Raw genomic sequence first — 55,983 nt, 5'->3', positions numbered from 1 at the left:
CCCGGTCTTTACCCACCCTAGCCCTCTCCCACAGGGAGAGGGAACCGATCCGGGAATATTGAAGACCTACAGCGACTTGAACTCCCAGCTGTGAATCCATAACCGCCAAGCGCTTGCAGGTCGATGTATAGCGCCAGACACCTCGGTCAGTCCCCTTTCCTTCCGGGAGAGGGGACTGACCCGGGGATATTCCAGAGCCACACCGAACTGCCCCTGCCCCTACGGAACCCATAATCGCCAAGCTCTTTCAGGTCGATGTATAGCGCCAGACACCTCGGTCGGCTCCCTCTCCCTCGGGGAGAGGGCTGGGGTGAGGGGCTTTTGATCTTTCACGCAGAACCCCAGACACAACAAAGCCCGCACAAGGCGGGCTCTGTTCTGACTCGGTCCAGGCTTAGAAGCGGAACACTTCCATATCGGTACGAATCGGCGAGGCCATCGGAATCTTCGGCTGCTTCTCGGCTTCTGCCGCTGGCGCGGCCGGTTTCGGTGCCGATTTACGCGGCGCCTCGGCCACCGGTGGCTGATTGGCCAGCGGTTTCAGCGCCACCGACAACTGCTCGGCCAGACGCTGCAGCAAAATGCCCTGAGCCTGCACCTGGGAAGCCGTGCTGCCGGCATGCAGCTCTTGCAGATGCACGATGCGGTTATCGCGCACCTGACCACGACGGTCGATCAGACGCCATTGCGCATCAAGAATCGCCGGTTGTTTCTGACCGGAGTCCAGACGCGTGATGGTCAGCAACACCTGCACATCCGGGGTAAAACCGGTTGTGGCCGGTGCCAGCACCACACGCTGGCTGTCCAGATGGCCAGCGACCTGGCGCATCAGCAACTGATCGATATCCGACGAAAGGCTGCCAGCCCAACGACCGTCGGTCGCCGCTTGCAGACTGCCGTCCGGTTGACGTTGCAGCAAGGTCTCACGTTGCAGGTAATCGGCTACGACTACCGGGCCCAACAAAACTGCCATGCCTGCGCTTTGCGCAGGCTGAACCGGACTTCCGCTGTCCAGTTGATACAGCGACACCGGCTGGTGAACGCTGCAACCCGCCAGGCCCAAAACGCCGGCGAGCAGGAAAATAAGGGGGCGCAGAGCTGTCATCATCCCGTCCAGGTGGCCGCCACAAGGCTGACCACAGTGAAAATACTCAATAAATATGAAGAACGCTCAGCCACGCCGGCGCTTGGAAAGGCCATATCATCCGTGAATATGCGTTCCGACTCCAGCGCCAAAGCGTCGATCTACGCGTTAAATCGTGGATCGGACGCTCTAGGACGCTTAATTGAGGTTTTCGACGAGCAGCGCATCCACTCTCTGGAAGCCCCTTGGAAGCTTATTGCCACGACGTCCACGCTCACCTTTGTAGTGTTCGAGGTCGTCGGCCTTCAGCGACAGGGTGCGTTTTCCGGCCTGCAGCACCAACGTGGCGCCTTCCGGAATGACGGCGATGTCCGTGACATATTCTTCGCGACTGGCCACACGCTCACCGGAAATACCGATGATCTTGTTGCCTTTGCCCTTCCCCAATTGTGGCAGATCACTGATTTTGAAGATCAGCAGGCGACCTTCGGTCGTGACCGAGGCCAGCCAGTTGTGCTCACGATCAGCTACCGGACGCGGCGCGATGACTTTGGCGTTGTTCGGCAGGCTCAACAGGGCTTTACCGGCCTTGTTCTTGGCTTGCAAGTCTTCGCCTTTGACCACGAAGCCGTAACCGGCGTCGGAGGCGATCACGTACAACGCATCGTCTTCCGGCATCAGCACGCATTCAAACGAAGCGCCGGGCGGCGGCGTCAGGCGTCCGGTCAGCGGTTCGCCCTGGCCACGGGCCGACGGCAAGGTGTGCGCGGCGACCGAGTAGCTGCGGCCGGTGGAGTCAATCACCACGGCAGACTGGTTGGAGCGCCCTGCCGCCGAGGTCTTGAAGCCGTCGCCGGCCTTGTAAGACAGGCCGGTGGCGTCGATGTCATGACCTTTGGCGGAACGGATCCAGCCTTTTTCCGAGAGGACGACGGTGACTTTCTCGTTCGGCAGCAGATCGTGTTCGGTCAGCGCTTTGGCTTCGGTGCGCTCGACGATTGGCGAGCGACGGTCATCGCCGTAAGTTTCAGCGTCTTTGATCAGCTCGGTGCGCACCAGCTTCTTCAGCTTGGCTTCGCTGCCCAGCAGCGCTTGCAGCTTGGCTTGTTCCTTGAGCAGTTCGTCCTGCTCGTCGCGCAGCTTCATCTCTTCCAGTCGTGCCAATTGACGCAGACGGGTGTCGAGGATGTAATCGGCCTGAATCTCGCTGAGGGCGAAACGCTCGATCAGCTTGGCTTTCGGGTGTTCCTCGGTACGGATGATGTGGATCACTTCATCCAGGTTGAGGTAGGCGATCAACAAACCGTCCAACAGGTGCAGACGACGCTCGACTTTATCGAGGCGGAATTGCAGGCGGCGACGCACGGTCTGCACGCGGAACTCCAGCCACTCGACCAGCAAGGCGCGGAGGTTTTTCAGCTGTGGCTTGCCGTCCAGACCGATGATGTTGACGTTGACCCGGTAGGTCGACTCCAACTCGGTGCTGGCGAACAGGTGCTGCATCAGCGCGTCGTGATCGACACGGCTGTTGACCGGAATGATCACGATGCGGCACGGGTTTTCGTGGTCGGATTCGTCACGCAGGTCAGCGATCTGCGGGGCTTTCGACGGTTTCGCTTGCATCAGCGCGGCGATCTGCTCCAGCACTTTCGCACCGGAGACCTGATGCGGCAGCGCAGTGACGATAATGTCGCCGTCCTCGACGTGGTACACGGCGCGCATGCGCACCGAGCCCTTACCGGTTTCGTACATTTTCAGCAGGTCGGCGCGCGGCGTGATGATTTCTGCTTCGGTCGGATAGTCCGGGCCTTGAATGTGTTCGCAGAGCTGTTCAACCGTGGCTTTCGGCTCATCGAGCAGACGCACACACGCGGTGGCGACTTCGCGCAGGTTGTGCGGCGGCACGTCGGTGGCCATGCCCACGGCGATGCCGGTGGTGCCGTTGAGCAGGATGTTCGGCAGGCGCGCCGGCAACACCAGCGGTTCCTGCAGGGTGCCGTCGAAGTTCGGCCCCCAGTCGGCAGTGCCCTGGCCCAGCTCGCTGAGCAGCACTTCGGAATAACGCGACAAGCGCGCTTCGGTGTAACGCATGGCGGCGAAGGACTTCGGATCGTCCGGCGCACCCCAGTTGCCCTGGCCGTCGACCAGCGTGTAGCGATAGCTGAACGGCTGGGCCATCAGCACCATCGCTTCGTAGCACGCCGAGTCGCCGTGCGGGTGGAACTTGCCGAGCACGTCACCGACGGTACGCGCCGATTTCTTGTGCTTGGAATCGGCGTCCAGCCCCAGCTCGCTCATCGCATAAATGATGCGCCGCTGTACCGGTTTCAGGCCGTCGCCGATATGCGGCAGAGCACGGTCCATGATCACGTACATGGAGTAGTTGAGGTAGGCACTTTCGGTGAAGTCAGCCAGCGATCGGCGCTCTACGCCGTCTAAGCTGTCTGCAAGGATGTCGCTCATGCGGGCCTCATCAGTTCGTTGTCTGGCGCAGCAGCATGGTGCCGCCGCGCTGGGTAAATTCAAGTTTGTTCAGGGCGCTCATGCCGAGCAGCACCTGATCGCCATGCAGCCCCGGCGCCACCAGTGCGCGGACGTCGCGCAACACGATGTCGCCCAGTTGCAGGCGGTCGATTTTGGTTCGGTAGCCCTGGCTCAGGCCGTTGGCCGTGCTCAGCGTCACTCCGAAACCTTCTTCCAGCTTCAAACGTTTGGCCAGATCAGCCGGGATCGCCACATCGGTTGCGCCGGTGTCGAGCATAAACTCCACCGGTTCGCCGTTGATCTGGCCGCTGGCGACAAAATGCCCTTGAGCATTGCCGGCCAGTTTCACTTCGATAAAACCTTCGCCCTGCTCCGAACTGACCACCACGTTCGGATTCTGCTGGCGTTGCTCCCACTGGCCAAAGAACCGCGTCGCGAGGAACAGTGCCGCGCACCACGCCAGAATCATCAGCACCCGACCGGCGCGCTTGCCCGGCGGTTGCTGGCTCATGGCTTGGCGCTCCAGCCACCGTCAGGTGCGGCGAAGCGCCAGACGATCGGCCGAACCTCACCGTCGGCCCGCGGGCCGAAATTATTGTCGACGCCGACCCATGCACCCTCAGCGTCAACGATCAGCGCCTCTTCCAACCCGAAGTTCTGCGAGTAACGGCGGTTGGCCTGCAACAGTTCAGCGGCGTACGACCAGCAACGCTCGACCTTGGCGGTCTGCGCATCGCGCCGACAAATCTGGAAGGCGTTGCGCTCAAGGGTAAACAATTTGCCGTTAAACAACGAAAGGTCGGAAAAGTCTCGGTCGACCGCTCTGGCCTTCGGGAACTGCGGCGGCTGCATTTCCTTGCCGCCCTCGCTGAGCAGCACGCAACGACCGTCGCAATCCCACACCGTCTGCTGGCGCTTGATCAGCAGCAAGCCACGGCTTTGCCGCTCGGCGGCCAGCCACATCTGATCGCCCGCGGGGCTGATCGCCAGGCCTTCGAAGATCGCATTGAAATGCAGGAGCATGCCGCTGGCCCGCGCTTCGCGAACCATCATCGGCGAGATCTTCAGCCAGTTGACCGGACCGCTGACGGGCACCTGCAAGACCGCCGCATGACCCTCGCTGACAATGTAGCGATTGCCGGCGCTGTCGCAGCTGATGCCCTCGAAATCCAGATCGCCACCGCGCACGAAAGACGCGGCCCAATTGCGCGAGCGCAACCCCCACGGCAAACCGGTCTCAGGCACCAGGGGGACGTCGATGTGCAAGGCTTCGGCCTGCCAGACCTGATCGGCAGTATTGAGCCGATAGATCTGATCGTCATCGCGGTCCGACACCGTCCACAACTCGCCGCCACACATGGCCAGCCCCGACAGGTTGCCGCCGCGCATGCCGTCGACCGGGTGCCCGGAGAGCACGCGCAACTCCTGCAACGGCTCGGCCGACACATTCATTGCACTCAGCAGCAACGCACCCGCCAAGGCCCAGCCAAACCGCATCAGGCCAGCACCTCGGCGAGGTTACCTTTGGATTCGAGCCAGGTCTTGCGGTCACCGGCGCGTTTCTTCGCCAGCAGCATGTCCATCATTTCCGAGGTTTCGGCGAAGTCTTCACCCAGCGTCAGTTGCACCAGACGCCGCGTGTTCGGGTCCATGGTGGTTTCACGCAGCTGCGGCGGGTTCATCTCACCCAGACCTTTGAATCGGGTGACCTGGGGTTTGCCGCGCTTCTTCTCGGCGACCAGACGGTCGAGAATGCCGTCGCGCTCGGCTTCGTCGAGGGCGTAGTAAATCTCTTTGCCCAAGTCGATGCGGTACAACGGCGGCATCGCCACGTAAACGTGACCGGCGTCCACCAGCGGGCGGAAATGCTGGACGAACAACGCGCAGAGCAAGGTTGCGATGTGCAGACCATCGGAGTCGGCGTCGGCGAGGATGCAGATCTTGCCGTAGCGCAGCTGGCTCATGTCCGCCGCGCCCGGATCGACACCGATGGCCACGGCGATGTTGTGCACTTCCTGACTGGCCAGCACTTCGCTGCCGTCGACTTCCCAGGTGTTGAGGATCTTGCCGCGCAACGGCAGGATCGCCTGGAATTCCTTGTCCCGCGCTTGTTTGGCGGAACCACCAGCAGAATCACCTTCGACCAGGAACAGTTCGGAACGCATCGGATCCTGCCCGGCGCAGTCCGCCAGTTTGCCCGGCAGCGCTGGGCCCTGAGTCACACGTTTACGCTCGACCTTTTTACTGGCCTTGAGACGGCGACCGGCGTTGTTGATCGCCAGTTCGGCCAGCGCCAGACCGGTTTCCGGGTTGGCGTTGAGCCACAGGCTGAACGCATCCTTGACCACTCCGGAGACAAACGCCGCCGCTTCACGGGACGACAGTCGCTCTTTGGTCTGGCCGGAGAATTGCGGCTCCTGCATTTTCATCGACAGGACGAACGCGATGCGCTCCCAGACGTCTTCCGGCGCCAGCTTCACGCCGCGCGGCAGCAGGCTGCGGAATTCGCAGAACTCACGCATGGCATCGAGCAGGCCCTGACGCAAACCGTTGACGTGGGTACCGCCCTGCGCCGTCGGGATCAGGTTGACGTAGCTTTCCTGCACCGCGTCGCCACCTTCCGGCAACCACAGAAGCGCCCAGTCGACCGCTTCTTTATTACCGGCGAAAGCGCCGCAGAATGGCTCGTCCGGCAAGCGTTCGAATTCACTGACGGCGTCAACCAGATACGAGCGCAGGCCGTCTTCGTAATGCCACTCGACTTTCTCGCCGGTGCCTTTGTCTTCGAAGCTGACCAGCAGGCCCGGGCACAAAACTGCCTTGGCCTTGAGCACGTGCTTGAGACGGCTGATGGAGAATTTCGGTGAATCGAAGTATTTCGGATCCGGCGCGAAGTACACGCTGGTGCCGGTGTTGCGCTTGCCGACGGTACCGACGATTTCCAGCTCCGAGGCTTTGAAGCCGTCGTTGAAGGTCATCTGGTATTCATTGCCGTCACGCTTGACGCGCACGCGCACTTCGGTCGACAAGGCGTTGACCACGGAAATACCTACGCCGTGCAGACCGCCGGAGAACTGGTAATTCTTGTTGGAAAACTTGCCGCCCGCGTGGAGCTTGGTGAGGATCAGCTCAACGCCTGACACGCCCTCTTCCGGGTGAATGTCGACCGGCATGCCACGGCCATCGTCGCTGACTTCCAGCGAGTGGTCGGCGTGGAGGATGACCTGCACCGATTTGGCGTGGCCGGCCAAGGCTTCGTCGACACTGTTGTCGATGACTTCCTGGGCAAGGTGGTTCGGCCGACTGGTGTCGGTGTACATGCCGGGGCGTTTGCGCACCGGGTCGAGGCCCGAGAGGACTTCGATGGCGTCGGCGTTATAAGAGCTAGCGCTGGGAGTGGCCATAGGGTCTCGTCGTCAGTCATTCATGAAATAGGGGCAAGACTTCACAATGCGGTGAAATCGATTGCCTGATACACATCGGCGCCAATGCCGGCAAAACTCAGCAACGCCGGCAATTGTCCGGCAAAACCCTGAAAACTGTGATCGCCGCCGGCCTGAATGCGCAAGGCACAGGCGCGGTAATACTGCTGGGCGAGGCGATAATCCAGTGTTTCGTCGCCGGTCTGCAACCATACCTGATAACGCTGCGCATCCTGAGGCGCCGGCACTTCCAGTTCGGCCAGCGCCGTGACATGGTCGTGGGTCAATTCCCAGGTTTCATCGGTATACAGGTTTTTCTGCGTGCCCAGATAGCCGTCGAACATCCGGTGCGGGCTGACCGCCGGGTTCACCAGCAGGGCTTTCAGGCCATGGCGCTCGGCCAGGTGAGTCGCATAGTAGCCGCCGAGTGAGCTTCCCACCAGCAGCGGCCGGTCCAGTTCGGCAATCGCTTGCTCCAACTGACCGATGGCTTCGCGCGGATGGTGATGCAGGGCCGGAACACGCAGTTTGTCGCTCAAACCCAGCTGCTCCATCACGGAGACCAGCTGACAGGCCTTTTTCGAGGCCGGGGCGCTGTTGAAACCGTGGATATAGAGGATCGAACCGGACATTTGAGCTCCCTGGGTGTCGGTTTGGGTTTGCGGAGTTTACAGGGAGAGTAGAGCGGATTGGGGGTGGTTTCGAGAAATTGGTTATTCAGCGGGAGCGGCCCTCACCCTAGCCCTCTCCCAAAAGGAGAGGGGACTGAATGGGGGATATTAAAGAGATACACCGACCTGAAAGTGATTGGGCGAATCCATAATCAACTCAGTATTTCAGGTCGACGCATGACGCAATACACCTCGGTCGGCCCCCTCTCCCTCCGGGAGAGGGCTGGGCGGGCGGCGTTCCGATGAGGGGCTCTTGATCGAAAATCAGTAACCTTCGGAACCGTAATCAACGGTAAAAGCAAAACCGGTGACACGCTCCACGCCAGTCTCCAATCGCCCATCCGGCAACAACCGCAACCAGCGATACCCCGGCGCCTGCTCCCCCACCTTGAAGTCATCACTCCCCGGCTCAAACTGAATGCACGTTGAAGGCGAAGCCATCAAGCGCACGCCATTGCGCTCACGATCAATCTGCTGATGCACATGCCCCCACAACACCGCGCGAGCCTGTGGAAAACGATCCAGCACCTCGAAAAACGCCTCCGGATTGCGCAAACCGATCGGTTCCATCCACGCACAACCGATCGACACCGGATGATGATGGAAGCACACCAGATGATGGCGCTCCGGCGCTTCGCTCAGCGAGCGGGCCAGCAGTTGCAGTTGATCGTCCTGCAGATACCCCGGCACCGAACCCGGCACCGCCGAATCGAGCAGCGTCACGCGCCAGTTACCGATATCGACTACCGATTCCAGCAACGCGCTCTGCACGGCAGCCTCGGCCATGATCATCGGTTCGTCGTGATTGCCGGGGATCCACCGCGCCGGGGCAGCGATCTGCGCGCTCATCTGGCGAAACTGCTGATACGACGCCAGCGTGCCGTCCTGGGAGATATCGCCGGTGGCCAGAATCAGGTCGATCTGCGGCTGCTGTCCCAGCACCAGCTCGATGACCTTTTGCAGGCTCTCGCGGGTGTTCATGCCCAGCAGTGTGCCGTTCGCTTCAGCAAACAAATGGCTGTCGGACAACTGCACCAGCAACGCCGGATCGGCGGTGGTCAACATGGATACGCTCGGCAAGGCGTTCTCCCAAGGCAAAAGCACGGAATCGATCAAGTGCCGCAATTATGCTGGGGGATCACTGAAAGGGGAAACCGCCGAACCGGACGCAGTTCACAACTAGCGTACGACTTCGTACTCGTGCCCCAACGCCAGGCAATGACTCAGCCATTCCCCCAGGAACAGATTGAGCTGAGCCTTTTCATCCGGCTGATGCATCGCGGCGTTCGGGTAAGGATAGATGCCGCGAAAGCGTCGTGCATGTTCGGCGCTGACTACCTCAGCCATGCGCGCGTCGTGATAGACCTGCACTTCCAGTTGCGGCACCGGCAGCCAAGGCAGGCTGTGTTCCTGGCGCACCTGCAAAGTGGTGGTGTACGGACAGGTTTGCAGCACTTCGAGGGCCAGCACGCCAAGCATCTGCTCACCCTGAGTCACGGCGATGCGCCGCGCCTCGGGTTCGTTGCGCATGTCCGGCAGCAGTCGCATCAGGCGCGCGTAGTTGGCCTCGCAGGCGGCTTGCAGCCCCACGAGGTCGACTCGATAGCGATCGCGCAATTTGTTTACGACCATAACCCCCTCACTTCGGCGCGGTTCAGCGCCAGCCACTGCAAAGCGATGATGCTCGCCGCATTGGCAATGCGTCCGTCACGGACGGCCTGCAAGGCATCTTCAAAGGCCCAGACCGTGACGCGGATATCTTCTGCCTCTTCTTCCAGGCCATGCAGGCCGCCAACGCCGTCAGTGCTGCAACGCCCCAGATACAAATGCACGAACTCGTTGCTGCCGCCCGGCGACGGGAAATATTTGGTCATCGGCCACAAGGCCTTGATGTCCAGCCCAGCTTCCTCCTGCGCCTCGCGGTGAGCAACTTCTTCCGGTTGTTCATCCTTGTCGATCAGACCGGCGACCAGTTCGACCAGCCACGGATTGTCGGTCTTGCCCATGGCACCGACGCGAAACTGCTCGATCAACACCACTTCGTCGCGCTGTGGATCGTAGGGCAACATGCACACGGCATCGTGACGCACAAACACTTCACGGTTGATCTCACGGCTCATGCCACCGGCGAACAATTCATGGCGCAGGTGCAAACGGTCGAGTTTGTAAAAACCCTCGTAGCATCGCTCGCGTCGCACGACGTCGACGGTGGTCGGAATGGCGTTGGCAAAATCAGTCATGAGCATCCTCTTTACTGCAGATCCATTACGAGTTGCCGCTTGTTACTGGCAACCTCGACTTCGCGCCATCCTAACGCGCCCGAACGGTTTGATGCAGCCCCTTTACCGTCAGCGGGATGGACGGTGGAGGCGAAACCCACTCTAATTAGCTTAGTGGCGAACTGACTGCTTCTGCGAGAGTCGAAGCGGATATCTTTTTGCCTTCCCCTGCTTTCGAAAGGACGCCCATGTCGCTTTTCAAAATTGCCTCCGTGGCCGCCATCGCCCTGACTCTGGGCGCGTGCGCCAGCCTGTTCCAGCCCAATTACCGTACGCCGCTGGAAACCACCCGCGATGCATCGGAACAACTGAAACCGGGCTGTTCCAACCCGGATTGCCCGCTGGTAAACATCGACACCCTGCGCTTCCCGGCCGAACCTGCGCTGGACGGCATCATCGAAAAACGCCTGCTGCAAATGACCCGCACCGAGAAAAACGCCCCGGTGGCGCCAACCCTGGCGGCCTATCGCGATCAGTTTCTGGCCAGCGCCGGCCCGCGCAACAGCAGCTACCTGCAAGCGAAAGTACGCGAGCAGCATGACGGCTTGGTGATCATCGAGGTGTCGAGCTACCTCGACACCGGCGGTGCGCATGGCACCCCGGGTCGCGGTTTCATCAACTATTCGCGCCAGCAGCACAAGGTGCTGAACCTGTCCGACATGCTCATGCCGGGTCAGGAAGAGGCGTTCTGGAAGGCCGCGCAGGTGGCGCACAATAGCTGGTTGATCAGCACCAAGCTCGATCAGGAGCCGGAGTTCGTGGCGAACTGGCCGTTCGTGAAAACCCCGAACGTGGCGCTGACTTATGGTGGCGTGATCCTCAAGTACGACGTGACTACCATCGCGCCTTACGCGCTGGGCCACGTCGAACTGAAGATTCCTTATCCGCGCCTGAATGGCATTCTCAAGCCTGAGCTGTTTCCCGGCCGTAACTGAAAGCCCGGCCCAGCACGAGCTGCAACAGCCCTGCCAGTACCAGCGCCGGCAGGGTTGCGCCGACATCCGGATACAGATTTGCCAGCAAGTGGTAGGTGCTCACGCCACCCAGCCACGCCAACAGCGCCGGCCAGCGCAACGCGGCTGACGCGACCTGAGCACTGCGCTTGCGCAGGATGAAGTGATCCACCAGCACCACGCCGAACAGCGGCGCAAACACCGAACCGATCAGCAGCAGGAAATTCTGGTACTGCGCCAACGGCGCCAGCAATGCGATCAACGTGCAGATCACGCCGATGGCCAAGGCCAGATGCTCGACTTTCAGGCGCAACAGAATCCCGCTGGAAACCGCTGCCGAGTGAATATCGGCGAAGGCGTTTTCCGACTCATCGAGCAGAATCAGCAGCAGCGGAATGCCCAGACCGGCACCCGCCAGAGCCAGCAACAGCGCGTTGACTTCACCGCTTGGCGCGAAGGCCAACGTGTAGGCAACGCCGAGGCTCATCAGCCAGAAATTGCCGATGAAGAAACCGACCGCAGTTCCGCCGAAAACGTTCTTCGCACGCTTGCCGAATCGTGAGTAATCGGCGATCAGCGGCAGCCACGACAGCGGCATCGCAATCGCAATGTCGAAGCCCACGGCGAACGGCATCGAACCGTCACCGGCGCGCGACCAGAGATCGGCCAGATCAGCTTTGGCGAACAGGTTCCAGGTCAACCACAGGCACGCCGCCAACAGCAGCCAGATGCCCCACTTGCGCAGAATCTGCCGGACGAAAGTCAGCGGCCCGCTGACCGCGAGCAAGGTCGCCAGCGCGCCGAAAAACAGCGTCCACAACAGCGGGTTCGACCACAGCGAACCTTCGCTGAACGCGCGGGTACCGAGCAGGCTGGCCGCATCGCGCATGACGATAATTTCGAACGAGCCCCAACCGATCAGTTGCAGCAGATTGAGCAACGCCGGCAGGCTCGCGCCTTTGCTGCCGAGGCTCAGTTTGAGGGCGGCCATGGACGACAGGCCGGTATCGCTGCCGATCACGCCAACGGCGGCCAGCAACAGTACGCCGACCAGCGTGCCGAGGAAAATCGCCAGCAGCGAACCGGGCAGGCCGAGGCCAGGCGCGAGTAATGCGCCGGTCTGCAAAACCATCAGGCCGATGCCGAGGGAGAACCACAGGGAAAACAGATCGCGACCGCCGAACACACGCTTGTCGGCGGGTACGGCGAGGTCGGGGGAATAGGTGCTGGGTTGAATGCTCAAGGGTGTTATCTCAGAGGGACATTTGTTGTTGTGTTGATCATTAGCTAGCAGGCTGGGCCCATTGGAGGGGCTAACACTCCTCTGTAGGAGCTGCCGCAGGCTGCGATCTGTTGATCTTTTAAAACAGAGTCAAAAGATCGCAGCCTGCGGCAGCTCCTACAGGGAGGCACCCTTGCAGGCCCACCCTTTCAGGTCAGATCAAACCTTCTTGTACAGCTGACTGCCTTCCTTCTTGAACCGCTCGGCCTGTTCCGCCAGGCCTTGGGCGACGTCCACGTCGACCGCGTCGATCCGCTGGTTGGCCGCGTATTCGCGGACTTCCTGCGTAATCTTCATCGAGCAGAATTTCGGCCCGCACATCGAACAGAAATGCGCGACCTTCGCCGAATCCTTCGGCAGGGTTTCATCGTGATAAGAACGCGCGGTGTCCGGATCCAGGCCGAGGTTGAACTGGTCTTCCCAACGGAACTCGAAACGCGCCTTGCTCAAAGCGTTGTCGCGAATCTGTGCGCCCGGATGCCCTTTGGCCAAGTCCGCAGCGTGGGCGGCGATCTTGTAAGTGATGATCCCGGTCTTCACGTCATCCTTGTTCGGCAGACCCAAGTGCTCCTTCGGCGTCACGTAGCAAAGCATCGCGCAACCGAACCAGCCGATCATCGCCGCACCGATACCCGAGGTGATGTGGTCGTAGCCCGGCGCAATGTCAGTGGTCAGCGGGCCGAGGGTGTAGAACGGCGCCTCGTCGCAGCACTCGAGCTGCTTGTCCATGTTCTCTTTGATCAACTGCATCGGCACGTGGCCCGGGCCTTCGATCATGGTTTGCACGTCGTGCTTCCAGGCGATCTTGGTCAGTTCGCCGAGGGTTTCCAGTTCGCCGAACTGGGCGGCATCGTTGGCGTCGGCAATCGACCCCGGACGCAAGCCATCACCCAGCGAGAAGCTGACGTCATAGGCTTTCATGATTTCGCAGATTTCTTCGAAATGCGTGTAGGCGAAGTTTTCCTTGTGATGCGCCAGGCACCACTTGGCCATGATCGAACCGCCACGGGAAACGATACCGGTCACGCGTTTGGCGGTCAGCGGCACGTAGCGCAGCAACACGCCAGCGTGAATAGTGAAGTAGTCGACGCCCTGCTCGGCCTGCTCGATCAGCGTGTCGCGGAACAGCTCCCAGGTCAGGTCTTCGGCCGCGCCGCCGACTTTTTCCAGCGCCTGATAGATCGGCACTGTGCCGATCGGCACCGGCGAGTTGCGGATGATCCACTCGCGGGTTTCGTGAATGTGCTTGCCGGTGGACAAGTCCATGATGTTGTCCGCGCCCCAGCGAATACCCCAGGTCAGTTTCGCCACTTCTTCTTCAATGGACGAACCCAGGGCGCTGTTGCCGATGTTGCCGTTGATCTTCACCAGGAAGTTACGGCCGATGATCATCGGTTCCAGTTCGGTGTGGTTGATGTTGGCCGGAATGATTGCGCGGCCACGGGCGATCTCGTCACGCACGAATTCCGGGGTGATGATTTTCGGCACGCTGGCGCCGAAGCTGTGGCCCGGGTGTTGCTGATCGAGCAGGCCGGCGGCGCGGGCCACCTCGAGCTTCATGTTTTCGCGGATGGCGACGAATTCCATCTCGGGCGTGATGATGCCCTGACGCGCATAGTGCATTTGCGTGACGTTGGCGCCAGCCTTGGCGCGGCGCGGGTTGTTGACGTGGGCAAAGCGCAGTTTCGTCAATTCCGGATCGGCGAGGCGTTCGCGACCGAAGTTGGAACTCAGGCCCGCCAGGCGCTCGGTGTCGCCACGGTCGTCGATCCACGCCGAACGCACATCGGCCAGGCCTTTGCGTACGTCGATCACCACGTTCGGATCGGTGTACGGGCCAGAGGTGTCGTAGACGGTCACCGGCGCGTTGATTTCGCCGCCGAAGTCGGTCGGGGTCACATCGAGGGTGATTTCGCGCATCGGCACGAGGATGTCCGGGCGCGAGCCCTGAACGTAGACTTTTTGCGAACGGGTGAACGGCTTGACCGACTGCTCGTCGACCTTGGCCGAGTCACTCAGGTTGATCGCGTTTTTTGATTTTGTAGTCATCACGGGCTCTCCAGACAGCATCCAGGCAGTGGATTGTCGGAGCAGAACCTGAAAGGCACGGACGCACCAGGACCGGTGCTGTGCATCGTCGTCGAGCGTTCGATTGTCGAACAATTTCCCGGACGAAGCACAAGAGGACTCGCCGGGTGACGAGAAATCTTGTTCCCTACGCAGGCGCTAACCTGATCAGGTTCAACGGGATCCGAAATTATTCGATCTCAGCCTCATAGCAAGGCACCCCGACAAGAACCCGGCCAGTCTAGACACAACCGGCAAAGAACGCCAACACCGCAGCAATCACCATGATGAATGGCGCAAATACACAGGTTCGCCCGATTGTTGTGAGGCAAATGCGCAACTACACTCGCTTTGCCCCGCCACGCCTTGACGCTGCGGGGCCTGCGCCTTACCTTTGGCGCCCGGATTACTTCCATAATATTAATGCTAGGGATCGCCTCATGCTGCGCAAACTCTCACTGGCTGTTGCCGTGTCTTGTGCGTCCAACGCAATGGCCTGGGCAGCAGAAGCGCCCTTGTCGACCAAAACCGATCTGGTCAGCGTCTATCAGGAAGCGGTCGACAACAACGCCGACCTTGCCGCCGCCCGCGCTCAGTACGGTGCGCAGAAAGAAGTAGTGCCACAGGCCCGCGCCGGGTTGCTGCCAAACCTGTCGGGCGGTGCCGAAGTGGCCAATGTGCGCACATCGATCGATCAACCCTCGGCCACTGCCAATCGCAGCGCACACTCGTATCAGGCGACCCTGGCCCAGCCATTGTTCCGCGCCGATCGCTGGTTCCAGTACCAGGCCGCGAAGGACGTCAACGAGCAAGCCGCGCTGCAACTGTCGGCGACTGAGCAGAACCTGATCCTGCAATCGGCGGAAAGCTATTTCAACGTGCTGCGCAGCCAGGACAACCTCGCCTCGACCAAGGCCGAAGAAGCCGCATTCAAGCGCCAGCTCGACCAGTCCAACGAGCGCTTCGATGTCGGCCTCTCGGACAAGACCGACGTGCTGCAATCGCAAGCCAGTTACGACACCGCGCGGGCCAACCGAATTGTTGCGCAGCGTCAGGTCGATGATGCCTTCGAAGCGCTGATCACCCTGACCAACCGCCAGTACAACTCGATTCAGGGCATCGTCCACACATTGCCGATCCTGCCGCCGGCACCAAACGATGCGAAGTCCTGGGTCGACACGGCGGCGCGGCAGAACCTCAATCTGCTCGCCAGCAACTACGCCGTCAGCTCCGCCGAGCAGACCCTCAAGCAGCGCAAGGCCGGCCATTTGCCGACCCTCGATGCCGTGGCCAAGTACGAAAAAGGCGACAATGACGCCCTCGGCTTTTCCAACCCGAACGCCTTTGGCGTGCCGTATCGTGACAACGTCGAGCAGAGCACGGTCGGCCTGCAACTGAACATCCCGATCTACAGCGGCGGGCTGACCAGCTCGCAAGTGCGCCAGTCGTATGAGCAATTGAATCAGAGCGAACAACAGCGCGAATCCCTGCGCCGGCAGATCGTCGAGAACACCCGCAACTTGCACCGTGCGGTGAACACCGATGTCGAGCAGGTGCAGGCGCGTCGCCAGTCGATCATCTCCAACCAGAGCGCAGTGGAAGCCACAGAAATCGGTTATCAGGTCGGTACGCGCAACATCGTTGACGTGCTCGATGCGCAGCGGCAGCTGTACACCTCGGTGCGCAATTACAACAACACGCGCTACGACTACATTCTCGACAATCTGCGTTTGAAGCAGGCAGCGGGGACGTTGAACCCGGGGGATCTGGAAGATCTGCGGCGGTATCTGAAGGCTGACTACAACCCGGACAAGGACTTCCTCCCGCCGGATCTGGCCAAGGCGGCCGAGGCGCAGCTCAAGGCCCGGCCTTAAGCCTTAAAAACAAAAGATCGCAGCCTTCGGCAGCTCCTACAGAGGAACATTTTCCAATGTAGGAGCTGCCGAAGGCTGCGATCTTTTTGCTTACTTGATCAGTCTGCCCAAACCATCCAGCAAACGCTGCAACGCGCCCTGATTGCGGCGCATTACCGCCAGCCCGGCCTCGGCCATACGCTGCGCATCACGCGGCAATTCGAACAAGCGCTGAACTTCCACGGCCAGCCCTTCGGCATCATCGACCTCGGCCAACGCCCCGGCTTCACGCAATTGCGCGGCGATATCGAGGAAGTTGAACAGATGCGGGCCACTGATCACTGGCTTGGCCAAGGCTGCCGGCTCCAGCAGATTGTGCCCACCATTGGCCACCAGACTACCGCCGACAAACGCGCTGTCCGCCAGTGCATAGAGAAACAGCAACTCACCCATGGTGTCGCCGAGCAGTACGCTCGTCTGCGCATCGACATTGGCGCCGGTCGAGCGCCGCACCGTGGCAAAGCCTTCGCGCTGGCACAGTTCGAACACTGAATTGAAGCGTTCCGGGTGACGCGGCACCAGAATCAGCAACGCATCCGGGTGATTGGCCAGCAAACGACGATGGGCGTCGAGGATCACTTCGTCCTCGCCTTCGTGGGTGCTGGCGGCGATCCACACCGGACGCTCCAGCGCCTGCCATTGGCCACGTAGTTCAGCGGCGCGTTGCAGCAGTTGCGGGTCGATGGTCAGGTCGAACTTGATCGAACCGGTGACTTCGACTGTCTCTGCACGCGCGCCGAGATTACGGAAGCGCTGGGCTTCAGCTTCGGTCTGTACGGCGAAAAAGCTCATTTCGGCAAGCATCGGCGCGGTCAGCTTGCTGAAGCGGCCATAGCCGCGCGCCGAACGCTCGGACAAGCGTCCATTGGCCAGCGCCACCGGAATACCGCGCTTGGCGCACTGATGAATGTGGTTGGGCCACAGCTCGGTTTCCATGATCACCGCAAGCTTGGGCTGAACGCGATCAAGAAACCGCGCCGCCGCACACGGCAAGTCGTAGGGCAGATAGCAATGCTGTATGCGCGGCTCATTGGCGAACAGCGCCTGAATCCGCTCCGATCCGGTCGGCGTCATGCAGGTCACGGTGATCGGCAGCTGTGGATAACGTTGCAGCAAGGCGCGGATCATCGGTGCCGCAGCAATGCTTTCGCCCACCGACACCGCGTGCACCCAGATGCCGCCGGGTTGCAGTTTCGGCATGCCGTAGGAGAAGCGTTCGCCAATCCGTTTGGCGTACGCCGGCGCTTTGCGCGCCCGCAGCCACAGCCGAATCGCCACCAATGGCAGCCCCAGGTAAAACAGCGCGGTGTACAGAGTTCTATTCATGGCGGCGGAGTTTATCGGCTTTTGCCGCTGATCGCGCGCAAGTGCACGGCAAAACGTTCGGCCAGCCAGCGCGCGGCCGGGCCGAGTGGCTCGTCGCGGCGCCAGACCAGTTCCACCACCAGCGCTGGCGGCGTCCATTCGCTGTCGAGTTCGACCATCAAGCCCTGATAGGCCGAGTACTGCACCACATGGCGCGGCAACCAGGCCCAGCCGAGATCGCGCACCAGCCATTCGGACATAACGTAGAAACTGTCGGCACGCCATACCTGCGGGCTGGCCGGTTCGTTGCCGGGATAGACGCTGGTTTGCGTCGACATCAACAATTGCCGGTGTTGGGCCAGTTGCTGGCAGGTGACGTAAGACTGCTTCGCCAGCGGATGATTGATCCCGCAAACCGTGACCATTTCGACGCTGCCGAGCACGCGGCGCTCCAGCGCTTCAGGGATTTCGTCGTGATAGAACAGCAGGCCGAGATCGGCCCGGCGCTCGACCAGTTTGTGCGCGACCTCGCCTTGCGCGGCGCTGGTCAGTTGCACTTCAAGGCTGGGGAACTGCTCGGCCAGTTCACCGAAACTTTCTACCAGCGCTTGATACGGCATCGCCTCATCCTGGGCCACGCGCAGTTGCGCTTCCTGACCGCGCATCATCGCCATCGCCCGGCCATTCAGACGCTCGCATTGGCGCAGGACTTCACGCGCCTCTTCCAACAGCGCTTCGCCCGCCTCGGTGAGCGTTGGCTGGCGGCCGCTGCTACGCTCGAACAGGCTGACGCCCAAATCATCTTCGAGCATGGCAATCGCGCTACTGATCGCCGACTGCGCTTTGCGCTGTTGGCGTGCCACGGCGGAAAACGAGCGATGTTCGGCGACGTCGACAAACACCCGAAGTTGATCCAGATTCCACTGCATGCTGATTCGCCAACCCATCTTCAGAACAGATAGGTAATGACTTTACCCCATCTGGTGAATCACTAGAATGCCGCCTCAGCAAGCAACGTTTTACATTGAGGATTTGAACCATGAACGCCTACGCCTACCTGGCCATTGCCATCTGCGCCGAAGTGATCGCCACTGTGTCGATGAAAGCCGTCAAAGGCATCAGCACGCCGCTGCCGTTGGTGCTGGTTATCGTCGGCTACGCGATTGCATTCTGGATGCTGACGCTGGTGGTGCGTACCGTACCGGTCGGCGTGGCCTACGCGGTTTGGGCGGGCATGGGGATTGTGATGGTCAGCGTCGCGGCGCTGTTTATCTATGGGCAGAAACTGGATATCCCGGCGATGCTCGGGATGGCGTTGATCGTGCTGGGCGTCGTCGTCATCCAGCTGTTCTCGAAAACTGCCGGCCATTAACCGCCAGACACAATCCCCTGTGGGAGCGAGCCTGCTCGCGAATGCGGTATATCAGTCAACACATATATCGACTGGCATTCCCCCTTCGCGAGCAGGCTCGCTCCCACATTGGCTCCTATGTTCGGCCTGTTGATCATCGACAAATCCGCCCCTTTCCCGAGTCTGTATACTGCGCCCTCGTCTTGAACACTGAGGTCGCTGCATGCCATCCGTTATTTCCACCGACGTTCTGATTGTCGGCGCTGGTGTCGCCGGCCTCTGGCTGAACGCGCGCCTGCGCCGCCAGGGTTTTTCGACCGTGCTGGTGGAAAGCGCCAGCCTCGGCGGCGGGCAGAGTGTGAAGTCCCAGGGCATCATCCACGGCGGCGCCAAGTACGCGCTGCACGGCGCGCTGACCGGCGCCTCGGAAGCCATCGCCGACATGCCGCGCCGCTGGCGTGAAGCGCTGGCCGGTACCGGCGAGCTGGATCTTTCCGGCGTGCGCCTGCTGTCCGAGGCGCATTACCTGTGGTCGCCGGGCACCCTCGCCGGCAACCTCACCAGTTTCTTCGCCAGCAAAGCCGTGCGTGGCCGGGTCGATCAGGTCAAGGGCGAGCAATTGCCGCCAGCCCTGCAAGACAAACGCTTCAAGGGTAAGGTTTACCGTCTCGCCGAACTGGTGGTCGACGTGCCGAGCCTGATTCAGCGCCTGGCTGATCTGGCCGGTGACGGCCTGCTCGCCGGGCAAACCATCGAGCCACTGCTGGAAGCAGGCGTACTGGTCGGTTTGAAAGTCGACGGCCGCGAGATTCGTGCCCAGCGCATCGTCCTCAGCGCCGGCGCCGGCACTGCTCAACTGCTGGAAGATCTCGGCTTGAGCCAACCGGCCATGCAACGCCGCCCGCTGCACATGATCATCGCCAAAGGCCCTGGCCTCAAACCGCTGTACGCCCACTGCCTCGGTGGCGGCACCAAACCGCGGATCACCGTGACCACGCATCCGGCCGCTGATGGCCAGTGGGTCTGGTACATGGGTGGCGACATCGCCGAAAGCGAAGGTGTGAACCGCGAGCCGGCCGAGCAAATCGCTACCGCACAGAAAGAGATTGCGCAGTTGTTGCCTTGGATCGACCTCAGCACCACGCAATGGGCGACCCTGCGGGTTGATCGTGCCGAGCCGCTACAAACCGGGCTGACACGCCCGGACAATGCTTTCCTCGCCGAACAGGGGCGCTTGCTGGTCGGCTGGCCGACCAAACTGGCGCTGGCGCCGGATTTCGCTGACCGGGTCATCGCTTCCCTGCAACGCGACGGTGTCCAGCCACAGGCCGCCGAGCCCTTGCCGGCGCTGCCAAAACCACCGATGGGCGTTCCCGCCTGGGAGCAACTGCTGCCATGAGTATCGCCAACCTGCACGACCTGCACCGCCCTTTGGGCAGCACCGGCCTGATGGTTTCGCCACTGGGTCTGGGCACGGTCAAACTGGGCCGTGACCAGGGCGTGAAATATCCCAACGGCTTTCAAATTCCCGGCGACGACGAAGCGCAGATGCTGCTGCGTCAGGCGCGTGAACTCGGCATCAACCTGATCGACACCGCCCCGGCCTATGGCCGTAGCGAAGAACGCCTCGGCCCGCTGTTGCGTGGTCAGCGTCAGGATTGGGTGATCGTCAGCAAGGTCGGCGAAGAGTTCGCCGACGGCCTCTCGCATCACGATTTCAGCGCAGCGCACACGCGAATGTCGGTGGAGCGCAGCCTGCAACGTCTTGAAACCGATTTTATCGACCTGGTGCTGGTGCATTCCGACGGCAACGACATGGCGATCCTCGAGCACGAAGAGGTGTACGCCACCCTCGCGGCGCTCAAGGCCGAAGGCAAGATTCGCGGCTTCGGCTTCTCCGGCAAAACCGTCGAAGGTGGCCTCAAAGCACTGGAGCAAGGCGACTGCGCGATGGTCACCTACAATCTGAACGAACAAAACGAAAAGACTGTCATTGACTATGCTGCTGCCCACGGCAAAGCCATTCTGGTGAAAAAAGCCCTGGCCAGTGGTCACGTCTGTTTGAGTCCGGGCGTGGACCCGGTGCGCGCCAGCTTCCAATTGCTGTTCGCGCAACCTGGCGTAGCCAGTGCTATTGTCGGCACGATCAATCCGCTGCACCTCGCCCACAACGTTGCGACCGTTGCCCAGGTCCTACGTGGTCACTGACGCCGCCTCGCGGCCTTAAGCAGGAGCCGATATGCCGCGCACGCTCATCAGAAAGAACCCGAGCAACTTCAAGACCCTGCCGCTGTTCGTCGAAGCTACCCCCGAAGGCCTGACCTACCAGAGCGTCGGCATGCCGCTGAATTTCGCGCAGACCTTGCAGCGGCGCAAACCGGTGAGCGTGGCCGATGCCGAGCGTTTCTCGCTGGAATTGGCCAATCTCGGTGTTTCGGTGCGCCTCACCCTGCATTGGCAGAATCGCGATTATTGGGTGCTGGTGCGCCAGCGCCGACAGGATCGCGGCGACGTGGTGCTTAAATTGATTTCCGGTTACGTGCCGGCCCACGAATTGAACATTCCCCTGCACACGGCCATTCAGGAAATTGCCGAAGAGTGCTTGCTGGAGACGCCGGAAGGCTGGCTCGGCGGACGCTTCAACGACACCTGGCTGCCGGCGCCCTACTCCGCTGCACTGCATTATCGCGAAGCGCTGCCGTTTCGCCTGACGCCGTTGTCCGGCTCAGCGCGACCGATACGTAGCGCCAATCTGCAATTGCTCGAACGGCCTCGGGCCTACGTGCACCTGCCGACCGCGTCACTGCAATTGATTTACGATTTGCGCCTGGATGTGCCCAAGGAAGCCAAATCCCTGAGCCTGTTCCACGTTGACGAGCGTCTTGAAGGTGATCAACTGGTTGCCCGACTCGACCGCAAGCGCCCCGACTTGTACTTGATGCCACTCAAGGACGGCGCGCCACTGGCCGAGTTGTACACGCTCAAGCGCGACAAACTTTTGCCGGCCAGTACTCGCGGACTTTATCTGGCCGAGAGTTTCGCGACCCAGGAGGGCTGGGTCGTGCGCGACGAGCGGATTCGCTGGAAGGACTGGGTCGTACAACAAGGCCTGCAACCGGCAAAGCCTCCTCGCGCAGGCCTCAAGCAATTGAGTCTGAAGGCATTGCGCCTGGTGGGTATCGGCAAGAAACGCGCGAGCAAATAGCCCACTGACATCTTTTATTTCGGGCGAAACAGCTTTTGCCACCAACGACGAGGTTGCAGGGGCACCACGATAACGTCTGAAGCCTGAAGCCAGTTGCGCTCATAATCCCAGGCATGACCACCCCACAGTTTTCCTGCTTCGTTGGAAAACCCCAGGGTCATGAGCTGATAGGTAAAACCGGCATAGCCGCGCAACCAGTCGAACAGCACCAGTGTGCTGAACCCCGTAGAAGGTCCAGCGTAGAGCTTGCCTGAGGGTCGAGTGACCGGATAGTTCAACAGCGGCGGCAAGGGAATACGATCCATGTACATGGCCACCCCCGGCAACGCAGACATCGGCGTTATAGACCCCAACAACAGGGTGAAACAACGCTCGCTCGCGTGATCCAACAGCCGCTGAACATCAGGTCCGCAGGGCAACCCGAAAAAGTACGCATCCGGCGCATTGCATCCGTGCACGAAAATATTCACGCTTTGCGAATTGAGCAGTGGTGCCTTGATGCAGGTATTGAAACTGACGACGACGTCATTGGCGCCAATGTTCAGCGCCTGAAAATCCGCCGCCGTGATCGCTGGATTGTTCGCGATCAGGACGACCCGGCCCGCACGACTCAGACACTCACGCAATGCCTCAGGCAACGCGTCCACAATAGACTGGTCACCGCCAGGTAATGCACCCGGCGCCCTGTGCTCGTTTTTCATTCAGTCCAGTACCTTCATGCCGTAACGCAACTTGACCCAGAACCGCGTGAACGCCGAGGGCGGTTGCCATGGGCGCATTTCGCGCTGGATTTCAGTCGCGAGGGCCTTGCCGACACGGGCGAAAGAATAGCGACTTTCTGCAAATGCCTGACCGTTGCTGGCGATACGCTGCGCCAGTTGCGGGTCATCCTGCAGCAGTTTGATCTTTTCCACCGCCTCTTCTTCGCTACGATAAAACACGGTGTTGTGCATGTCTTCGAAACCGAGCAACCGGTCTTCTTCGCCCTGACTCCAGGCCAGCAGTACACAACCGCAGGCCATGGCTTCGAAGTTCTTGATCATGAACTCGTTCATGCCGATGTCGGCACTGACGAAGATCTTGATGCGATTGAGCGTTTGCAGGTACTCCGCGCCTGACTTGGTGCGGGTCACCAGCATCCCGGTACGCTGCGAAAGCGACTCGAGCATGGCTTTGCGCTCGGCATATTCGGTACTTTTCAGGCTGCCAAGAAAGCCGATCGGTATGTCCCGCTCGACACCGGTGTTGTGCAGCATCTGTTCGTCATAGCCTTTGGAGACGAACACTGTGTCGATGCCTTCAGCCAGCATCTTGCGCGCGACCACAGCCCCGGACACCAGCGCCCGGCAACTCGGCAGACGACGGTAAAGCCGTGAATACACGCCACGGTACTTACTCGCCGGCATGTAGTTCTGGTAGGCATCGTGCTCGAGGAAGATCAGCCCGGGAATGCATTTAAGCACCTGCAGTTGCGTGGCCAGACGCTTGACCCGGGAGAAAATCACCACGCGATCGAAGGTCTGGTAATCGACCGAGGCCAGAAACGACCCCAGATTCAACTGTTGCTGTTTGCTCAAACGAAAGATGAAACATTCATCACAGTTCTGCTGCACGATGTCGTAGAGCCGGTCGAGAATGACCCGCTGCTCGTCCATCACCAGGAGCATGACTTTCATAAGTTAATTGACCACGCGACGTAGGCAGGCAAGCGCATCGGATTCAAAGCTGCCTACATCAACGGAAACGGTAAAATCCCCAAGGCAAAATCCGTTCACACGCAGTACACAACGGTAAAAATTCATCTGATCAACGACTGCGGATCTTCTCGACAATCGCAGTTGTCGAGCTGTTTTCCACAAGCCCCAAGACCTTCACGGTGCCGCCATAAGCGCTGACGATATCGGCGCCGACCACCTGATCGATGCCGTAATCGCCGCCCTTGACCAGCACATCCGGTTTGACCTCGCGCAGCAGGTTTTCCGGGGTGCCTTCAGGGAAACTGATCACCCAGTCCACCGCGCCGAGGCCGGCAAGAACCGCCATGCGTCGATCAACGCTGTTGATCGGACGGCCCGGGCCTTTGAGGCGGCTGACCGAAGCATCATCGTTGACCGCGACAATCAAACGATCGCCCTGTGCCCGCGCCTGTTCGAGGTAGGTGACATGCCCGGCATGGAGGATGTCGAAGCAGCCGTTGGTGAAGACGATCCTTTCGTTGTGCGCGCGGGCATCGGCCACGGCGAGCAGCAACTGCTCAAGACCCAGCACTCCACGCTCGGAACCTTCTTCACGCTGGATGGCGCGACGCAGTTCCGGAGCACTGATGGCCGCCGTACCGAGTTTGCCAACCACGATGCCTGCGGCCAGATTGGCCAGCGCAACGGCGTGGGGCAGGTCTTCACCGGCAGCAATCGCTGCGGCCAGGGTAGAAATCACCGTGTCACCGGCACCGGTGACGTCGAACACTTCACGGGCACGCGCCGGCAGGTGCAGCGCCGGCTGATCCGGGCGCAGCAGGGTCATGCCATGCTCGCCGCGCGTTACCAGCAGCGCGCCGAGTTCGAGGTCGTGCATCAACGCAGCGCCCTTGCTCACCAGCTCATGCTCATCGACGCAACCGCCGACGATGGCTTCGAATTCGCTGAGGTTCGGGGTGATCAGGCTGGCACCACGGTAGATCGAGAAATCCTTGCCTTTCGGGTCGGCCAGCACCGGGATGTTTTTCGCCCGCGCCGCCTGAATCAACGCCTGATGGTTTTTCAGCGCGCCTTTGCCGTAGTCGGACAACACCAGCACCTTGATGCCTTCGAGCAAGTCATCGACCTGCGAACCGAGGGCAAGGGCGTCGGTGGCGAACGGTTCTTCAAAGTCGATACGCAGCAGTTGCTGGTGCCGGCTCATGACCCGCAGCTTGACGATGGTTGGCTGGTGCGCGATGCGCTGGAACAGGGCTCGTACGCCCGCGCCTTTGAGACTGTTGCTCAGGCTGTCGGCGGCTTCGTCGTCGCCGGTCACACCGACCAGCGACGCCGGCGCACCCAGCGCGGCAATGTTCAAGGCAACGTTCGCGGCGCCACCCGGACGGTCTTCGATCTGCTCGACCTTAACCACCGGCACTGGCGCCTCAGGGGAAATCCGTGAGGTTCCGCCATGCCAGTAACGGTCGAGCATGACATCGCCGACTACCAAGACCGGGGCTTGATCGAAACGCGGCATGGACAACTTCATGGAGCAACCCACATACAAAATGAACAGGGGCGCGATATTAACACAGGGAAAAGCCCCGTCCGCCTCAATCTGAAAGGTCGCGCACCCAGAACAATTCGTGGCGCCGGACAGCCTTGCGGAAAAACTCGTTACTGCCTGTAACAGGCCAGCGACGACCGGCCAGCCCCTGCTGGATCCAGCGGCGCAATTGCCGTTTGAATGCCTGCCCGCCCTGCAGATCGTGCTCCATGGCCAGCGCCATGGCTTTGTCCAGCTGCAAGTCCGCTGACAACAGCGGACTCCACAACCGATCCGCCGGCAATGCTTCGATGGCTGGCGGCAGCGCGATCCCCGCACCGGCAGGGCCCATCGGCCAGCGGTCGTTGTCATGCAGGTGATTGGCGTACAGCAGCAGGGTCGTCGGCTTCCAACTGCTCAGGCCAACGGCCTCAAGCAGCGCTTGAGTGGACGCGACGTGATCGCTGTGTGGATCCAGCTCGGGATGCGGTGTCACCACAACCTCTGGACGGTAATGCTCCAGAAGCGCCGTCAGGTCACCGACCAGATTCTGCCAGGTCGGCTGCCCGTCGACGTCGGCGGGCAAGGTCAGCGGATTGTGTCGACGCACACTGCGCACATCGCTTTCCTGCGACTCGCGGGAGCCAAATGGAGTGGCTGGCTCTGCAGCCATCGAAGGCAATTGCAGGCAGTAATAGCCCAGTTGCACGCAACGCTCGGCAGGCACGCCGCCCCACAGCGGAATCGTCAGGCTGTCCCAACTGCGCAAACGCCCCTTCAACCGCGCGGCGGCCGCCTGATCCAGGCCCAGGCGCTGGAAATCTTCAGCTTCGATCTCGCCTTGGGTCAGGGTGACGATGCTGACGTCTTCGCTACGGCTGTAAAGGCCGAATGCCGCAAGCTCGGCATCATCGGCATGGGGGGCGATGACCATGACGCGCTGGCGACTGTAGTCACGGTTCGCCATGATCCACAACGTGCCCACGGCACTCACCGCGCAATATCGGCCGCGCAGGTTCAGCGTGCCCTGCTCAAGTGCCTCTGCCTGCCCGGAAAGATTGATGAAACGCCGCCCCTTCACCCCGCGCTCGAAGTCCTGGCGATCATCCCCCACCGCAATGTAGGGATCGAGCCAGCGCCCCAGCCAGCCGGCCTTCAATTCAAGCTCGAGAATGAGCGTTTCGCCCGCTGCCAACGGCCCGTTCAGGCGCACCACGCCGCCGTCCAGATTGACCGCTTGACGTGCCGTGCCCACAGGAAAATCGTATTGGTAGTCGTCGGATGGCCGATAAAACAAGTGATCGGCAAACCACGCTTCGTGGGCAACCCAGGCCAGCACCAATAACAGTGGCACCAGCCACCAGCCGACCAGAAACCCGATCAGCAACAGCGCCACCAGAAAGCCGATGAGGAACAGACGCTTGCTGCGCCGGTGGGCCTTGAGAAGCTGTTGCTTGCGAGCGCTCATCAGTTCAGACCTTGTAGACCGGGACCGTGTGGCACCAGCGATCCTTGTACTCACGGTCGGCACGACCGAATGAATAACGCAACGGCTTGCCCAGCGCCTGCGCGTCGGCCCAGGCTTGCTGGGTATTGACGAAGCTCAGCACGCTACCGGGGCTGAACTCACGACTCTGCGGGTCGACGCCGCCATTGATATATTCCAGCGAAACCCACTGCGGCGCCTCGACGCGGTACAAAACCTGAATGGCCACGGGTGCCGATTCGAGCATGGCCACAGAACCGGTCATGAATTCACGCAACAGCGTGAAGACCTCGGCGAGGCCAGCCTTGCCTGGCACTTCGAAGCCCCAGCGGCGCTCAAACAGATCACCGTAAGCCTGCGCCTGCTCGGCCGGAGAAAACTCGGACATCGGCACCAGCGAACCACCCGCTTCTTCGAGCAGGCGCTGTTCGCGGCGCTGGTTGTAGCGAAACTTCTTCGAATACTCTTCCGGCAACCGCGCCAGAGCCAAGCCCTCGGGCTGCACTTTCAAGGTGCTGATCTGCTCGGCATTGAGCTGGGAGACATAAGCCATACGCTGGCGCACCGGTACGACGACATCGGGGGCAATCGGCAGGATGATCTCCGCGTTGCCCATGTCCAGCAATCCACGCTTGCCCTCACGCTTGAGCACTTCCTTGGACAAGGCAACATGACGGCCCCAGCAAGGAATGGCGGCCACTACTTCACCGCCAACGACCCAGCCCAGATAACGCAGTTCGATATCCACGAACGCCGACAGTCGCTCGACCACCTCGGGATGCGTGGCGAAGCTGCCGCCGAAACGCTGCCAGGCCCGGGCGTAGGCATCGCGGTCGATTTCAGTCCAGCCACGCTCACGAAAGCTGCGAAACATCGTCAGCATACGTTGGTCGCGTGGGCCGGCAGAGGTTCATCGCCCTCTTCAAACTCTTTGGCGTGCAGGCGGGAGTAGTAGCCGTTCTGCTGCAGCAATTGCGCGTGGGTACCGCGCTCGACGATCCGGCCTTCGTCCATGACCAGAATCAGGTCAGCCTTCTCAATGGTGCTCAAGCGGTGAGCGATCACCAGGGTCGTGCGGTTTTGCACCACATGATCCAGCGCCGCCTGAATATGTCGCTCCGACTCGGTATCGAGGGCGGAAGTAGCCTCGTCGAGAATCAGCAGCGGCGCATCCTTGAGCAGCGCCCGAGCGATGGCGATGCGCTGGCGTTGGCCGCCAGACAGCAACACGCCGTTTTCACCGACCAGGGTTTCGTAACCTTCCGGCATCTTGACGATGAATTCATCGGCATAGGCCTCGGAAGCGGCCCGCTTGACCTCCTCGAACGGCGCACCCGCCAGATCGCCATAAGCGATGTTGTTGGTCACCGAATCGTTGAACAGCGTGACCTGCTGGGTCACCAGCGCAATCTGGCGACGCAGACTGTGCAAGGTGAAGTCCTGCACGCGCACGCCGTCGAGCAGAATCTCGCCCTGTTCATGCTGATAGAAACGCGGAATAAGCCCGGCAAGGGTCGACTTGCCGCTGCCCGAGCGCCCCACCAGCGCGACCATTTGCCCCGGCTCAACGACAAAACTGATGTCATTGAGCACCTGCTTGTCAGTGTCCGGGTACTGGAAACTGAGGTTACGCACTTCCAGACGGCCCTCAAGGCGATCGCGCTCGACCGTGCCCTGATCCACTTCAGCCGGCTCATCCAGTTGCTCGAAAATACTTTCGGCACCGGCCACGCCTTTCTGAATGGTCGAGCTGACTTCCGAGAGCTGGCGAATCGGTTTTGGCAACAAACCGGCCATGGTGATGTAAGCCACCAGATCGCCCGGCGATGCGTCGCCACGAAGGTACAGCACGAGGAACATGACCACGGCCATGGCGCTGTAAGTCACCAGTTGCAACATCGGCGTGTAAACAGCGCCGGTCTTGGTCATCGTCAACTGCTTGTCGGTGTTGCTCTGGCTGGCATCGCGAAAGCGATCCTTTTCGTACTGCTCGCCGCCAAAACTGCGCACAACGCGGTAGCCATGAATGGTCTCGGACGCGACGTGGGTGACGTTACCCATCGAGACCTGGATCTTCTTGCTTTGCTTGCGAAATTTTTTGCTGGTGCTGCTCACCATCAAGCCGATCAACGGCAGGATGGCGACCATCACCAGCGTGAGCTTCCAGTTCATCCACAACAGCGTGCAGAACAGGAAAATCACGGTCATGCCTTCACGAATGACCACCTTGATCGCGTCGGTTGCCGCGCCGGTGACCATCGTCACGTTAAAGGTGATGCGGGAAATCAGGTGGCCGGAATTGTTCTTGTCGAAGAAGCGATTGGGCAACTCCAGCAATTTGTTGAACAGCACCACCCGCAGGTCATGCACCAACCCCAGGGAAACCCGGGCCAGGAAGAAGTTGCCAAGGTACGAACCCACGCCCTGCAGCAGCGCGATGAGCACGATCATCAGCGGCACGGTTTCGAGCAACTGCAATTTGCCCAGATAAGGGTTACCCGGGAACAGGCTGGCTTCAGGATTGGCCAGGCCATCGACGAAATACTTGAGGATGTAAGCGAGCATCGGTTGAGTCGATGCGAAGATCAGAAACCCGACGATACTGAGAAGGAAGAGACCGGCATAAGGCCGCACGTAAGCCAAAAGGCGGAAATAGATCGCCAGCGTTGACTGGGCTTTCGGTTCAGGACTGCTCATGGTGATCCGCGCAATTCAGTGAGGCGCCGATGATATCACACGCGTTTTTGCCCCGATAAACATGACTTCAAGCCAGCCTTCGACCAAGTCGGTTAAGATACCCCGCTAATGATGGGGAGCCCGATATGCAATCGATTGATCAACGCACTTACGAGGCACTGCGCAAGGGTGCACACGTACTGGAGGCCGACGGCTCCGGCGACAAAGTGCTCAGATTGGCCGATGGACGCATGCTCAAGCTGTTCCGCCGCAAGCGGCTGCTCAGTTCGGCGCTGTTCTACCCTTATGCACAACGCTTTGCCGACAATACCCGCGCACTCGAACAGCGCGGCATCCTCTGCCCGAAAGTCATCGCGGTCTATCGCATCCCGAGCATCGAGCGTGACTGCGTGTATTACAGCCCACTCGCGGGCAACACCGTGCGCCAGTTGCAGGGCACCAGCGAAGGGACTGACTCACTGAGATTTCAACTGGGCGCGTATTTCGCTCAATTGCACGAGAAAGGTGTGTACTTCCGGTCGCTACACTTCGGCAACGTCGTTCTGACACCCGACAACCATCTGGGTCTGATCGATATCGCCGACCTGCGCTGTCAGAAACGCGCACTCAGTGACAGCAAGCGCCTGCGCAACTTCGCCCACTTGCTGCGCTACAAGGAAGACCGGCAGTGGTTGCTGGGCGAGGACGCTGGCGATACGTTTATCGAAGGCTACCGACAAGCGTTGCCGAGCAACCGGCAGGCGCCACTGATCTCGCGCCTGCGTCCGCTGCTGGGTTGAGCCTCAGCGGCCGATGACCACCACCGTGGCGCCTTTGCGATTGGCGAAGTGTTCGATGATGCGCAGCTTGTGCGCGACCAGCCACTCGTTCAGCCACGGCTCGCTACCCTTCGCCTCGATGACGAAATAGCGGTAGTCGCCGGCATGGGCTGCCGACATCGCTTCTTCCTGAGTCAAACCTGGCATGACGTAGCCGCGACCGGCGTAATAGCTGATCCGCCCGTCCTCGAAGTAAGTCGGCGCGCCCCGCTCGACATGACTGGAGACCCAGCGTCCCGCCTCGACATAGTGGGTTTTTCCGGCGCCGGTGGAAATGACGTTGGACAGCATCACCAGCAAACCGACGATCACCAGCCACTTGCCCCAACGCGCAAACTCGCGCACAAACGCCGCCAGCCCCATCGCCAGCACAGGCACAAACAACAGATTCAGGAAACTCAGATAGCGCGTATTCATGAACTGCAGCTTGATGAAAAACAGCACCAGCACCACCAGGTACAGCAACGCCGCCCAGGCGAAAGGACGATAGTCACGCCAGTAGATGCCTAATACGCCCCAGTTGCGGCGCAGGATGAACGGTACGGCGAAAGGCCCCATCAGCTTCACGAAACTGATGGCCATGCTCGCCAGAATGCCGAAGAAAATGATCCGCCCGGCTTCGTCCTGGGAGTACTTGTTGATCAGTGAGTTGGCAAACTGGTCGCACAACATCTGGAAGGAGGCGAACACACTGTGTGGCGCAATCATGTCCAGAAACAGCATCACGCGCGCCGACATGAACACACCGGACACCGAAACGGCCAGCACCCCCAAAACCGGTAGCAGCGAGAACTGCGCGAATTGCATCCGTCGGCCCGAAGACCACAGATTGGGCAACTGCCACAGCCCCAACGCAGCAACCAGCAGCAAGGCTTCCAGCCGAAACAGGACTGCCCCGACGATAGCCAGATGAATGAAAGCCGCTCGCAGCCAGCCGCCACGGGCTTGCCAGCGCATCGCGAGCCATAGCGTCAGCGTGCAGAAAAACCAGAAACCGCACTCACGGATGATGTCATTGCGAAAAGCATTGACCGCCGGCATTGCCAGCACCACGAGACAAGCCCAGCGGGCGACCTCGGGAGAACGCTGGCGGACGCAATCGACCATCAACGCGCTGGTGCCGGCAAAGAAGAGACCGCACCAGAGATAGGCACTCAGTTCCAACGGCAAACGCAGAACGGTATGCGTACCGGCCAGCAGAAAGGAAAACCACGGCCAATCGAACGATGCCCAGGCCACGTTGGGGCCTTGCTCGGTGACTTGCTGCGCGATATCGATGTACAGGGCCGCATCTCGCCCGACGGTTGCAGTGCCCATGACCGCAATCAGCGAGAGCAGAACACTGCCCAAAAATGCCAGCCATACCGGGTGTTCGTCGATGATTCTGGAGACTCGAGTTACCACTTCACTGCCCGTACCTTTCACCCAACCACCTCATCGACACTCGTTACAAGGTACGCGCCCGTTCACCGCGAACCATTTACCGAAATAGCAACCGCAAAGCCTTGCGAGTGTATGACCAGCGCGAGAACGTGCGCCAGTCTGCACGTAATGCCTGAAAGTAGAAGCCCTTGGCCAAGGCATATTCACCGTGGGAGTAACAGTCGCGAAACAGCGACAGGCAGCGCTGCGCCAGAAAGGCCTGACGCAGGTCATGCATCTCTTCAGGCATGCGTTGACTGGAAAATACCTCGTTCACGACCTGATCCGTGCCGGCAGCAAGGCTCTGGCGCAAATCATGGCGCATGCTGTCGGCGTGCTTGTATATAAGGGCCAGAGGCTTGTCCAGGACAGTGCAGGGGTAACGCGCCAATACTTGCGCAAACACCGGCAGATCCTCGACGTTGCGCAACTGTTCAGGATAAGCACCGGGAACGAACGCCTCTCGATGCATCGCGCAGGCGCCGTTGGAGATCGATACGGTTTTATCCAGCAGATAGCCTTGCAAACGGTGGCGAGCCGTCAACGGCAAGGGCTTGACTGACTGCAAGCTGCGTTTGCCGTCGGCAAAGACCGACCAGTGGGCGCCGATGACCATTCGGCTTTGAGGGTTGCTGGCAATGTGCCGCGCGAGTGCAGCCAGTGCACCGGGCGCCATTTCGTCATCGGAATCGAGAAAAATCAGGTATTGCCCTGTCGTTTCTTCAAGCCCCCGGTTGCGCACGGTAGACAATCCGCCATTGCTTTTGCGCAGCGCGCGAAAACGCCTGCCATGCTTGAGCAGGAGTTTTTCCACCACCTCTGGCGTATCGTCCGTCGACCCATCGTCGATGACCAGCAGATCCGCCGTCGCCTCATCCAGCTGCGCCAACACCGACTCCACTGCTCGCGGCAGGGTTCGTGCGTAGTTGTAAACCGGAATGACGACGCTGATCAGTGTTTCAGTCAAGTTCGTATCCTTTTACACCCTCTTTTACGACCAGAATATCTTCCATGATCAGGTATTCCAGGTCAGAACCGAAAAACATGTTCAACGCGTCAGTCGGTGAGCAGATCATCGGTTCGCCACGACGGTTGAGCGAGGTGTTCAGCGATACACCATTACCGGTCAGATTTTCCAGCGCCTTCATCATGTCGTAGTAGCGCGGGTTGTATTCGCGCTTGAGCACCTGGGCGCGAGAAGTGCCATCTTCGTGGACAACTTCCGGCACGCGGGTCTTCCACTCTTCAGCCACTTCGAAGGTGAACGTCATGAACGGTGCCGGGTGATCGATCTTGATCATCTGTGGCGCGACGGTGTCGAGCATCGACGGGCAGAAAGGCCTCCAGCGCTCGCGGAACTTGATCTGGTGGTTGATCCGGTCAGCCACACCGGCCACGCTCGGGCAACCGATGATCGAACGACCACCCAGCGCACGCGGACCGAACTCCATGCGCCCCTGGAACCAGGCAACCGGATTGCCGTCGACCATGATCTTGGCGATCTCTTCAGGCATGTTGTCGAGCTTGCGCCAGGTCGGCTTGCTCTCGTGACGCGCGCAGGCTGCGATCACATCTTCGTTGCTGTACGACGGGCCGAGGTAGACGTGTTCCATCTTCTCGACCGGGACGCCACGGGCGTGCGAAACGTAGGCGGCGGCGCCCACGGCAGTGCCGGCATCGCCGGACGCCGGCTGGACGAACAGCTCTTTGATGTCGTCGCGGGCGATGATCTTCTGGTTCAGCTTGACGTTCAACGCACAGCCACCGGCGAAGGCCAGCTTGCCGGTTTCCTTGAGCACATCGCCCAGGTAGTGATCGATCATCTGCAACGCCAATTTCTCGAACAGCGCTTGCATGCTCGCGGCGTAGTGGATGTACGGTTCATCAGCGATGTCGCCTTCGCGCTTCGGACCCAGCCACTCGATCAGCTTGGGCGAGAAGTAGAAGCCCTTGCCCTTCTCTTTGTAACGACGCAGACCGATCACGTTGGCGTAGTCGGTGTTGATCACCAACTCGCCGTTTTCGAACGAGGCCAGACGCGAGAAGTCGTACTTGCTGGCATCACCGTAAGGCGCCATGCCCATGACCTTGAACTCACCGTCGAGCATCTCGAAACCGAGGAACTCGGTGATCGCACCGTACAGGCCGCCGAGGGAGTCCGGGTCGAAGAATTCCTTGATCTTGTGAATCTTGCCGTTTTCGCCGTAGCCGAAGAAGGTCGTGGCGTACTCGCCCTTGCCGTCGATGCCAAGGATCGCGGTTTTTTCTTTGAAACCGGAGCAGTGGTAGGCGCTGGAAGCGTGAGCCAGGTGGTGTTCGACCGGCTCGATCTTGATCTTTTTCGGATCGAAACCCAGTTGTTCCAGGCACCAGACGATCTTGTTGCGATAGCGCTTGTAGCGGCGGTTACCCATCAGGATCGCATCGAGGGCGCGATCCGGCGCGTACCAGTAACGCTTGGCGTAGTGCCAGCGCGCCTTGCCGAACAGGCTGATCGGAGCAAATGGAATCGCTACCACGTCAACGTCGGACGGCTTGATGCCGGCCTGTTCAAGACAGAACTTCGCCGATTCGTAGGGCATGCGGTTCTTTGCATGCTTATCGCGTACGAAGCGCTCTTCTTCAGCCGCCGCCACCAGCTTGCCGTCGATGTACAAGGCTGCTGAAGGGTCATGGCTAAGGGCGCCGGACAGGCCAAGAATCGTCAATGCCACAGGGGTCTAGCCTCTTTAGTCTGCGTGCAGGCGCGATGCGCCTTGAAAATTGATGTGCCCTCGCGCAGGGCGAGTGACAGCTAAAGGGCGGGATTATAGCGTAAACGAGTGGGGAATTACCCTGTGCGATTGCCCCAGGGTGAATGGTTTGGAGAAACCTTGCCCTGCGCCTCAATAACCGCCCTTGCGCCAGTAAATATCAAGGTTGCCGTCGGTAACCTGACGATAAACCGAATAGGGCAGCGCTACTGTATCGAATACAGCGGACAATGGCAGGTCCAGCAGCACGAATGGCACAAGAAATCCGCTGGGATCGGGAGGCGCGTTCAACACGCAGAAGTCGAAGGCCAGACCGCTGTAAATACGCGGAATGGATTGGCAGTAGGTTTTTTGTTTGCGCATGTCCCGAGCGACGTCGGCATCGTCTTGCAAGACGGTCATGGCGCTGCCGCAGCCAGCCAGAACCCCTGAAAATATACCCAGCGTTGCAGCCTGTTTGATGGTCAAGATTCGCCCTCCAAGGTCGTTGGGCAAATTAGCATCGGGACTGGACAGGGCACAGTTCACGGTTTCTGTAGAAGCCGTAGGACAAGTCGCTAAATCTTGTCCTCCGGAGTTTGATTCAGGCCGCGCTGGAAATGTCTTTCGGCAAACGCTGATCAATAACCTGATACAACGCGCTGCTTTCCGGCCAGTTACGCATGAATCGCGCACGGTCACGGGCATAGGCCGGCGCGAAACTGCCGACGGATCCATGCTGACACATCGAGTCCAGATCGATCAGCGCCCAGCGGCCCTGCTGCCAGAACAGATTATGCCCCTTGAAGTCGCCGTGGCTGATGCGCTCGTCAATCAATCGCGCGAACAAATGATCCAGCGCCTGCAGCTCCGCTTCCGGTGCCTGGCCATTTTCAACATAGGGGGCAAAGCGCTCGATGATATCCGGCCCCGACAGGAACTCAGTCACCAGATACGCACGACTGCGCAGCCACAAGAAGCGCTTTTCCAGCACCGCCAGCGGCTTGGGCGTGGCGATCCCGAGGAACGCCAGGCGATTGCCTTCGCGCCACGAATGCCAGGCCCGACTCGGTCGCCAGAAACGCTTGAGCCAATGGGCAAAGCCCTTGATGTTGTAGCGCTTGATCACCAGTGTGCGCGCACCGGCCTGAACCTTGCCGACGCTCGCCGCACCACCGGTCTTGTACAAATGGCCCTGATCGAGCAACGCATCGGCCTGCTCCAGAACCGGCAACATGGCTGATTCTTCTTCACGACGAATCGCGCGCAGAGCGAACGCGCCACGCTGCACACTGAACAGCGTGCACTCGCGCCCGACCTTGATCAGGAAGTCTTTCAAACGCCAGCGACGCACTTTGTCGATCTGCTTCTGCAAGGCTTCCAGTGGCAACGCGTGCTCACTGTTGCTCAGCAGGTAATACACCAGCAGTTCTTCAGTGAACGGTTCCAGCGCCTTGGGTAACTGGGCAAAAAACACCCCGAGATTTTCCAGGACTTTTTGCCGCGATAACGGCTGCCCGGCGGTTTCTGCGCAAATGCCGGCACCGTCAATCAAATACAACTGGCCGCCATGACGCAGCAGATTGTCCAGATGCAGGTCTTCCTGCCAGAGCCCTTTGCCGTGCAACTGGCCAATGGCACCCAGCGCCTCGGCCAACACCGCCGATTGTTCATCGGCCAGCACCGGCAGCGACTCGACTTTCGCCCAGGCATCGCCAAGGCTTTCGGCACCTTCAAGGAAGTCGAACAGCAGCCAGCCACCTTCGCCATTTTTCAACCCGTCGGCCAACAGCAACGGTGTTGTCATGCCTTGCGCGGCCAGCAAGCGCACGCCTTCCAGCTCACGTTGAAAATGCCGGGCGGCCTTGCCGCCGACCAGCAATTTGGCCAGCACCGGACGCCCGCGCCAGACACCGGCGCCAACGTAACGCTGCCCCGGCAGGACTCGCAGCAGACTCAGCAATTGCAGATCCGCACTGCCAGCGGCATCGGCCAGGGTCACCGTCAGCGGCAGTTGCGGGGCTCGCCCGACACCGGCCAGCTCGGACAATTGCATCAGCGGGTCTCCTTGTGACTGCGGCGCGCGGTCAGCCGGGCGAGCCAGCTGTCGAGCAGCGAGCTATCGGCGGGCTGATCGAGATAAGCCGCGAGCAATTCACGCAGCTGCGTCTCGCTCCATTCCGGCGCGCGGCGTTGCAGCGGTTCCAGATCCTTGATCCGGTCGCGCATGCCGAACAACAAGGGACGAGTCTTTTCCAGGTCGATCAATTGCGCCTGGTACCCGTCACCGGAGGCACGCAGAAAAATATGTTTGGGATAGAAGCAGCCGTGCACCTGACGCACACCGTGCAGATGCCGCGCGAGCAATCCACAGGCCTTGAGAATGGCCGACTGTTGCGCGGTACTGAGCTGCGTCCAGCGCTGCAGCAGCGACTCCAGATCACTCCAGCCATCGAGTGCTCGGGTCAGCAGGATCGCGCGGACTTCGCCGTTGACCTTGCGCTCACCGAAGAACGCCGCTTGCAGCGCCGGAATACCGAGCTTGCGATAGCGGCTGATATTGCGAAACTCGCGGGCAAAACTGGGTTCGCCGAAAGGCGCGTGCAAGGTACGCGTCAGATAGTTGCTCTGGCGCTTTAGGTAATAACCCTGCCCTTCCAGGTCCAGACGGAAGACGCTGCTCCAACCGCCACGGGCAGTATTGGGTTCGTCCACAGCTTCAAGCTGCTTGGCCCACAATGCGTCGAAAGTGCCGAGACCATGGCGCTCAAGCAGTGCGCGGTCTTCAGCGGCGAGAAAATCAGTCATTCGCGTCCCTCGAAAAATCTCACCACGTGCCGAATCCGTTTCTTGTCGGCGCTATCAAGCCGATCGCACTGGCGGTATTGCTTATAGAAGCGCAGGCGTTGGGTATTGGACAGGTGGTATTTGGCGAGCTTATCGAGACAGGCCAGATCCTTGGTGATCCGATACTTGAGCCAGAAGCCGCGCCAGAACTCGCCGTTAGGGCAATCGATCAGAAATATCCGCGCCTGATCATCGATCAACAGGTTGCGCCATTTCAGATCGTTATGGGTAAATCGGTGATCATGCATCGTCCGGGTATAGCCGGCCAGTTGCCGACTGACAGCGTCGACCCAGGCGCGATCCTTGAGTTTCGGATCCTTGCGCTCGGCAAGCGCCGAAAGGTCTTCTGTGTTGGGCAATTCGCGCGTGATCATGGCACCTCGATCATACGCCGCGCCACGTCGCTCCAGGCCCCAGGCGACCACTTCAGCCGTGGGAATGCCCCATTTGGCGAAGCGCTTGAGGTTCTGCCATTCCATTTTCACTCGCGGCTTGCCGAGGTAGCGGCGCAAGCCTTTACCGGCGCCGACATAGCGTTTGACGTAATAGTTGACGCCGTTGCGCTGCACACGAATCACTTCCGACAGCGGGTCGCGGGTCAGGCGTTCGCCCTGCAACGCAAATACGGCTTCGAGGCTGCCAAAATCTTCGGCGAGCTCGCTGTATTGCGGCTCGAGAGTCCAACCCGCCATCAGAGCGCATCCCCGTAACGCTGCTTACGCGCATAGAGCTTGTTGGCCTTGCCTTCGAGCCAGCTCAGCAGTGGCGCTTCTTCAGCCAGAATCTGGCGCAGCGGTTGCTGGAAATAGCCTTTGAGGAAACGCAGTTTGTCGCGGCGGGTCAGGCCGATGTCCAACGCGGAAAAGTACAGCGCGGCCAGATCCTTGTTGCGCCAGCGCTGCGTGATTTTTGCGCGGGTCTGGGCGCGGTGCAGGTCGATCACCGAGAGCTTGAAGTCTTGTGGCGTCACCGGCTTGTCGGTGTGCAGCAGGAAGTGGCAGATGTAGCAGTCGCGATGGTTGACGCCAGCGCGGTGCATCATGCCGGTCATGCGCGCGACTTCAGCGATCAGTGCGCGCTTGAGCTTGGGCTCGGGCGGCTGCTTGATCCAGTCGATGCTGAAGTCTTCCAGGCTGATGGTCGGGGCCAGCTCTTCGGTGACAATGAACGAGTGTTGATCTGCCGGGTTGCTGCCCTTCTCGCCATATGCAACGGCGGTCATGGTCGGCACGCCGACTTCCTGCAGGCGCTGGATAGCCTTCCACTCCTGACCCGCGCCGAGTACTGGCAGCTTGGCGGTCAACAGGTTTTTGAAGATTTCGCCCCAGCCGATGCCGCGGTGGATCTTGACGAAAAATCCGTTGCCGTCGACTTCCGTGCGCAGTGTCCGGCGTGCTTCCAGCTCGCGGTATACCTCGCCCTGCAAGCCTTCGACTTCGGCGAACGGATCGCGTCCGGCCCAAAGGCTTTTGAACGGTTCAGCCAGCATCAACTTCATTAAGCGTGCTCCGCCAGAATCACATCGGCCGCGTGCTGCGGCATGCTGTAGAGGTCGGCCGTCTCGGCGAAGGCCAGACCATTGCGGCTCCAGGCCGCACGTGCGGCGTCGTCTTTCAACATTTCAGTCAGGTATTGCGTCAGCTGCGCTTGATCGAACGGCTCGTCCAGTACTCGCCCGGCATCGGCCTCGGCGATGTAATGGGCGTAACCGCAGACCGCGCTGACCAGCACCGGCAAACCGGCGACCAGCGCCTCAAGCAACACGGTACCGGTGTTTTCGTTGTACGCCGGGTGGATCAACAGATCGGCGCCGAGCAGGAAACGCGGGATATCGCTGCGCCCCTTGAGGAACGTCACGTTATCGCCCAAGCCCAGCGTCGCGCTCTGCATCTGGAATAATTTGGGGTCATCCTGGCCGATTACAAACAATCGAGTGCGTTTCTTCAGCTCAGCGGGCAATGCCGCCAGCGCTTTCAGGCTGCGATCAACGCCTTTGGTCTTGAAGCCGGAGCCGATCTGCACCAGCAGCAGTTCGTCATCCTTGAGATTGAATTCAGCGCGGAAACCGGCGCGAATCTCATCGGCATCCGCCGGGCGGCGACGATCCTGGGCAATGCCCGGTGGCAGCAGGTGGAAACGCTCCAGCGGCGTGTCGTAGTGCTTGATGAACAGCGGCTGCTGCACTTCGGAAATCATCAGCACTTCGGTCTTTGCGTCTTTGGCAAACACCGCGCGCTCGTACTCGGCGAAGTGGCGATAACGGCCCCAGCGGCGATACAGCGAATTGCGCAGGTTCTGCGCCTTGTCTTCAAAGCAGCCATCAGCCGCGTAATAGACGTCCAGACCCGGCATCTTGTTGAAACCGATCAAGCGATCGACCGGGCGCTTGGCCAGATCCGCTTCCATCCAAGCGCTGAGCTTTTCGTTGCGACGATGATTGAAGAACGCCTTGACCGGCGCCACCAGCACTTCGAAGCCGGGCGGCACGTCGCCTTCCCAGATCAGCGTGTAGACGCGAATCTTATGACCGCGCTTCTGGCATTCGAGGGCGATGCGCATGAAGTCGCGCTGCAAGCCACCGAACGGGAAATATTTGTACAGGACGAATGCCAATTGCATCAGCGCAGCTCCTCAGCCATTAACAACGTGCTCAGTCGGCTGGCGACACGCTCTGGGTTCAGTCGCGTGAAGCACAGCGGCTGTTCACGCTTCAGATCAAACTGACGGGCATCCTGCGCGGTCGGTTGATAGGTACATTTCTTTTGCAGACACGGCGCGCACGGGAAGTCGCTGGCCAGGTGAATCTGCAGTTTGCCGTAAGCGCCGGTCAGGCCCGGGTTGGTCGGGCCGAACAGCGAGATGGTCGGCACGTCCAGTGCGGCGGCCAAGTGGCCGAGTCCAGTGTCTACCGCCACGCAGGCTTGCGCCCCGGCGAGGACTTTGCCGACGCCGGCCAGATTGAGTTTCGGCAGCACTTCGGCGTGTTTGAAACCGGCGGCGATGCGTTCGGCGCGGGCCTTTTCCTGCGGGTTGCCCCACGGCAGTTTCACACCGACGCCGAGGTAGCCGACGCGCTCGGTCAGCTCACGCCAGTAGGCTTCCGGCCAGTGTTTGGTGTCCCAAGTGGTGCCATGCAGGAACACAACAAATGCATTCTTGCGCGGCAACTCGACCAGACGCTCGACGTTGAGGCCGTAATCGCCCAAGCCTTTGGGCAAGTCATAACCGAGGGCGATGGCGAACAACTGGCGCACACGTTCGACAGCGTGTTGCCCCCGGGCTACGGCCAGCTTGCGATCGTAGAAGCGCGAAGCCATCGGCTCGCGGGCCGAACCTTTATCGAGACCGGCCACCGGGGCTTTGACGTAACGGGTCAGCCAGGCGCTTTTCAGCAGGCCTTGAGCATCGATCACCAAATCGTATTTGTTGGCGCGCACGCTTTGCTTGAAGCGCTTCCACTCGCCGCTGGTGATGGTTTTCCAGATGTTTTTGCGCCAGCGGCGGATCGCCACCGGAATCACTTTGTCGACGGCAGGGTGCCAGGTGGGGATCTCGGCAAAGCCTTCTTCCACGACCCAGTCGAACTTGATCCCGGGGATGGCCCGGGCGGCGTCGGTCAGCGCCGGCAACGCATGAATCACGTCGCCTAGCGATGAAGTCTTGATCAGCAGTACCCGCAACTTAATGAACCTCGACCACAGAGCCCTGCAACTTCTGCAACGCATCGTTGACCGCGTCCGGCATCAGCTGGCGCAGGCAGTTGTAATGGCCGAAGCGGCAGGTACGGTCGAAGCACGGGCTGCAATCGAGACCCAGACGGACGACTTCAACGTGCTCAGCCAGCGGCGGAGTGAAACCCGGTGAAGTCGAGCCGTAGACGGCGACCAGTGGGCGGTTCAGCGCAGCGGCAACGTGCATCAGGCCGGAGTCGTTGGAGACCACCGCGTCGGCGCAGGACAGCAGATCGATGGCTTCAGCCAGCGAGGTGTCACCGCTGAGGTTGACCGATTCTTCACGCAGGCCCGGAATCAAACGTGCGCGGATGTCTTCGCCGACCGAGTGATCGTTTTTCGAACCGAACAGCCACACCTGCCAGCCTTCGCGAATACGTGCTTCGGCGACTTTGGCGTAATGCTCGGACGGCCAGCGCTTGGACTCGCCGAACTCGGCGCCGGGGCACAGGGCCAACACCGGACGATCGAGGCTCAGACCAAATTTGGCCAGCGCCGCTTCGCGGGTCACCGGGTCGATTTGCAGGCTCGGGCGCGGATACGGTTTCGGCAGCTCGGCGTTCGCTTCGTAAGCCAAAGCCATGAAACGCTCGATCATCAGCGGATAGCGTTCTTTGTCGAGGGTGCGCACGTCGTTGAGCAGGCCATAGCGGAACTCGCCACGCCAGCCGGTGCGTTTCGGGATGCCGGCGAAAAACGGCACCAGCGCCGATTTCAGCGAGTTGGGCAGCAGGATCGCCTGATCGTACTGACCGCGCAGGGATTTGCCGATGCGCCGACGCGTCGCCAGTTCCAGCGCGCCGTGGCCGAGCGGGAAGCTCAAGGCCTTGCGCACTTCGGGCATGCGTTCAAGGATCGGCCGGCTCCACTCCGGGGCCAGCACGTCGATTTCGCACTCTGGGTGGCGCTGCTTGAGACACTGAAACAGTGTCTGCGCCATCACCATGTCACCGACCCAACTGGGCCCAACGATCAAAATATTCATGTGGTTTCCATAAACGAACCGGGGAGGCATTTACGCCTCCCCGCCTCGATAATCACTGTGGGAACACCGGCGGCTTGCGATGGGTCATTACCTTCAACATTTCTGTCGACTGTTACTCCGCTATCGCGAGCAGGCTCGCTCCCACATGGTTTTGCATCTGTTCACATAACTGCGACTCACCGCAGATCCATTGTAGAAGTGAGCCTGCTCGCGATGGGGTCGTTACCTTCAACATGACTGTCGACTGTTACTCCGCTATCGCTGGCAAGCCAGCTCCCACAGGGTTTTGCATCTGTCCACATATCTGCGATTCACCGCAGATCACTGTGGGAGCGAGCCTGCTCGCGAAGAGGCCGGCACATTCAACATTGATGTTGACTGACACTCCGCTTTCGCGAGCAGGCTCGCTCCCACCTTTGAATCACATTGCCTGCATTGGCGCGCTATCAGCTTAGCCCCAACTCACGCCAGATCCGCAAAACCTGTCGCCGTTCTTCGGCAAACTGGTCGCCCGATATCACCCCGGCGTCCTTCTGCAAGGCCTGCCGGTGGGCGGCGGAGCGGTAGGCTTTATAGGCCTCGCGCAACAGACTGGCATCTTCGGCAGGCATCAGCCCTTCGTGCTCCAGCTCTTCCAGAATGCGGATGTTATCGGTCCAGCGCAGCAGTGGCGGGTGGCTTTGCGACCACGCCAGAGCCGCGTATTGCACCATAAATTCAATATCGACGATACCTCCCGCGTCCTGCTTGAGGTCGAACGGCGCGGTGGCGTCGAAGGCATTTGCCGCCGTACCGGCTGCGGTGCTCTTGGTGCCGAGGTTATCGCGCATCTTCGCGCGCATCTCGCTGACTTCCTGTTGCAGCTTGGCCAGATCACGTGCCTTGCCCAAAACCTGCGCGCGAACCTTCTCGAACGCCTCGCCGACATCCTGACTGCCGACCAGCACCCGCGCGCGCACCAATGCCTGATGCTCCCACGTCCATGCTTCATTTTCTTGATAGCGGGCGAACGCGCCGAGGGAACTGACCAGCAGGCCCGAGGCACCGGACGGCCGCAAACGCATATCGACCTCGTAGAGCTGACCTGAGTTGGTCTGCGCCGTCAGCAAGTGAATGATGCGCTGCCCCAGTCGCGTGAAGAACTGCGCGCCATCGATCGACTTCGGTCCGTCGGTTTCCGCCTGCGGATCGCCGTCGTGGATAAACACCAGATCCAGATCGGAACCATGCCCCAGTTCCAGACCGCCGACTTTGCCATAACCGACAATGATGAAGCCGGGATCGCACAAGGTGCCGTCGGTGCGCAGCGGCGTGCCGTACTTGGCCACGGTCTGGCGCCAGGCCAGGGCCAGCACTTGTTCAAGAATCGCCTCGGCCAGCCAGGTCAGGTAATCGCTGACTTTCATCAGCGGCAGGCTGCCGGCAATTTCCGAAGCGGCGACGCGCAAGCGGTGCGCCAGTTTGAAATGGCGCAGGGCTTCCATCTGTTGTTCGAGGTCGTCTTCGGGAATCCGCGTCAGCCGCTCGCGCAATTCGGCCGCCAATTCCGGCGCCAGCGGCGGCTTGAACAGGCGACCTTCGTTCAGCAATTCGTCGAGCAACAGCGGGAAGCGGGTGATCTGCTCAGCGATCCACGGGCTTGCTGCGCACAAGGTCAGCAGGCGCCGCAGGGCGCCGGGGTTTTCCGTCAGCAAGACCAGATAAGCCGAACGCCGGGCCACCGCTTCAACCAGCGGCAGCACGCGCTCAAGCACCAGATCCGGGTTGGCGTGCTCCACAGCCTGAGCGAGCAGACGCGGGATAAAAGCATCGAGCCGCTCCCGTCCCAACCGCTGCATCGCGCGCAATTGCGGACTGCTGCGCAATCCGGCCAGCGCTTTCAGGGCTTTGCTGGCGTCGGCAAAACCGCCCTCCTCCAACTGACGGCACGCCGCCTCTTCGTCCTGCGCCTCTTCCCACAGCGGCAGCCATTCACCACCGACCACCACTTCGCTTTCGGCGCCTTCATCTTCATCGGGATCGGCAATCACTTGGGCGAAGTGCCAAGCCACGCGACCGCGCCAGAACATCAGTTTTTCGTGGAAGCTGTCCCAGTCAGCGAACCCGAGCATGAAGGCGATGCGCGCCTGATCCTGTGCGCCATCCGGCAACATCTGGGTCTGGCGGTCGGCGATCGCTTGAATGGCGTGTTCGGTGTAACGGAGAAATTCGTAGCCTTCGCGCAACTCGCTGATCACCGCCGGCGGCAGATAACCCTGCCCTTCCAGCGTACTCAGCACCTTTAATAGAGGACGCTGTTGCAGGCTCAGGTCGCGGCCACCGTGGATCAACTGAAAAGCCTGAGCGATGAACTCGACCTCGCGGATACCACCGGAACCGAGCTTGATGTTGTCGGCCATGCCCTTGCGCCGCACTTCCTGCTGGATCAGTTGCTTCATGGTGCGCAGCGCTTCGATCGCCGAGAAATCCAGGTAACGTCGGTAAACGAACGGCCGCAGCATGTCGAGCAACTGCGCGCCCGCGACCTGATCGCCGGCCACCACCCGCGCCTTGATCATCGCGTAGCGCTCCCAGTCGCGGCCCTGATCCTGGTAATACTGCTCCAGCGCATTGAAGCTCAGCACCAGCGCGCCGGACGAACCGTAAGGGCGCAAGCGCATGTCGACGCGGAAGACGAAACCGTCGACGGTCATCGGATCCAGCGCCTTGATCAAGCGCTGACCGAGACGAATGAAGAATTCCTGATTATCCAGCGAGCGCTTCACACCCACCGTTTCGCCGCCCTCGGGGTAGGCGAAGATCAGGTCGATGTCCGAAGACAGGTTCAACTCGACCGCGCCGAGCTTGCCCATGCCAAGGATGACCATTTGCTGCGGCTCACCGCTGCGGCGGCCGGTCGGCGTGCCGAACTGTTCGCAATGGCGGCTGTACAACCATTGATAGGCTTGATCGATGGTGGCGTCGGCCATGTTCGAGAGATCACGGCAGGTCTGCACCAGATCGGCCTGACGAGTGAGATCACGCCAGATGATCCGCACTTGATGACGCGCGCGCTGGCGGCGCAGGGCACGACCGAGTTCCTCTTCGGTTTGCGCAGCGTTCACCGCGGCAGCAATCTGCGCACACAATTCACCCGGCGCGAAGGCCCGGTCGAGTTCGCCGGACTGCACCAGCGTGAGCAACATCAAAGGGTCACGAACGCTCTGTTCAATGACGAATTCGCTGGCAGCGGTGACGCGGGCGAACTGCGCCCAGCGCTCTGGCGTCCAGTCCGCGAAGCCGTGATCGTCTTCCAGCGCGGCGACGGCCGTACGGAACGACTGCTCGGATCGAGTGACCAACGGCAGGAGAATGGCGGGCAGTTCGGCAAGCACGGGCAGGGTCATGGTCTATCCTTGATCGGCGTGTAAATGGCCGCTTGTAGTGATTGGTGAAAACCCGCTACCCGGAGGACTGTCGAACAAAAGTTAGAAATAGCTGAAATTTCTTTCTCTTTGGCAGCGAACATCAAAGTTTCACCTTTTTCGGATGGCAAAAGACCAACCTTAACGATTATTCTCACAACGCAGCCGGAGGCCACAAGCCATTCTTCTGTAGTTTTACTACTCGTCTATACATTCGAAAGGCTGAAATGCCGGAAGATTTGTAGTAAAACTACACGCCGCCGGAACAACCTATCGGCAATCCAAGAATTTTAAATCGTCTGCCCACAAGGCCAGTCGCAAACTCAGGCAACCGATTCTGGAAGCCTTTCCGCCCTGGAGCAAGCCATGCAAGACCTCGATCCCGTCGAAACCCAGGAATGGCTGGACGCCCTGGAATCGGTTCTCGACAAAGAAGGCGAAGACCGTGCTCACTATCTGATGACCCGTATGGGCGAACTCGCGACCCGCAGCGGCTCGCAGCTCCCATACGCCATCACCACGCCTTACCGCAACACCATCCCGGTAACCCACGAAGCACGCATGCCTGGCGACCTGTTCATGGAACGCCGCATTCGCTCGCTGGTACGCTGGAACGCGATGGCCATGGTAATGCGTACGAACCTGAAAGATTCTGACCTGGGTGGTCACATCTCCAGCTTCGCTTCCAGTGCGACCCTGTATGACATCGGCTTCAACTACTTCTTCCAGGCCCCGACCGACGAACACGGCGGCGACCTGATCTACTTCCAGGGCCACACCTCGCCAGGCGTTTACGCCCGTGCATTCATGGAAGGCCGCATCACCGAAGACCAGATGAACAACTTCCGCCAGGAAGTCGACGGTCAGGGCCTGTCGTCCTACCCGCACCCTTGGCTGATGCCTGACTTCTGGCAGTTCCCGACCGTATCCATGGGTCTGGGTCCGATTCAAGCGATCTACCAGGCACGCTTCATGAAGTACCTGGAACACCGCGGCTTCATCCAGCCGGGCAAACAGAAAGTCTGGTGCTTCCTGGGCGACGGCGAGTGCGATGAGCCGGAATCCCTGGGCGCGATCTCCCTGGCCGGCCGCGAGAAGCTGGACAACCTGATCTTCGTCATCAACTGCAACCTGCAGCGCCTCGACGGCCCGGTTCGCGGCAATGGCAAGATCATCCAGGAACTCGAAGGCGTGTTCCGCGGTGCTCAGTGGAACGTGACCAAAGTCATCTGGGGCCGTTTCTGGGACCCACTGCTGGCCAAAGACGTCGACGGCATCCTGCAACGTCGCATGGACGAAGTCATCGACGGCGAGTACCAGAACTACAAAGCCAAAGACGGCGCGTTCGTCCGTGAACACTTCTTCAACACGCCAGAACTCAAGGCGATGGTTGCTGATCTGTCCGACGACGAGATCTGGAAACTCAACCGTGGCGGCCACGACCCGTACAAGGTCTATGCGGCGTACCACGAAGCGGTCAACCACAAAGAACAACCTACCGTTATCCTGGCCAAGACCATCAAGGGTTATGGCACCGGTGCCGGCGAAGCGAAAAACACTGCGCACAACACCAAGAAAGTCGACGTCGACAGCCTGAAGTTGTTCCGCGATCGTTTCGACATCCCGGTCAAGGACGAAGAGCTGGAGAACCTGCCGTTCTTCAAGCCAGAGCCAAACAGCGCCGAAGCCCGCTACCTCAGCGAGCGTCGCACTGCACTGGGCGGTTTCGTGCCTCAGCGCCGCGCACAAAGCTTCAGCGTGCCGACTCCGGATCTGGACACCCTCAAGGCCATCCTTGACGGCTCCGGCGACCGTGAAATTTCCACCACCATGGCGTTCGTGCGGATCCTCGCGCAACTGGTCAAGGACAAGGAAATCGGCCCGCGCATTGTTCCGATCATCCCGGACGAAGCCCGTACCTTCGGTATGGAAGGCATGTTCCGTCAGCTCGGCATCTACTCGTCCGTCGGCCAGCTCTACGAGCCAGTCGATAAAGACCAGGTGATGTTCTACAAGGAAGACCAGAAAGGTCAGATCCTTGAAGAAGGCATCAACGAAGCAGGCGCCATGAGCTCCTTCATCGCTGCCGGTACTTCGTACTCCAGCCACAACCAGCCGATGCTGCCGTTCTACATCTTCTACTCGATGTTCGGCTTCCAGCGTATTGGCGACCTGGCCTGGGCCGCTGGCGACAGCCGTACCCGTGGCTTCCTGATCGGCGGCACCGCCGGCCGGACCACCCTGAACGGTGAAGGTCTGCAACACGAAGACGGTCACAGCCACCTGCTGGCCGCGACCATCCCGAACTGCCGCACCTACGATCCAACCTACGGCTACGAGCTGGCGGTGATCATTCAGGACGGCATGAAGAAGATGACCGAAGAGCAACAGGACATCTTCTACTACATCACCGTGATGAACGAGTCGTACCAGCAGCCAGCCATGCCGGCCGGTGCCGAAGAAGGCATCAAGAAAGGCATGTACCTGCTCGAAGAAGACACCCGCGATGCGGCGCACCACGTTCAGCTGATGGGCTCCGGCACCATCCTGCGTGAAGTCCGTGAAGCGGCGAAGATTCTGCGTGAAGAGTTCAACGTCGGCGCTGACGTCTGGAGCGTTACCAGCTTCAACGAACTGCGTCGCGACGGCCTGGCCGTAGAGCGCAGCAACCGTCTGAAGCCTGGCCAGAAGCCTAAGCTGAGCTACGTCGAAGAGTGCCTGAACGGCCGTAAAGGTCCGGTCATCGCCTCTACCGACTACATGAAGCTGTTCGCCGAGCAGATCCGTCAGTGGGTACCGTCCAAGGAATTCAAAGTCCTCGGCACCGATGGTTTCGGCCGCAGCGACAGCCGCAAGAAACTGCGTCATTTCTTCGAAGTCGACCGTCATTTCGTGGTGTTGGCAGCCCTGGAAGCACTGGCTGACCGTGGTGATATCGAACCTAAAGTCGTGGCTGAGGCCATCGTCAAGTTCGGCATCGACCCGGAAAAACGCAACCCACTGGACTGCTGAGGAGACATTTTGTGAGCGAACTCATTCGCGTACCTGACATCGGCAGCGGTGAAGGTGAAGTAATTGAACTGTTTGTGAAGGTCGGCGACCGTATCGAAGCCGACCAGAGCATCCTGACCCTGGAATCGGACAAGGCCAGCATGGAAGTGCCGGCCCCGAAAGCCGGCGTCATCAAGAGCCTGAAAGTGAAGCTGGGCGACCGTCTGAAAGAAGGCGACGAACTGCTTGAGCTGGAAGTCGAGGGCGCCGCTGAAGCGGCCCCTGCACCAGCTGCTGCGCCAGCCGCAAAAGCAGAAGCCAAACCGGCTGCCGCTCCTGCCGCAGCCGCACCAGCTGCTGCCCCTGCTGCCGCTTCGGTTCAGCAAGTGCACGTGCCGGACATCGGTTCGTCGGGCAAGGCGCAGATCATCGAGATCCAGGTCAAGGTCGGCGATAAAGTCGAAACTGATCAATCTTTGATCACCCTGGAATCCGACAAGGCGAGCATGGAAATCCCGTCGCCTGCCGCTGGCGTGGTCAAAGCCATCAGCGTCAAGCTCAACGACGAAGTCGGCACTGGCGACCTGATTCTCGATCTGGAAGTGGCGGGTGCTGCGGCCCCTACGGCTGCCGCTCCGGCCCAGGCTGCTGCCCCGGCCGCTGCCGCTGCGCCTGCTCCGGCAGCCGCGCCAGCAGCACCGGTTGCCGACAGCGTTCAGGACATCCACGTTCCGGACATCGGTTCGGCCGGCAAAGCCAAGATCATCGAAGTGTTGGTCAAGGCTGGCGATACCGTTGAAGCCGATCAGTCGCTGATCACCCTGGAATCCGACAAGGCAAGCATGGAAATCCCATCGCCTGCCGCAGGCGTGGTGGAAAGCGTTTCCATCAAGCTGGATGACGAAGTCGGTACCGGCGACCTGATTCTGAAGCTGAAAGTCAAAGGCGCAGCGCCTGCTGCTGCCCCGGCTCCAGCTGCCGCCGCTGCTGCTCCGAGCGCTCCGGCACCTGCCGCTGCTGCTCCGGCTGCCGCTGCACCTGCTGCCGCTCCAGCCGCCGCACCGGCTGCTACACCTGCGAAACCGGGCGCCAAAGTTCACGCCGGCCCAGCCGTGCGTCAACTGGCCCGCGAGTTCGGCGTCGAGCTGAACGCTGTCGGCGCCAGCGGCCCGCACGGTCGTATCTTGAAAGAAGACGTGCAGGTTTACGTCAAAGCGATGATGCAGAAGGCCAAGGAAGCACCGGCCGCTGCAGCGGGCGCAACCGGTGGCGCGGGTATCCCGCCGATTCCGGTCGTCGACTTCAGCCGTTTCGGCGAAATCGAAGAAGTGCCGATGACTCGCCTGATGCAAATCGGCGCGTCGAGCCTGCACCGCAGCTGGCTGAACATCCCGCACGTGACTCAGTTCGATTCGGCTGATATCACCGAGCTGGAAGCCTTCCGCGTTGCACAGAAAGCCGTTGCAGAGAAGGCTGGCGTCAAGCTGACCATCCTGCCGCTGCTGCTCAAGTCGTGCGCGCACATGCTCAAGGAGCTGCCGGACTTCAACAGTTCGCTGGCGCCAAGCGGCAAAGCGATCATCCGCAAGAAGTACGTGAACATCGGCTTCGCCGTCGACACCCCGGATGGCCTGCTGGTACCGGTCATCAAGAACGTCGACCAGAAGAGCCTGCTGCAACTGGCAGCCGAAGCCGCTGCGCTGGCCGCCAAAGCCCGCGACAAGAAGCTTACTGCTGACGACATGCAGGGCGCCTGCTTCACCATTTCCAGCCTCGGCCACATTGGCGGCACCGGCTTCACGCCGATCGTCAACGCGCCGGAAGTGGCGATCCTCGGTGTCTCCAAGGCAACCATCCAGCCAGTCTGGGACGGCAAAGCCTTCCAGCCGAAACTGATGCTGCCGCTGTCGTTGTCCTACGATCACCGTGTAATCAACGGCGCCGCTGCCGCACGCTTCACCCAGCGTCTGGGCAGCCTGCTGGCGGACATCCGCACGATCCTGCTGTAACTCGATCGGCCCTCCGGCAACGGAGGGCCGATTGCTGCACCCTTTCGAGCGCCACACGCTCGTACCTCAACCCCGTCAGTTTGGCGGGGCTTTTTTTTGCCTGAAAAAACCTTCTGGCCTTTTTTCCCACATGTTGCGCTGATATCGGCCACAAGCCTGGTCGACTTGGCACCGATCTTTTTTATTCGACAGACAACTAACCTAGGCGCATACAGTTTAACTAAGCAAACTTCTAAATTTTATATTTATCCAAACCACTCGAATGGATTCGACATGTTAAAACCAACTATTGGCCCGATCGTCGGCCACGTTACAACTAATCACGCACGCATATTCATGCGTGGCGACCGGCACAACAATGCACTGGTGTTTTCCGCGATACGTTATCGTGCATCCGGCACACAACAATGGTCGAACGGCAACTTCGCGCGCCTGAGCGAATTACGCGATATGTCGCAAGTATTCGCCCTCAACAACTTGAGCACTGACACCGAGTATGAATATCAGGCCGGCTGGTTCAGCCCGATGAGTCCGGTGCATACGGCAGACAGCGTTGCCGAACTGCCGTTGCAATGGCCGCGGGAAATTTACCGCCTGCGCACCCGTTCCAGCAAAGTCATGCAGACTAGGGCCTATATCGTCGGCTCGTGCCGCTATCTGCGCATGACCGCCGGTATCGCCTCCCTGCCGCAATTGGGCGACCGCATCTTTGCATCCATCAATCAGGTGATTGAAGGCATACAACCACCGATCAGTGCGGTATTGATGACCGGCGATCAAATCTACGTCGACGATTTGAATCTGCTTGCACCAGATCGCGAATACAAAGACATCCTGAACAAGTACCGCGCGGCTTTTTCCCAGCCCAATATAAAACGACTGATGTCTGGCACTTCGACTTACATGATTCTCGACGATCATGAAATCGAAGATAACTGGCCGGCCAATGCCAGCAAATCCGACGGGGATTTATATCGTAACGCCATGGCTGCTTATGATCTGTATCAGGCCAGTCACAGCCCGGTACATCCGCTGACAACTAACGGAGATATAGATCACGCAACACTCGAGCATTACTGGTATCAATTCAGCGATGGCGATATCGAATGGTTTGTCACCGACAGTCGCACCCGTCGCAACTTGTCCGCCGATGACCGACGCATCCTCGACGAGGCGCAGGAGCAGGCCTTGCTTAAATGGCTGAGTCACAGCACGGCGCGGGTCAAGTTCGTGGTCACCAGCGTGATGTTCTATCCGGATCGCAAGCTCCACGGCAATGACGCTTGGAAAGCCTTTCCCGAGCAGCGCCTGCGCCTGCTGGAAACCATCCGCACCCGGCGCATAAAGAATGTCGTGTTCATCTCGGGGGACGTGCATGGCTCGCTGACCGCTCGCTTGACCCACAGCGAAGACCCGGACTTCGAAGTCCACACCGTCGTCTCCTCACCGCTGTGCAACAGCAAACTGCTGCCGTATGCCAAGGCGTCCACGTTCATTCTGGATCAACCGCTGGTGCGCACGGTAGCGGGCGATTATCGGCATGAACTGACCAGCACGGTGGTCAGTGAAGACAACTTCGCCCATCTGGTGGTCGAGGCCGGGCAGATTCAGGTCAATTACCACGATCGCGATGGCAAACGCCTGCAATCTATCGCCATTCCCTTGCGTTGAATAACCGGTTGAAGGGGCGCCGTTTCGCGGCACAAAGCGCTCTGGAACGGCGTTTTTTCCATTCAACAGCATTACTTTCTGCCGCACGCTGGAGAAATGTTCAGCGCAGCCGACATATTCTTATAGCACTTGGCCTTCATGTCTCTTGTCAGTCGGTGCCGCAATGATGCAACCTTGCCGCAGGCAACAGTAAAGAGGGCGAGAGCCCGGCGCGTTCAGCATATTTCCAAGCGAGTTCCCTTCATGAAGAGCCAGCCCGATGCCGCCAGCCGTATGGTGGCCGAGGTAGTGACGCAGTTGCCTGTGCCCTCGCGGCTCGGCATGCTGCGTTTCGAGCGCTTGAATGAAGCCAGCTGGGCCATGCTGTTTCTCGATCCCAACTGTGAACGCCAGTTCGGTCAGCCAGCCGTCGAGCTTTGCGCGCTGGTCGGCTCACCCTACGCCAGCCTGATGGAACCCGAAGCGCGCTATCAGCTGCACGACGCGATCCAGCAACAGCTGACCGTCAGCCCGCATTATCTGGTGCGTTACACCCTGCACACGGCAGCCGGTGCGCTGAGCATCCTGGAACTGGGCGAAGCCTACAAACAACACAACCGTCATCTGCTGCGCGGCTATCTGCTGGCGGTCGATCACCTCTTCGACGAAGCGCCACTGCCACCCTCCGTCGACCTCGAAACACAGAATTCGCGCCTGCAAATCGCCCTTGAACTCAATCAACGCGCCCAGCAAGAACAGCTGCAGCACCTGGAACGCGTGCGCGCCCAGCAGGACTTGATTCTGCTGCTCGCCCGCCAGCGCTACAGCACGCACAACTCGCTGCAGGAAGCCGCCGAACTGATCACCCGCTGCGCCTGCGATATCTATGAAATCGACTGCGCCAGTCTGTGGAACCTCGAAGGCCAGCAGCTGGTGCCGATCTCCGCGTACCACCGCGCGACCCAGGAATACATCCTCCCGGACGTGATCGACATCAGCAGTTTCCCCGACTACATGGAAGCGCTGCACAGCAGCCGCGCCATCGACGCACACAATGCAATGCGCGATCCGCGCACTCGCGAGATGGCCGAAGCCCTGCGCCCGCGTGACGTCAACGCCATGCTCGATGCGAGTATTCGCGTCGATGGCCAAGTGGTCGGCGTGCTGTGTCTGGAACAGACCGGCGTCACCCGCGCCTGGCAGTCCGATGAAATCGCTTTTGCCGGCGAGTTGGCCGATCAGTTCGCGCAAGTCATCAACAACCACAACCGCCGCACCGCCACCAGCGCCCTGCACCTGTTCCAGCGTGCGGTCGAGCAAAGCGCCAACGCCTTTTTGCTGGTCAATTGCGACGGCGTGGTCGAGTACGTCAACCCGAGTTTCACCGCGATCACCCAGTACACCACCGAAGAAGTCCACGGCCAGCGTCTGTCCGAGTTGCCGGCGCTGGAAAACCTCAGTGAACTGTTGTTCGACGCGCCCTCGGCGCTGGCCAAGAGCAACAGCTGGCAGGGCGAGTTCAAGAGTCGCCGGAAAAACCTCGAACCGTACTGGGGCCAGTTGTCGATCTCCAAGGTCTACGGCGACAACCGCGAGCTGACGCATTACATCGGCATCTACGAAGACATCACCCAGACCAAACTGGCGCAGCAGCGCATCGAGCGCCTGGCGTACACCGACAACCTGACCAATCTCGGCAACCGCCCGGCGTTTATCCGCAATCTGGACGAACGCTTCGCCCGCGATAGCGATACGCCGATCAGCCTGTTGCTGGTGGACATCGACAACTTCAAACGGATAAACGACAGCCTCGGTCACCAGACCGGCGACAAACTGCTGATCAGTCTGGCCCGGCGTCTGCGCAATAGTCTGAGCCCGAGCGGCAGCCTCGCGCGGTTCGCCAGTAACGAGTTTGCCGTGCTGCTCGACGATACCGATCTGGCGACCGGCCAGCAGATCGCCAACCAATTGCTGGCGACGCTGGATAAACCGATGTTCGTCGACAACCAGTTGATCAGCGTTACCGGCTCGGTCGGCCTGGCGTGCGCGCCGCTGCACGGTCGCGACCCGCAAACCCTGATGCGTAACGCCGGTCTGGCGCTGCACAAGGCCAAGGCCAACGGTAAACATCAGGTACAAGTCTTCACCGAAGCGCTGAATGCCGAGGCCAGTTACAAACTGTTCGTTGAGAACAACCTGCGCCGTGCTCTGACGCAGAACGAGCTGGACGTGTTCTACCAGCCCAAGCTGTGCCTGCGCAGCGGTCGGCTGCTGGGCATGGAAGCGCTGTTGCGCTGGAACCACCCGGAACGCGGGATGATTCGCCCGGACCAGTTCATCAGCGTCGCCGAAGAAACCGGTCTGATCATTCCGATCGGCAAGTGGATCGCCCGTCAGGCCTGCCGCATGAGCAAAGCCCTGACCGCCGCTGGCATGGGCAATCTGCAAGTGGCGATCAACCTGTCACCGAAACAGTTCTCCGACCCGGATCTGGTCGCCTCCATCGCCAACATCCTCAAGGAAGAAGCGCTGCCGGCCAATCTGCTCGAACTGGAACTGACCGAAGGCCTGTTGCTGGAAGCCACTGAAGACACGCACTTGCAACTCGACCAGCTCAAGCGCCTCGGGTTGACGCTGGCCATGGACGACTTCGGCACTGGTTATTCGTCGCTGAGCTATCTGAAGAAATTCCCGATCGACATCATCAAGATCGATCGCAGCTTCATCCATGAAATTCCCGACAACCAGGACGACATGGAAATCACCTCGGCGGTGATCGCCATGGCGCACAATCTGAAACTCAAGGTCGTGGCCGAAGGCATCGAGACTGCCGAACAACTCGCGTTCCTGCGTCGGCACCGTTGCGACGTTGGCCAGGGTTACCTGTTCGACCGGCCGATCCCCGGCGCTGAACTGATCCAGGCGCTGAAACGCTACCCGCGCGGCCCGCTCTGCCTCTAACTCCCGCCGCCCCTCATGTAGGAGCTGCCGCAGGCTGCGATCTTTTGATCCTGTTTTTCAAAGACAAGATCAAAAGATCGCAGCCTTCGGCAGCTCCTACATTGGATAGTGCGAAGTCGGGCATCATTCGGCACACTGGCGGTCTGACTTTTTACATCCAACCTGACTGAGAGGAACGATCATGGTTCTGCGCTCGGAAATTCTGGTGAACAAAAACGTGCTCCCGACTAAAGAACAAGCTTTGCCCGGCCGCGAAACCGCGATGACCCTGCCTGAAAAGCACTTCGTCTTCGAAGAAACCCCGCTGCTTGGCCCGTTTTTCCAGGACGTCGATTTTGCGATCTTCGGTCTGGGCTGCTTCTGGGGCGCCGAGCGCCGCTTCTGGCAGCGTGAAGGCGTGGTCAGCACGGTCGTCGGTTATGCCGGTGGCTTCACGCCGAATCCGACCTACGAAGAAGTCTGCTCGGGCCTGACCGGCCACGCTGAAGTGGTGCTGGTGGTGTATGACAAGGCCAAAGTCAGCTACGAAGAGCTGCTGGCGATGTTCTGGGAACTGCACAACCCGACGCAGGGCATGCGCCAAGGCAACGACATCGGCACGCAGTACCGCTCGGTGATCTACGCGACCTCACCTGAGCATTTGGACGCAGCGCTGAAGAGCAAGGCGACCTATCAGGCTGAACTGTCGAAAGCGGGTCTGGGCGAGATCAGCACCGAGATCGAACAGGCGCCGACCGTGTACTTCGCCGAGGCGTATCACCAGCAGTATCTGGCGAAGAATCCTGAGGGTTACTGCGGGATTGGTGGTACCGGCGTGTGCATGCCAGCGAGTCTGGCAGGCAACTAACCCCGCCGACTGATCGTTCCCACGCTCTGCGTGGGAATGCAGCCCGGGACGCTCCGCGTCCCAACAGCGGACGCAGAGCGTCCATTGAGGCATTCCCACGCAGAGCGTGGGAACGATCGCTGTAGGAGCTGCCGCAGGCTGCGATCTGCTGGATCAGCCTCG

The 55,983-nt window shown here is 60.3% G+C and carries 43 protein-coding genes and 1 riboswitch; of the genes, 12 read left to right on the top strand and 31 right to left on the bottom strand.

Annotated features, from left to right (window positions below):
* Window positions 1-394: 394 nt before the first annotated feature.
* The 9 genes from M5G26_RS24615 to M5G26_RS24575 form a co-directional block, all read right to left on the bottom strand.
* Window positions 395-1,105 (bottom strand): PqiC family protein, encoded by a 711-nt coding sequence (locus tag M5G26_RS24615; protein WP_007915780.1) that lies wholly within the window; start codon window positions 1,103-1,105, stop codon window positions 395-397.
* 177 nt (window positions 1,106-1,282) lie between these two features.
* Window positions 1,283-3,547, bottom strand: a complete 2,265-nt coding sequence (gene parC, locus M5G26_RS24610) for a DNA topoisomerase IV subunit A (RefSeq protein ID WP_134175862.1) — start codon at window positions 3,545-3,547, stop codon at window positions 1,283-1,285.
* A gap of 10 nt (window positions 3,548-3,557) precedes the next feature.
* Window positions 3,558-4,079: a retropepsin-like aspartic protease family protein gene (locus M5G26_RS24605; RefSeq protein ID WP_134175863.1), complete on the bottom strand. Its 522-nt coding sequence runs from the start codon at window positions 4,077-4,079 to the stop codon at window positions 3,558-3,560.
* On the bottom strand, window positions 4,076-5,065 hold the full coding sequence (locus tag M5G26_RS24600; RefSeq protein ID WP_134175864.1) for an esterase-like activity of phytase family protein: 990 nt from the start codon (window positions 5,063-5,065) through the stop codon (window positions 4,076-4,078). Before M5G26_RS24600 ends, M5G26_RS24605 begins: the two co-directional genes overlap by 4 nt.
* Window positions 5,065-6,972 carry a DNA topoisomerase IV subunit B gene (gene parE / locus M5G26_RS24595; protein ID WP_095047278.1) on the bottom strand — a complete coding sequence of 636 codons (1,908 nt, stop codon included), beginning with the start codon at window positions 6,970-6,972 and terminating at the stop codon, window positions 5,065-5,067. Before parE ends, M5G26_RS24600 begins: the two co-directional genes overlap by 1 nt.
* 41 nt (window positions 6,973-7,013) lie before the next feature.
* A complete protein-coding gene (locus M5G26_RS24590) occupies window positions 7,014-7,622 on the bottom strand; it encodes a YqiA/YcfP family alpha/beta fold hydrolase (RefSeq protein ID WP_150693015.1) in 609 nt (202 codons plus the stop codon).
* A 303-nt stretch (window positions 7,623-7,925) separates the two neighbouring features.
* A complete protein-coding gene (cpdA, locus tag M5G26_RS24585; RefSeq protein WP_273916696.1) occupies window positions 7,926-8,741 on the bottom strand; it encodes a 3',5'-cyclic-AMP phosphodiesterase in 816 nt (271 codons plus the stop codon).
* Between the two features lie 99 nt (window positions 8,742-8,840).
* Window positions 8,841-9,293, bottom strand: coding sequence for a DUF1249 domain-containing protein (locus M5G26_RS24580; protein ID WP_016985685.1), 453 nt, complete (start codon window positions 9,291-9,293; stop codon window positions 8,841-8,843).
* Window positions 9,284-9,901 carry an NUDIX domain-containing protein gene (locus tag M5G26_RS24575; RefSeq protein WP_034151670.1) on the bottom strand — a complete coding sequence of 206 codons (618 nt, stop codon included), beginning with the start codon at window positions 9,899-9,901 and terminating at the stop codon, window positions 9,284-9,286. Before M5G26_RS24575 ends, M5G26_RS24580 begins: the two co-directional genes overlap by 10 nt.
* 227 nt (window positions 9,902-10,128) lie before the next feature.
* Here M5G26_RS24575 and M5G26_RS24570 point away from each other — a divergent pair, with 227 nt between their 5' ends.
* Window positions 10,129-10,875, top strand: coding sequence for an RsiV family protein (locus M5G26_RS24570; RefSeq protein ID WP_038360290.1), 747 nt, complete (start codon window positions 10,129-10,131; stop codon window positions 10,873-10,875).
* On the opposite strand, the gene cytX is transcribed toward M5G26_RS24570, so the two are convergent.
* Both cytX and thiC read right to left on the bottom strand, forming a co-directional pair.
* Entirely contained in the window at window positions 10,844-12,136 is a 1,293-nt protein-coding gene (gene cytX, locus M5G26_RS24565; RefSeq protein ID WP_273916695.1) for a putative hydroxymethylpyrimidine transporter CytX, read from the bottom strand. The genes M5G26_RS24570 and cytX overlap by 32 nt on opposite strands.
* A 198-nt stretch (window positions 12,137-12,334) precedes the next feature.
* Window positions 12,335-14,224 (bottom strand): phosphomethylpyrimidine synthase ThiC, encoded by a 1,890-nt coding sequence (gene thiC / locus M5G26_RS24560; protein ID WP_122599339.1) that lies wholly within the window; start codon window positions 14,222-14,224, stop codon window positions 12,335-12,337.
* 146 nt (window positions 14,225-14,370) lie between these two features.
* A riboswitch (TPP riboswitch) is annotated at window positions 14,371-14,476 on the bottom strand.
* 206 nt (window positions 14,477-14,682) lie between these two features.
* Between thiC and M5G26_RS24555 the strand changes: the two genes are divergently transcribed.
* Entirely contained in the window at window positions 14,683-16,116 is a 1,434-nt protein-coding gene (locus M5G26_RS24555) for a TolC family outer membrane protein (protein WP_038360286.1), read from the top strand.
* A 90-nt stretch (window positions 16,117-16,206) separates the two neighbouring features.
* Here M5G26_RS24555 and waaA read toward each other — a convergent pair whose 3' ends face one another.
* Together waaA and M5G26_RS24545 are read right to left on the bottom strand one after the other, a co-directional pair.
* A complete protein-coding gene (waaA, locus tag M5G26_RS24550) occupies window positions 16,207-17,481 on the bottom strand; it encodes a lipid IV(A) 3-deoxy-D-manno-octulosonic acid transferase (RefSeq protein WP_273916694.1) in 1,275 nt (424 codons plus the stop codon).
* An 11-nt stretch (window positions 17,482-17,492) separates the two neighbouring features.
* The gene (locus tag M5G26_RS24545; protein ID WP_150693012.1) at window positions 17,493-18,389 is read right to left on the bottom strand and encodes a LysR family transcriptional regulator; all 897 of its coding nucleotides are present in this window, start codon (window positions 18,387-18,389) and stop codon (window positions 17,493-17,495) included.
* A gap of 110 nt (window positions 18,390-18,499) precedes the next feature.
* On the opposite strand from M5G26_RS24545, the gene M5G26_RS24540 reads away from it, so the two are divergent.
* The 4 genes from M5G26_RS24540 (at window position 18,500) to M5G26_RS24525 (ending at window position 22,016) form a co-directional block, all read left to right on the top strand.
* Window positions 18,500-18,832 (top strand): DMT family transporter, encoded by a 333-nt coding sequence (locus tag M5G26_RS24540; RefSeq protein ID WP_007915730.1) that lies wholly within the window; start codon window positions 18,500-18,502, stop codon window positions 18,830-18,832.
* 202 nt (window positions 18,833-19,034) lie between these two features.
* Entirely contained in the window at window positions 19,035-20,210 is a 1,176-nt protein-coding gene (locus M5G26_RS24535) for an NAD(P)/FAD-dependent oxidoreductase (RefSeq protein WP_134175870.1), read from the top strand.
* On the top strand, window positions 20,207-21,019 hold the full coding sequence (locus M5G26_RS24530) for an aldo/keto reductase (protein WP_134175871.1): 813 nt from the start codon (window positions 20,207-20,209) through the stop codon (window positions 21,017-21,019). Before M5G26_RS24535 ends, M5G26_RS24530 begins: the two co-directional genes overlap by 4 nt.
* A gap of 31 nt (window positions 21,020-21,050) precedes the next feature.
* Entirely contained in the window at window positions 21,051-22,016 is a 966-nt protein-coding gene (locus M5G26_RS24525) for a hypothetical protein (RefSeq protein ID WP_038360273.1), read from the top strand.
* A 14-nt stretch (window positions 22,017-22,030) separates the two neighbouring features.
* On the opposite strand, the gene M5G26_RS24520 is transcribed toward M5G26_RS24525, so the two are convergent.
* The 6 genes from M5G26_RS24520 to msbA all read right to left on the bottom strand — a co-directional run bounded on the left by M5G26_RS24520 (window position 22,031) and on the right by msbA (window position 29,424).
* Window positions 22,031-22,717, bottom strand: a complete 687-nt coding sequence (locus tag M5G26_RS24520; RefSeq protein WP_038360270.1) for a hypothetical protein — start codon at window positions 22,715-22,717, stop codon at window positions 22,031-22,033.
* Window positions 22,718-23,692 (bottom strand): glycosyltransferase family protein, encoded by a 975-nt coding sequence (locus tag M5G26_RS24515; protein ID WP_038360267.1) that lies wholly within the window; start codon window positions 23,690-23,692, stop codon window positions 22,718-22,720.
* 130 nt (window positions 23,693-23,822) lie between these two features.
* Window positions 23,823-25,244 carry a bifunctional D-glycero-beta-D-manno-heptose-7-phosphate kinase/D-glycero-beta-D-manno-heptose 1-phosphate adenylyltransferase HldE gene (gene hldE / locus M5G26_RS24510; RefSeq protein WP_038360264.1) on the bottom strand — a complete coding sequence of 474 codons (1,422 nt, stop codon included), beginning with the start codon at window positions 25,242-25,244 and terminating at the stop codon, window positions 23,823-23,825.
* Window positions 25,245-25,308: 64 nt separating this feature from the next.
* Window positions 25,309-26,709 carry a PIG-L deacetylase family protein gene (locus tag M5G26_RS24505; protein ID WP_273916693.1) on the bottom strand — a complete coding sequence of 467 codons (1,401 nt, stop codon included), beginning with the start codon at window positions 26,707-26,709 and terminating at the stop codon, window positions 25,309-25,311.
* A 4-nt stretch (window positions 26,710-26,713) separates the two neighbouring features.
* Complete coding sequence (locus M5G26_RS24500; protein ID WP_273916692.1) at window positions 26,714-27,610, bottom strand: GNAT family N-acetyltransferase; 897 nt, start codon at window positions 27,608-27,610, stop codon at window positions 26,714-26,716.
* Window positions 27,604-29,424, bottom strand: coding sequence for a lipid A export permease/ATP-binding protein MsbA (gene msbA / locus M5G26_RS24495; protein ID WP_134175875.1), 1,821 nt, complete (start codon window positions 29,422-29,424; stop codon window positions 27,604-27,606). The genes M5G26_RS24500 and msbA overlap by 7 nt, the downstream gene beginning before the upstream one ends.
* Window positions 29,425-29,549: 125 nt before the next feature.
* On the opposite strand from msbA, the gene M5G26_RS24490 reads away from it, so the two are divergent.
* Window positions 29,550-30,203, top strand: a complete 654-nt coding sequence (locus M5G26_RS24490; RefSeq protein ID WP_134175876.1) for a lipopolysaccharide kinase InaA family protein — start codon at window positions 29,550-29,552, stop codon at window positions 30,201-30,203.
* 3 nt (window positions 30,204-30,206) lie between these two features.
* Here the strand turns inward: M5G26_RS24490 and M5G26_RS24485 are convergent, their stop codons facing one another.
* From M5G26_RS24485 to glnE, 12 genes are all read right to left on the bottom strand, one after another.
* Entirely contained in the window at window positions 30,207-31,667 is a 1,461-nt protein-coding gene (locus M5G26_RS24485; protein WP_273916691.1) for a hypothetical protein, read from the bottom strand.
* 55 nt (window positions 31,668-31,722) lie between these two features.
* Window positions 31,723-32,631, bottom strand: coding sequence for a glycosyltransferase family 2 protein (locus M5G26_RS24480; RefSeq protein WP_273916690.1), 909 nt, complete (start codon window positions 32,629-32,631; stop codon window positions 31,723-31,725).
* Window positions 32,624-34,378, bottom strand: coding sequence for a carbamoyltransferase family protein (locus tag M5G26_RS24475; protein ID WP_038360245.1), 1,755 nt, complete (start codon window positions 34,376-34,378; stop codon window positions 32,624-32,626). The genes M5G26_RS24480 and M5G26_RS24475 overlap by 8 nt, the downstream gene beginning before the upstream one ends.
* A 171-nt stretch (window positions 34,379-34,549) precedes the next feature.
* Window positions 34,550-34,885, bottom strand: coding sequence for a YceK/YidQ family lipoprotein (locus tag M5G26_RS24470; RefSeq protein WP_273916689.1), 336 nt, complete (start codon window positions 34,883-34,885; stop codon window positions 34,550-34,552).
* A gap of 115 nt (window positions 34,886-35,000) precedes the next feature.
* Window positions 35,001-36,452: a lipopolysaccharide kinase InaA family protein gene (locus tag M5G26_RS24465; RefSeq protein WP_273916688.1), complete on the bottom strand. Its 1,452-nt coding sequence runs from the start codon at window positions 36,450-36,452 to the stop codon at window positions 35,001-35,003.
* Window positions 36,452-37,204, bottom strand: a complete 753-nt coding sequence (locus M5G26_RS24460; RefSeq protein ID WP_134175880.1) for a lipopolysaccharide kinase InaA family protein — start codon at window positions 37,202-37,204, stop codon at window positions 36,452-36,454. The genes M5G26_RS24465 and M5G26_RS24460 overlap by 1 nt, the downstream gene beginning before the upstream one ends.
* Window positions 37,201-37,935, bottom strand: a complete 735-nt coding sequence (locus M5G26_RS24455) for a lipopolysaccharide kinase InaA family protein (protein WP_095120672.1) — start codon at window positions 37,933-37,935, stop codon at window positions 37,201-37,203. Before M5G26_RS24455 ends, M5G26_RS24460 begins: the two co-directional genes overlap by 4 nt.
* Window positions 37,935-38,741 (bottom strand): lipopolysaccharide core heptose(I) kinase RfaP, encoded by an 807-nt coding sequence (gene rfaP, locus M5G26_RS24450; protein ID WP_273916687.1) that lies wholly within the window; start codon window positions 38,739-38,741, stop codon window positions 37,935-37,937. The genes M5G26_RS24455 and rfaP overlap by 1 nt, the downstream gene beginning before the upstream one ends.
* Window positions 38,741-39,862: a glycosyltransferase family 4 protein gene (locus M5G26_RS24445; RefSeq protein WP_150693005.1), complete on the bottom strand. Its 1,122-nt coding sequence runs from the start codon at window positions 39,860-39,862 to the stop codon at window positions 38,741-38,743. Before M5G26_RS24445 ends, rfaP begins: the two co-directional genes overlap by 1 nt.
* The gene (gene waaC / locus M5G26_RS24440) at window positions 39,862-40,923 is read right to left on the bottom strand and encodes a lipopolysaccharide heptosyltransferase I (RefSeq protein WP_102899479.1); all 1,062 of its coding nucleotides are present in this window, start codon (window positions 40,921-40,923) and stop codon (window positions 39,862-39,864) included. Before waaC ends, M5G26_RS24445 begins: the two co-directional genes overlap by 1 nt.
* Before the next feature lies 1 nt (window position 40,924).
* Entirely contained in the window at window positions 40,925-41,959 is a 1,035-nt protein-coding gene (waaF, locus tag M5G26_RS24435) for a lipopolysaccharide heptosyltransferase II (protein ID WP_273916686.1), read from the bottom strand.
* Between the two features lie 446 nt (window positions 41,960-42,405).
* On the bottom strand, window positions 42,406-45,345 hold the full coding sequence (gene glnE, locus M5G26_RS24430; RefSeq protein ID WP_150693004.1) for a bifunctional [glutamate--ammonia ligase]-adenylyl-L-tyrosine phosphorylase/[glutamate--ammonia-ligase] adenylyltransferase: 2,940 nt from the start codon (window positions 45,343-45,345) through the stop codon (window positions 42,406-42,408).
* Window positions 45,346-45,729: 384 nt separating this feature from the next.
* On the opposite strand from glnE, the gene aceE reads away from it, so the two are divergent.
* From aceE to msrA, 5 genes are all read left to right on the top strand, one after another.
* Window positions 45,730-48,375, top strand: a complete 2,646-nt coding sequence (gene aceE, locus M5G26_RS24425; protein WP_007915682.1) for a pyruvate dehydrogenase (acetyl-transferring), homodimeric type — start codon at window positions 45,730-45,732, stop codon at window positions 48,373-48,375.
* An 11-nt stretch (window positions 48,376-48,386) separates the two neighbouring features.
* On the top strand, window positions 48,387-50,363 hold the full coding sequence (gene aceF, locus M5G26_RS24420; protein WP_273916685.1) for a dihydrolipoyllysine-residue acetyltransferase: 1,977 nt from the start codon (window positions 48,387-48,389) through the stop codon (window positions 50,361-50,363).
* Window positions 50,364-50,636: 273 nt separating this feature from the next.
* Window positions 50,637-52,034, top strand: a complete 1,398-nt coding sequence (locus M5G26_RS24415) for an alkaline phosphatase D family protein (protein WP_273916684.1) — start codon at window positions 50,637-50,639, stop codon at window positions 52,032-52,034.
* A gap of 243 nt (window positions 52,035-52,277) precedes the next feature.
* Window positions 52,278-54,974 (top strand): putative bifunctional diguanylate cyclase/phosphodiesterase, encoded by a 2,697-nt coding sequence (locus M5G26_RS24410; RefSeq protein ID WP_150693001.1) that lies wholly within the window; start codon window positions 52,278-52,280, stop codon window positions 54,972-54,974.
* Between the two features lie 181 nt (window positions 54,975-55,155).
* On the top strand, window positions 55,156-55,821 hold the full coding sequence (gene msrA / locus M5G26_RS24405; RefSeq protein ID WP_038360208.1) for a peptide-methionine (S)-S-oxide reductase MsrA: 666 nt from the start codon (window positions 55,156-55,158) through the stop codon (window positions 55,819-55,821).
* Window positions 55,822-55,983: the final 162 nt, after the last annotated feature.

Origin of the sequence: Pseudomonas sp. TNT2022 ID642 (genome assembly GCF_028656995.1) — a bacterium.
Lineage (GTDB): Bacteria > Pseudomonadota > Gammaproteobacteria > Pseudomonadales > Pseudomonadaceae > Aquipseudomonas.
This window is presented reverse-complemented; position numbering and strand designations above follow the sequence as displayed.

Excerpts from the sequence above, each read along its gene's own strand:
- M5G26_RS24535 (WP_134175870.1), top strand. The coding sequence starts at position 19,035 with ATGCCATCCGTTATTTCCACCGACGTTCTGATTGTCGGCGCTGGTGTC.
- waaF (WP_273916686.1), bottom strand. The coding sequence starts at position 41,959 with ATGAATATTTTGATCGTTGGGCCCAGTTGGGTCGGTGACATGGTGATG.
- M5G26_RS24410 (WP_150693001.1), top strand. The coding sequence starts at position 52,278 with ATGAAGAGCCAGCCCGATGCCGCCAGCCGTATGGTGGCCGAGGTAGTG.
- M5G26_RS24460 (WP_134175880.1), bottom strand. The coding sequence starts at position 37,204 with ATGACTGATTTTCTCGCCGCTGAAGACCGCGCACTGCTTGAGCGCCAT.
- msbA (WP_134175875.1), bottom strand. The coding sequence starts at position 29,424 with ATGAGCAGTCCTGAACCGAAAGCCCAGTCAACGCTGGCGATCTATTTC.
- M5G26_RS24555 (WP_038360286.1), top strand. The coding sequence starts at position 14,683 with ATGCTGCGCAAACTCTCACTGGCTGTTGCCGTGTCTTGTGCGTCCAAC.
- M5G26_RS24590 (WP_150693015.1), bottom strand. The coding sequence starts at position 7,622 with ATGTCCGGTTCGATCCTCTATATCCACGGTTTCAACAGCGCCCCGGCC.
- M5G26_RS24465 (WP_273916688.1), bottom strand. The coding sequence starts at position 36,452 with ATGCAATTGTCCGAGCTGGCCGGTGTCGGGCGAGCCCCGCAACTGCCG.
- M5G26_RS24615 (WP_007915780.1), bottom strand. The coding sequence starts at position 1,105 with ATGACAGCTCTGCGCCCCCTTATTTTCCTGCTCGCCGGCGTTTTGGGC.
- M5G26_RS24445 (WP_150693005.1), bottom strand. The coding sequence starts at position 39,862 with ATGCAATTGGCATTCGTCCTGTACAAATATTTCCCGTTCGGTGGCTTG.
- glnE (WP_150693004.1), bottom strand. The coding sequence starts at position 45,345 with ATGACCCTGCCCGTGCTTGCCGAACTGCCCGCCATTCTCCTGCCGTTG.
- M5G26_RS24505 (WP_273916693.1), bottom strand. The coding sequence starts at position 26,709 with ATGAGCGCTCGCAAGCAACAGCTTCTCAAGGCCCACCGGCGCAGCAAG.
- rfaP (WP_273916687.1), bottom strand. The coding sequence starts at position 38,741 with ATGAAGTTGATGCTGGCTGAACCGTTCAAAAGCCTTTGGGCCGGACGC.
- aceE (WP_007915682.1), top strand. The coding sequence starts at position 45,730 with ATGCAAGACCTCGATCCCGTCGAAACCCAGGAATGGCTGGACGCCCTG.
- M5G26_RS24415 (WP_273916684.1), top strand. The coding sequence starts at position 50,637 with ATGTTAAAACCAACTATTGGCCCGATCGTCGGCCACGTTACAACTAAT.
- thiC (WP_122599339.1), bottom strand. The coding sequence starts at position 14,224 with ATGACTACAAAATCAAAAAACGCGATCAACCTGAGTGACTCGGCCAAG.
- hldE (WP_038360264.1), bottom strand. The coding sequence starts at position 25,244 with ATGAAGTTGTCCATGCCGCGTTTCGATCAAGCCCCGGTCTTGGTAGTC.
- M5G26_RS24530 (WP_134175871.1), top strand. The coding sequence starts at position 20,207 with ATGAGTATCGCCAACCTGCACGACCTGCACCGCCCTTTGGGCAGCACC.
- M5G26_RS24605 (WP_134175863.1), bottom strand. The coding sequence starts at position 4,079 with ATGAGCCAGCAACCGCCGGGCAAGCGCGCCGGTCGGGTGCTGATGATT.
- M5G26_RS24490 (WP_134175876.1), top strand. The coding sequence starts at position 29,550 with ATGCAATCGATTGATCAACGCACTTACGAGGCACTGCGCAAGGGTGCA.
- M5G26_RS24500 (WP_273916692.1), bottom strand. The coding sequence starts at position 27,610 with ATGCTGACGATGTTTCGCAGCTTTCGTGAGCGTGGCTGGACTGAAATC.
- M5G26_RS24580 (WP_016985685.1), bottom strand. The coding sequence starts at position 9,293 with ATGGTCGTAAACAAATTGCGCGATCGCTATCGAGTCGACCTCGTGGGG.
- M5G26_RS24545 (WP_150693012.1), bottom strand. The coding sequence starts at position 18,389 with ATGCAGTGGAATCTGGATCAACTTCGGGTGTTTGTCGACGTCGCCGAA.
- parE (WP_095047278.1), bottom strand. The coding sequence starts at position 6,972 with ATGGCCACTCCCAGCGCTAGCTCTTATAACGCCGACGCCATCGAAGTC.
- M5G26_RS24525 (WP_038360273.1), top strand. The coding sequence starts at position 21,051 with ATGCCGCGCACGCTCATCAGAAAGAACCCGAGCAACTTCAAGACCCTG.
- M5G26_RS24600 (WP_134175864.1), bottom strand. The coding sequence starts at position 5,065 with ATGCGGTTTGGCTGGGCCTTGGCGGGTGCGTTGCTGCTGAGTGCAATG.
- waaA (WP_273916694.1), bottom strand. The coding sequence starts at position 17,481 with ATGAATAGAACTCTGTACACCGCGCTGTTTTACCTGGGGCTGCCATTG.
- M5G26_RS24520 (WP_038360270.1), bottom strand. The coding sequence starts at position 22,717 with ATGAAAAACGAGCACAGGGCGCCGGGTGCATTACCTGGCGGTGACCAG.
- msrA (WP_038360208.1), top strand. The coding sequence starts at position 55,156 with ATGGTTCTGCGCTCGGAAATTCTGGTGAACAAAAACGTGCTCCCGACT.
- M5G26_RS24540 (WP_007915730.1), top strand. The coding sequence starts at position 18,500 with ATGAACGCCTACGCCTACCTGGCCATTGCCATCTGCGCCGAAGTGATC.
- M5G26_RS24515 (WP_038360267.1), bottom strand. The coding sequence starts at position 23,692 with ATGAAAGTCATGCTCCTGGTGATGGACGAGCAGCGGGTCATTCTCGAC.
- M5G26_RS24455 (WP_095120672.1), bottom strand. The coding sequence starts at position 37,935 with ATGGCGGGTTGGACTCTCGAGCCGCAATACAGCGAGCTCGCCGAAGAT.
- M5G26_RS24575 (WP_034151670.1), bottom strand. The coding sequence starts at position 9,901 with ATGACTGATTTTGCCAACGCCATTCCGACCACCGTCGACGTCGTGCGA.
- parC (WP_134175862.1), bottom strand. The coding sequence starts at position 3,547 with ATGAGCGACATCCTTGCAGACAGCTTAGACGGCGTAGAGCGCCGATCG.
- M5G26_RS24570 (WP_038360290.1), top strand. The coding sequence starts at position 10,129 with ATGTCGCTTTTCAAAATTGCCTCCGTGGCCGCCATCGCCCTGACTCTG.